Source organism: Nocardia vinacea NBRC 16497 (genome assembly GCF_000308835.1).
Classification (GTDB): Bacteria; Actinomycetota; Actinomycetes; order Mycobacteriales; family Mycobacteriaceae; genus Nocardia; species Nocardia vinacea.
In genome coordinates this window covers 1-50,288 of sequence record NZ_BAGN01000192.1, presented here as the reverse complement: position 1 = coordinate 50,288, position 50,288 = coordinate 1, and the positions used below count along the sequence as shown (strand labels likewise).

47 protein-coding genes and 3 pseudogenes are annotated in these 50,288 nt (G+C 65.8%); 25 read left to right on the top strand and 25 right to left on the bottom strand.

Features of this window, described 5'->3' with window-relative positions:
* A pseudogene (locus ON44_RS26745) lies at window positions 1–1,196 on the bottom strand (DEAD/DEAH box helicase); the annotation flags it as partial.
* 62 nt (window positions 1,197–1,258) lie between these two features.
* Here ON44_RS26745 and ON44_RS26740 point away from each other — a divergent pair.
* Both ON44_RS26740 and ON44_RS26735 read left to right on the top strand, forming a co-directional pair.
* A complete protein-coding gene (locus tag ON44_RS26740) occupies window positions 1,259–2,113 on the top strand; it encodes a carbon-nitrogen hydrolase family protein (protein WP_051182487.1) in 855 nt (284 codons plus the stop codon).
* Between the two features lie 11 nt (window positions 2,114–2,124).
* Window positions 2,125–2,748 (top strand): phosphoribosyltransferase, encoded by a 624-nt coding sequence (locus tag ON44_RS26735; RefSeq protein ID WP_040695016.1) that lies wholly within the window; start codon window positions 2,125–2,127, stop codon window positions 2,746–2,748.
* Between the two features lie 63 nt (window positions 2,749–2,811).
* On the opposite strand, the gene ON44_RS26730 is transcribed toward ON44_RS26735, so the two are convergent.
* From ON44_RS26730 to ON44_RS26705, 5 genes are read right to left on the bottom strand one after another with little or no spacing between them, the layout of a single operon-like run.
* A complete protein-coding gene (locus ON44_RS26730; protein WP_040695015.1) occupies window positions 2,812–3,342 on the bottom strand; it encodes a gamma carbonic anhydrase family protein in 531 nt (176 codons plus the stop codon).
* Between the two features lie 25 nt (window positions 3,343–3,367).
* Window positions 3,368–4,237: an ESX secretion-associated protein EspG gene (locus ON44_RS26725; protein ID WP_245567347.1), complete on the bottom strand. Its 870-nt coding sequence runs from the start codon at window positions 4,235–4,237 to the stop codon at window positions 3,368–3,370.
* A complete protein-coding gene (locus tag ON44_RS49540; RefSeq protein ID WP_157187330.1) occupies window positions 4,219–5,520 on the bottom strand; it encodes a WXG100 family type VII secretion target in 1,302 nt (433 codons plus the stop codon). The genes ON44_RS26725 and ON44_RS49540 overlap by 19 nt, the downstream gene beginning before the upstream one ends.
* Entirely contained in the window at window positions 5,513–5,890 is a 378-nt protein-coding gene (locus tag ON44_RS26710; RefSeq protein ID WP_040695009.1) for a hypothetical protein, read from the bottom strand. The genes ON44_RS49540 and ON44_RS26710 overlap by 8 nt, the downstream gene beginning before the upstream one ends.
* Window positions 5,891–5,937: 47 nt before the next feature.
* On the bottom strand, window positions 5,938–6,660 hold the full coding sequence (locus ON44_RS26705; protein ID WP_040695008.1) for an alpha/beta hydrolase: 723 nt from the start codon (window positions 6,658–6,660) through the stop codon (window positions 5,938–5,940).
* 206 nt (window positions 6,661–6,866) lie between these two features.
* Between ON44_RS26705 and ON44_RS26700 the strand changes: the two genes are divergently transcribed.
* Window positions 6,867–7,697: an SMP-30/gluconolactonase/LRE family protein gene (locus tag ON44_RS26700; RefSeq protein WP_157187329.1), complete on the top strand. Its 831-nt coding sequence runs from the start codon at window positions 6,867–6,869 to the stop codon at window positions 7,695–7,697.
* 9 nt (window positions 7,698–7,706) lie between these two features.
* On the opposite strand, the gene ON44_RS26695 is transcribed toward ON44_RS26700, so the two are convergent.
* Together ON44_RS26695 and ON44_RS26690 are read right to left on the bottom strand one after the other, a co-directional pair.
* Window positions 7,707–8,036 (bottom strand): MmcQ/YjbR family DNA-binding protein, encoded by a 330-nt coding sequence (locus ON44_RS26695; protein WP_040695005.1) that lies wholly within the window; start codon window positions 8,034–8,036, stop codon window positions 7,707–7,709.
* Between the two features lie 57 nt (window positions 8,037–8,093).
* On the bottom strand, window positions 8,094–9,053 hold the full coding sequence (locus ON44_RS26690) for a helix-turn-helix transcriptional regulator (protein ID WP_040695033.1): 960 nt from the start codon (window positions 9,051–9,053) through the stop codon (window positions 8,094–8,096).
* Window positions 9,054–9,139: 86 nt separating this feature from the next.
* Between ON44_RS26690 and ON44_RS26685 the strand changes: the two genes are divergently transcribed.
* Entirely contained in the window at window positions 9,140–10,333 is a 1,194-nt protein-coding gene (locus ON44_RS26685) for an epoxide hydrolase family protein (protein ID WP_083898171.1), read from the top strand.
* A gap of 4 nt (window positions 10,334–10,337) precedes the next feature.
* Here the strand turns inward: ON44_RS26685 and ON44_RS26680 are convergent, their stop codons facing one another.
* A complete protein-coding gene (locus tag ON44_RS26680) occupies window positions 10,338–11,096 on the bottom strand; it encodes a hypothetical protein (RefSeq protein ID WP_051182485.1) in 759 nt (252 codons plus the stop codon).
* A 219-nt stretch (window positions 11,097–11,315) separates the two neighbouring features.
* Here ON44_RS26680 and ON44_RS26675 point away from each other — a divergent pair, with 219 nt between their 5' ends.
* Together ON44_RS26675 and ON44_RS26670 are read left to right on the top strand one after the other, a co-directional pair.
* Complete coding sequence (locus ON44_RS26675; protein ID WP_040695004.1) at window positions 11,316–12,488, top strand: acyl-CoA dehydrogenase family protein; 1,173 nt, start codon at window positions 11,316–11,318, stop codon at window positions 12,486–12,488.
* A gap of 9 nt (window positions 12,489–12,497) precedes the next feature.
* Window positions 12,498–13,652, top strand: a complete 1,155-nt coding sequence (locus tag ON44_RS26670) for an acyl-CoA dehydrogenase family protein (protein WP_040695003.1) — start codon at window positions 12,498–12,500, stop codon at window positions 13,650–13,652.
* A 51-nt stretch (window positions 13,653–13,703) separates the two neighbouring features.
* On the opposite strand, the gene ON44_RS26665 is transcribed toward ON44_RS26670, so the two are convergent.
* On the bottom strand, window positions 13,704–14,186 hold the full coding sequence (locus tag ON44_RS26665) for a hypothetical protein (RefSeq protein ID WP_040695002.1): 483 nt from the start codon (window positions 14,184–14,186) through the stop codon (window positions 13,704–13,706).
* A gap of 225 nt (window positions 14,187–14,411) precedes the next feature.
* Here ON44_RS26665 and ON44_RS47820 point away from each other — a divergent pair, with 225 nt between their 5' ends.
* Both ON44_RS47820 and ON44_RS26655 read left to right on the top strand, forming a co-directional pair.
* On the top strand, window positions 14,412–14,753 hold the full coding sequence (locus tag ON44_RS47820) for a hypothetical protein (protein WP_063721640.1): 342 nt from the start codon (window positions 14,412–14,414) through the stop codon (window positions 14,751–14,753).
* Window positions 14,754–14,818: 65 nt separating this feature from the next.
* On the top strand, window positions 14,819–15,670 hold the full coding sequence (locus ON44_RS26655) for a GNAT family N-acetyltransferase (protein ID WP_040695001.1): 852 nt from the start codon (window positions 14,819–14,821) through the stop codon (window positions 15,668–15,670).
* Window positions 15,671–15,839: 169 nt separating this feature from the next.
* Here the strand turns inward: ON44_RS26655 and ON44_RS26650 are convergent, their stop codons facing one another.
* The 4 genes from ON44_RS26650 to ON44_RS26635 form a co-directional block, all read right to left on the bottom strand.
* Window positions 15,840–16,751 carry a hydroxymethylglutaryl-CoA lyase gene (locus ON44_RS26650; protein ID WP_040695000.1) on the bottom strand — a complete coding sequence of 304 codons (912 nt, stop codon included), beginning with the start codon at window positions 16,749–16,751 and terminating at the stop codon, window positions 15,840–15,842.
* Between the two features lie 219 nt (window positions 16,752–16,970).
* Entirely contained in the window at window positions 16,971–18,179 is a 1,209-nt protein-coding gene (locus ON44_RS26645) for a CaiB/BaiF CoA transferase family protein (RefSeq protein WP_040694999.1), read from the bottom strand.
* Between the two features lie 169 nt (window positions 18,180–18,348).
* Window positions 18,349–19,278, bottom strand: a complete 930-nt coding sequence (locus ON44_RS26640; protein WP_040695029.1) for a TauD/TfdA dioxygenase family protein — start codon at window positions 19,276–19,278, stop codon at window positions 18,349–18,351.
* A 184-nt stretch (window positions 19,279–19,462) separates the two neighbouring features.
* Window positions 19,463–20,233 (bottom strand): deoxyribonuclease IV, encoded by a 771-nt coding sequence (locus ON44_RS26635; RefSeq protein WP_040695028.1) that lies wholly within the window; start codon window positions 20,231–20,233, stop codon window positions 19,463–19,465.
* 129 nt (window positions 20,234–20,362) lie between these two features.
* Here ON44_RS26635 and ON44_RS26630 point away from each other — a divergent pair, with 129 nt between their 5' ends.
* On the top strand, window positions 20,363–21,538 hold the full coding sequence (locus tag ON44_RS26630) for a serine/threonine-protein kinase (RefSeq protein WP_040694998.1): 1,176 nt from the start codon (window positions 20,363–20,365) through the stop codon (window positions 21,536–21,538).
* Window positions 21,539–21,712: 174 nt separating this feature from the next.
* Entirely contained in the window at window positions 21,713–23,554 is a 1,842-nt protein-coding gene (locus tag ON44_RS26625; RefSeq protein ID WP_040694997.1) for a serine/threonine-protein kinase, read from the top strand.
* A gap of 60 nt (window positions 23,555–23,614) precedes the next feature.
* On the opposite strand, the gene tnpB is transcribed toward ON44_RS26625, so the two are convergent.
* Window positions 23,615–25,114 carry an IS607 family element RNA-guided endonuclease TnpB gene (tnpB, locus tag ON44_RS26620; RefSeq protein ID WP_051182484.1) on the bottom strand — a complete coding sequence of 500 codons (1,500 nt, stop codon included), beginning with the start codon at window positions 25,112–25,114 and terminating at the stop codon, window positions 23,615–23,617.
* Between the two features lie 299 nt (window positions 25,115–25,413).
* Between tnpB and ON44_RS26615 the strand changes: the two genes are divergently transcribed.
* The 3 genes from ON44_RS26615 to ON44_RS26605 all read left to right on the top strand — a co-directional run bounded on the left by ON44_RS26615 (window position 25,414) and on the right by ON44_RS26605 (window position 28,507).
* On the top strand, window positions 25,414–26,259 hold the full coding sequence (locus ON44_RS26615) for an isocitrate lyase/PEP mutase family protein (RefSeq protein WP_040694995.1): 846 nt from the start codon (window positions 25,414–25,416) through the stop codon (window positions 26,257–26,259).
* 231 nt (window positions 26,260–26,490) lie between these two features.
* A complete protein-coding gene (cyp51, locus tag ON44_RS26610) occupies window positions 26,491–27,846 on the top strand; it encodes a lanosterol 14-alpha demethylase (protein WP_040695025.1) in 1,356 nt (451 codons plus the stop codon).
* Window positions 27,847–27,925: 79 nt separating this feature from the next.
* Entirely contained in the window at window positions 27,926–28,507 is a 582-nt protein-coding gene (locus ON44_RS26605) for a TerD family protein (protein WP_040694994.1), read from the top strand.
* A gap of 45 nt (window positions 28,508–28,552) precedes the next feature.
* Here the strand turns inward: ON44_RS26605 and ON44_RS26600 are convergent, their stop codons facing one another.
* From ON44_RS26600 to ON44_RS26560, 9 genes are all read right to left on the bottom strand, one after another.
* Window positions 28,553–29,038: a glutathione peroxidase gene (locus ON44_RS26600; RefSeq protein ID WP_040694991.1), complete on the bottom strand. Its 486-nt coding sequence runs from the start codon at window positions 29,036–29,038 to the stop codon at window positions 28,553–28,555.
* Window positions 29,035–30,261: a cytochrome P450 gene (locus ON44_RS26595; RefSeq protein WP_040694990.1), complete on the bottom strand. Its 1,227-nt coding sequence runs from the start codon at window positions 30,259–30,261 to the stop codon at window positions 29,035–29,037. The genes ON44_RS26600 and ON44_RS26595 overlap by 4 nt, the downstream gene beginning before the upstream one ends.
* 25 nt (window positions 30,262–30,286) lie before the next feature.
* A complete protein-coding gene (locus ON44_RS26590; protein WP_051182483.1) occupies window positions 30,287–31,882 on the bottom strand; it encodes a succinic semialdehyde dehydrogenase in 1,596 nt (531 codons plus the stop codon).
* Between the two features lie 109 nt (window positions 31,883–31,991).
* A complete protein-coding gene (locus tag ON44_RS26585) occupies window positions 31,992–33,617 on the bottom strand; it encodes an acyl-CoA synthetase (protein ID WP_040694988.1) in 1,626 nt (541 codons plus the stop codon).
* Between the two features lie 12 nt (window positions 33,618–33,629).
* Complete coding sequence (locus tag ON44_RS26580; protein ID WP_040694987.1) at window positions 33,630–34,874, bottom strand: hypothetical protein; 1,245 nt, start codon at window positions 34,872–34,874, stop codon at window positions 33,630–33,632.
* On the bottom strand, window positions 34,868–35,419 hold the full coding sequence (locus ON44_RS26575) for a Cif family virulence factor (protein WP_040694986.1): 552 nt from the start codon (window positions 35,417–35,419) through the stop codon (window positions 34,868–34,870). Before ON44_RS26575 ends, ON44_RS26580 begins: the two co-directional genes overlap by 7 nt.
* On the bottom strand, window positions 35,419–35,676 hold the full coding sequence (locus tag ON44_RS26570) for a ferredoxin (protein ID WP_040694984.1): 258 nt from the start codon (window positions 35,674–35,676) through the stop codon (window positions 35,419–35,421). The genes ON44_RS26575 and ON44_RS26570 overlap by 1 nt, the downstream gene beginning before the upstream one ends.
* Window positions 35,673–36,479 (bottom strand): SDR family oxidoreductase, encoded by an 807-nt coding sequence (locus ON44_RS26565; RefSeq protein WP_040694983.1) that lies wholly within the window; start codon window positions 36,477–36,479, stop codon window positions 35,673–35,675. Before ON44_RS26565 ends, ON44_RS26570 begins: the two co-directional genes overlap by 4 nt.
* Window positions 36,479–37,684 carry a cytochrome P450 gene (locus tag ON44_RS26560; protein ID WP_040694982.1) on the bottom strand — a complete coding sequence of 402 codons (1,206 nt, stop codon included), beginning with the start codon at window positions 37,682–37,684 and terminating at the stop codon, window positions 36,479–36,481. The genes ON44_RS26565 and ON44_RS26560 overlap by 1 nt, the downstream gene beginning before the upstream one ends.
* 317 nt (window positions 37,685–38,001) lie before the next feature.
* Here ON44_RS26560 and ON44_RS26555 point away from each other — a divergent pair, with 317 nt between their 5' ends.
* From ON44_RS26555 to ON44_RS26510, 10 genes are all read left to right on the top strand, one after another.
* Window positions 38,002–39,498 (top strand): aldehyde dehydrogenase, encoded by a 1,497-nt coding sequence (locus ON44_RS26555; RefSeq protein WP_040695023.1) that lies wholly within the window; start codon window positions 38,002–38,004, stop codon window positions 39,496–39,498.
* A 28-nt stretch (window positions 39,499–39,526) separates the two neighbouring features.
* Window positions 39,527–40,279 carry an SDR family oxidoreductase gene (locus ON44_RS26550; RefSeq protein ID WP_040694981.1) on the top strand — a complete coding sequence of 251 codons (753 nt, stop codon included), beginning with the start codon at window positions 39,527–39,529 and terminating at the stop codon, window positions 40,277–40,279.
* Complete coding sequence (locus tag ON44_RS26545) at window positions 40,276–41,148, top strand: NAD(P)-dependent oxidoreductase (protein ID WP_040694978.1); 873 nt, start codon at window positions 40,276–40,278, stop codon at window positions 41,146–41,148. The genes ON44_RS26550 and ON44_RS26545 overlap by 4 nt, the downstream gene beginning before the upstream one ends.
* A 19-nt stretch (window positions 41,149–41,167) precedes the next feature.
* Window positions 41,168–41,635 (top strand): carboxymuconolactone decarboxylase family protein, encoded by a 468-nt coding sequence (locus tag ON44_RS26540; protein ID WP_051182488.1) that lies wholly within the window; start codon window positions 41,168–41,170, stop codon window positions 41,633–41,635.
* Window positions 41,636–41,647: 12 nt separating this feature from the next.
* Window positions 41,648–43,114: an FAD-dependent oxidoreductase gene (locus ON44_RS26535; protein WP_040694977.1), complete on the top strand. Its 1,467-nt coding sequence runs from the start codon at window positions 41,648–41,650 to the stop codon at window positions 43,112–43,114.
* An 11-nt stretch (window positions 43,115–43,125) separates the two neighbouring features.
* A complete protein-coding gene (locus ON44_RS26530) occupies window positions 43,126–43,704 on the top strand; it encodes a TetR/AcrR family transcriptional regulator (protein ID WP_040694975.1) in 579 nt (192 codons plus the stop codon).
* Between the two features lie 78 nt (window positions 43,705–43,782).
* Entirely contained in the window at window positions 43,783–44,601 is an 819-nt protein-coding gene (locus tag ON44_RS26525) for an alpha/beta fold hydrolase (protein ID WP_040695020.1), read from the top strand.
* A gap of 54 nt (window positions 44,602–44,655) precedes the next feature.
* Window positions 44,656–45,081, top strand: a complete 426-nt coding sequence (locus ON44_RS26520) for an acyl-CoA thioesterase (RefSeq protein ID WP_040694974.1) — start codon at window positions 44,656–44,658, stop codon at window positions 45,079–45,081.
* A gap of 81 nt (window positions 45,082–45,162) precedes the next feature.
* A complete protein-coding gene (locus ON44_RS26515) occupies window positions 45,163–45,936 on the top strand; it encodes an ABC transporter ATP-binding protein (protein WP_040694972.1) in 774 nt (257 codons plus the stop codon).
* Between the two features lie 174 nt (window positions 45,937–46,110).
* Window positions 46,111–48,624: an ABC transporter permease gene (locus tag ON44_RS26510; protein ID WP_040695019.1), complete on the top strand. Its 2,514-nt coding sequence runs from the start codon at window positions 46,111–46,113 to the stop codon at window positions 48,622–48,624.
* On the opposite strand, the gene ON44_RS54115 is transcribed toward ON44_RS26510, so the two are convergent.
* The gene (locus ON44_RS54115; RefSeq protein ID WP_083898170.1) at window positions 48,533–49,420 is read right to left on the bottom strand and encodes an ADP-ribosylglycohydrolase family protein; all 888 of its coding nucleotides are present in this window, start codon (window positions 49,418–49,420) and stop codon (window positions 48,533–48,535) included. The genes ON44_RS26510 and ON44_RS54115 overlap by 92 nt on opposite strands.
* Before the next feature lie 160 nt (window positions 49,421–49,580).
* On the opposite strand from ON44_RS54115, the pseudogene ON44_RS53785 reads away from it, so the two are divergent.
* A pseudogene (locus tag ON44_RS53785) lies at window positions 49,581–50,081 on the top strand (phosphatase PAP2 family protein); the annotation flags it as partial.
* 47 nt (window positions 50,082–50,128) lie between these two features.
* Window positions 50,129–50,288, top strand: a pseudogene (locus ON44_RS52810) (oxidoreductase); the annotation flags it as partial.

Below are 50,288 nucleotides of genomic sequence, written 5' to 3'. Positions count from 1 at the left end.
CGACGCGCTGGGTGTTCACATCATCGACGCTGGGCGAGCTGCATTTCGGTCAGCGGGTGCCGGGTGGCCCGCTCGATCGACTTGAGCAGATGACGTTCCCGCGGCGCGACGAACAGCAGTGCCTCACCGCTGCGCCCGGCCCGGCCGGTGCGGCCGATGCGGTGCACATAGGACTCGGTGTCGTGCGGAATGTCGTAGTTGACCACATGCGAGATGCGGTCCACATCGAGTCCACGCGCGGCGACATCGGTGGCGACCAGGATGTCGAGCGCACCGGACTTCAGCTGGCCGATGGTGCGCTCACGCTGGTTCTGCGCGATATCGCCATTGATCGCCGCGGCGGAGAAACCACGCGAGCGCAGCTTTTCGGCAAGCTCCTCGGTGGCCTGCTTGGTGCGCACGAAGAGGATCATCGCCTCGAACGACTCGACCTCGAGGATCCGGGTGAGTGCGTCGAGCTTGCGCTGATGGGAGACCTGCACCCAGCGCTGGGTGATGTTGGTATTGGTCGAGGTCTTGGACTTGACGGTGATCTCGACCGGTTCGCGCAGATACTTCTTGGAGATGTTGCGGATCGCCGAGGGCATGGTCGCCGAGAACAGCGCGACCTGCTTCTCGCGCGGGGTGTCGGCGAGGATGCGCTCGACATCCTCCTGGAACCCCATCTTCAGCATCTCGTCGGCCTCGTCGAGCACCAGATACTGCAGCTGCGACAGGTCGAGCGTGCCCTTCTCCAGGTGATCGATCACCCGTCCCGGCGTGCCGACCACGACGTGCGCGCCGCGGCGCAGGCCGGAGAGCTGGACGCCATAGGCCTGGCCGCCGTAGATCGGCAGCACATGCAGTCCGGGGATGTGGGTGGCGTAGCGGCCGAATGCCTCGGCGACCTGGATCGCGAGTTCGCGCGTCGGGGCCAGCACGAGGGCGCGCGGAAGTTTGCCGGTCGCCTCGATACCCATGAGGATCGGGATGGCGAATGCCGCGGTTTTGCCGGTGCCGGTCTGGGCCAGCCCGACCACATCGGCGCCGTCCAGCAGTGGTGGAATGGTTGCCGCCTGGATGGGCGACGGCGACTCATAGCCCACATCGGCGATGGCCGCGAGGACGCGGTCATCGATGCCGAGATCGGCGAAGGTCGGGCCGTCGTTGTCCCTGTCGTTGTCGCCAGGAACGCTGTCGACCTGATTGGTACTCATTGACCAGGAGTTTACTGCCTCGCAGTGGTCGTCCCGGCCACCGGGCCAATACGGTGAGACGTATGCAACCCGAAAGCGTGTCCGCGCATCAAGTCCCGGCGGCCTCAGCGGTGGCTGTGGCGGTGATCCAATTCGCAGCGGGAACCGATCCGTCCGCCAATCTCGAAGCCCTGCGCGAGCACGTTCGCGCCGCCTCGGACCGGGGTGCGAAGGTGGTGGTCGCGCCCGAATACTCGATGTTTGCCGTGGCCCGGCTCGACGAGCGGGTCGTGGCCGTCGCCGAACCGCTGACCGGGCCGTTTGTCACCGGCCTCGGCGAAATCGCACGCGAATTCGGGGTGTATCTGGTCGCCGGAACGGTCGAGCAGGTGGCGCCGGAGGCCGGGCGGATCCGCAATACCCTCGTCGTGCTCGGACCCGACGCGAACCTGGTGACGGCATACCGCAAGGTGCATCTCTACGACGCGTTCGGATATGTCGAATCCGATGTCGTCGAGGCGGGTGCGATCGAGGCCCCGGCCACCTTCACGGTCGATGCTGTGACATTCGGCATGCAGACCTGTTTCGATCTTCGCTTCCCGGAAGGCTGCCGTCGCGTCGCGGCCGCCGGCGCCCAGGCGCTGGTACTGCCCGCGCAGTGGATTCCCGGTCCGGCGAAGGTGGATCAGTGGACGACGCTGCTGCGCGCGCGTGCCATCGAGAACACCGTCTATGTGGCCGCCGCCGATCAATGCGCACCGCGCGGTGCGGGCGCATCGATGATCATCGACCCGACCGGTGTCGTCCTCGCCGAACTCGGCGACGAGCCCGGCGTACTCACCGCGGATATCGACCTCGAACAGCTGGCTACGGTCCGCCGGACCAACCCCAGCCTGGCATTGCGGCGATTCGCGATTACCGGCCGTACACCGGAGTAGCGTTAATTCGGATGATCTACTCCGATCGGACAGCGGCCGGTCGCGCGCTGGGTTTGGAACTCGGCCACCTGCGTGCGATGCAACCGCTGGTGCTCGGACTGCCCCGGGGTGGGGTTCCGGTCGCGGCCGCGGTGTGCGATGTCATCGGGGGCGATCTCGACATCCTGCTGGTCCGCAAGCTCGGTGTGCCGTGGCAGCCGGAGCTGGCGATGGGCGCGATCGGTGAGGAAGGGATCCGGGTGCTCAATCAGGATGTGTTGTCGCACACCGGGATAACGACGCGGCAGCTCGCCGAGATCGAGGATGTGGAACGCGCCGAACTCGAACGCCGACGCGAGATGTGGCGTGGTGATGCCAAGCCGATTCCGATCTCCGGCCGCACGACGGTGATCGTGGACGACGGGATGGCGACCGGGGCGACGGTGGCTGTCGCCTGCCGGGTCGCCCAGTTGCACCAGCCGACGCGGATCGTGGTCGCGGTACCGGTGTCGTCCACCGAGGCGCTGCGCCGGGTGGCCGCCGAAGCGGATGAGGTGGTCTGCCCGTGGGTGCCGCGCTCGCTCGGTGGTGTCGGAATGGCGTACCGCGACTTTCATCAACTGGAAGACGACGAGGTCACAGCGCTCCTTGCATGAGATGCCCTGTCGTCTCGTCGACCGCATATGCCGCAGTGCGGTGCCGCGAAGTGGCGCGCGAGATCAAGGCTGGACTTCGGTGATGCCCTTGCGGTGGCGCTGGCCGAGTTCGGTGTAGAAGCCCGGATTGATTTTGACCCAGCCTTCGGCCTGGGTGCCTTCGATGGACTTCTTGACCTCGGCGGGGGCACCGGCGGCGAGTACGCCCGCGGGGATCTTGGCGTGCGGCGGGACCAGGGAGTGCGCGGCGATCATTGTGCCCGCGCCGATTTCGGCCAGATCCAGGACCGTGCTGCCATTGCCGACAATGGCCTCCGCGCCGACCGACGCACCGTGGAAGACCACGCTGTGGGCGATGGTCGCGCCGGGGCCGATTTCCATCGGCACATCCGGCGGCACGTGCAGGACCGCATTGTCCTGGACATTGGCACGTTCCCGAATGGTGATCGGTGCCAGGTCCGCGCGCAGCACCGCGCCGTACCAGATGGACGCACCCGCCTCGACGCGCACATCACCGATCAGGGTCGCCGTCGGTGCGATGAACGCAGTCGGATCGACTGTTGGCCGTTTGCCTTCGAATTCGTAGAGTGGCACGGACTCACCGTAACCCAGCGCTATCTCACCAGCGTTCGGCCAAGGTGAGGGTGCGTTCGGCCGCGGTGACCATCGGCCGCAGCTGTGCGGTGAACCGCTGCGCGGTGACCGGCACGATGTCGACATCGACTCCGGTGCGCACCGAGTATCTGCCGTCGCCGATCACGTCGATCCAGCACAGCGCTCCGAACGGATGCAGTTCGCCATCGGCTCGACGCACCGACACCACGATCTGGCCGATGCCGTCACGAGATTGCCTGAGCAGCCTGCGAATTCGGGTCGGTGTGGTGGGCCCGGCCACCGGCACGGTCACCAGATCCCGGCTGTCCTCGGTGACTCGGGCCAGCGGTGCGGTCAGTTGCGGTGTGGTGCCGGGCGAATTCTCCGGCAGCACCGAAATAATCCGTGCGGAAAGGTTTTTCACGCGATCGACGAACAGTCGGATATCGCCGCCGCGATCGGTGGTCGCACCCGCGCGTTGTGCCGCGACCACCGCGATATCCCCGGCGATCGCACCGAGTACACGCACCGGACGCGATTCGGCCGCGATGCCCGGCTGGGCGAGTACCGGACCGGTCTGTTCGACCAAACCCGTCGCCTCGACGGTGCCGTTCGGCCCGCCATCGACCGCCGACGGCTCTGCCGTACCGCGCTCCCCGAAGACCTCGATGCGCACGGTGGGGCGTGTGAGCACCCGCAATGCCCCCTCCAGATCGGCGTCGAGAGTCTCATCGCACCAACGGTTCAGGGCGGGGAGTTGCGCGGCGCGCTCGGCGGTGTCGCGAGCCGAGAGGCGGACGGCGAGCGGGTAGGGGATGCGGTCGCCATCGGTGCGGGCCCAGGCCATGGCGAACTGGTCCGGGGTCAGCGTCCAGTTCACTCCAGTTCGGTCCATTCGCCGACGACCGGGGGCGTCGTCGGATCCATATCGCCGATCAGCTCACCGCCGTCATCGGCCGGTTCCAGGAAGGTCAGATCGTCTTCGAAGAAGTGGTAATCGTCGTCGTATTCATCCTCTTCGCGGGCCTGTGCGCGGGCGGCGGCCGCGCTGGTGCTCATGCCGGAGCGCGGGCTGTCACCCGCGACCATGGCGCCGCCCATGAGTCCGCCGACGGCGCCCGCGCCGACGCCGTTGATGGCATCGCCGCTCGCATCGCGTTTGCGCTCATCGCGTTTGCGTTCGTCGTCGGTGTTCGAGGTGCCGGGAACGGTCGGGGCGAGCACCGAGGTGGACGCGGCGGCGGTCACCGGTGCGGCGGTACCCGTTCGCACCGAGCGATCCGATGTGGTCGCCGGTGTGGTGGTGGCTGCGGCGGGGGTGGTCGATGCGGGGGAATCTGCCGTCGGCACAACGGGTTCGGCGGTGGTAGGCATGGTGCCGGCGGCGGTGCTCACCGGAGTCACGGTGGTCGGCGCAGCCGCCGGTTGGGTCGTCGCGGCGGCTGGCTCGACGGTGGTGTGCGGTGTGGTCGGCACCGGCGCGGTAATCGAAGCCGTTGGGGTGGTGAGGGTTTGCGTTCCGGTGTCGAGGACAGGCGTGGTGGCCACCTGCGCGGCCGGTGTGGTGCCGGACGGCTGCGGCACGTCGGCGGTCACCGCATCCGGGAAGGCGGGCACACCGGAGCCGGTCGAGATGAACACATTCGTGTAGATGCTGTCCATCGCCTGCACGACGTCCTGGCGAGTGCCATCGGCGGATTTCTGGGTGGCGGTGTTCTCGGTCGCCTTGGTCGGATCCAGCAGTGCACCAGCCAGATCCGTTGTCTGGCTCGATGGTTCGACTACAGCCGCGCGAAGTGCCTCTGCGGCATCGCCCGCCTGGCCGAGTCGCTGACCGACCGCGGCCATGACATCCGCGAGTTGCTGTCCCTGCCGCTCGAATTCACGCACCGCGTCGGCGGCGGAATCCGCCGCGGCACCGCGCCAACCATCGGCCATCGCGGCCCGAATTTCGCTGTGCGCCTGCTCGACTGCGGTGGCGAGACCAGTCGAACTGTCCTGCCACGCTTGCTGTCCGGCCGCGAGCACAACCGGATTCATCAGCTGGACACCGTCGTGGATTTCCCGATGCGACAGGTTGTCGAAGATTTCGACGGTCTGCGCGTAGTTGGGGTCCGTATAACTGGGGTCGGCATACCGAATGGGCGTCTTCTCACCGGAGTGCGGCATCTTACGCATGCGCGGCTCCCGCCACCTCGACCTGACCGACCGCCGCTGCCAGATCCGTATCGGCCTGGGCGTACGCCGCTCCGGCCGCACGGAAGGTCTGCGCGAGCGCCCGCGCGGCGTCGGCGTATGCGCGCAATCGGGTGATCGCGCCATCGGCCTTGTCCTCGAAGCCGCGCCGCAGCGCCGCACCGGAATCGAAGCCGCCGAAGCCGGGAAGCGAAGTGGCCCCACTCAATACGGCGATCTGGCCTTCGACTTCATCGGCGAGTTGTTCATAGCGCTCGGCGCACCGCTCGTGTGCCCCCTCGGCGACCAGTACCCCATCGATCCAGAGCTGGCCGTCGTCGATCGCTTGATTCAGAGCCGTCACGTCCGACATCTCGCTGCCCCCTTCCTCGTCGTGCTGCCCGCGCAGCCGCGATCAACTCACCGGTGCGCCAACCCCACGACGACACCCTGCATCCAGTCCGCGATGTCGGCAGCGACCCGCGCGTGCACCGGCTCGTGCAACAGGTCGTGCCCGGCGTCGGCGTACTCACGCAAACTTACCCAATCGTGGCGACGAGTCCAGACCCTCATCGCATCGATCGGCGCCCGTCGGTCCTCGAGGCCGTGCACGGCGAGGATGGGCAGGGTGCTCGGTAACGGCGTGCCGGGTGCACCGGGTGCGCCGCCACCGAGCGCTCGCTTCGGCACTCCCGACAGCACCAGCCCGACCAACTCGCTCGGCGGCAGGCTCGGCCGCAGCGGGTACTTGGCCTCTAGTCCGTTCAATTCGTCGGCCGCACTGGTCTGATCCGGCACCGCCGCGCCGAGGATGCCCAGGGCGGTGACGGCCCCGAGTGAGTGGCCCATCAGGATCAGCGGCGTACCCGGTAGTTCCGCGCGGACCAGCTCGATCAGCTGCATCGCGTCGGCCACCAGTTCCACCAGCGTGCCGGGATTATTCGGATCGCCCTCGCTCAATCCGTGCCCCGAGGTGTCCAGCGCCCACACTTCGATCCCGGCGGATTTCGGGGGGCGGGCGAAGCGGTGGTAGTGGCCGCTGTGCTGGCCCATTCCGGGCAAGAGCACCACAACTGCCATCGGGTTGCCGACCGGCCACCGCCGATAATGCATCCGGCCCCGCGCTCCGTCGAAGAAAGGCATCCGTAAATACTGGCAACTCGCAGCGATGCAGTCGAGTTCCTGACATAACTACTTCTGAGTTCATAACTGACAAGGTGGCTGGACATCCGGCCGAGGGGCGGGCAAGAGAGTCGAGGTTTGCTGTGCGGAAGCTCTATCGTCCGAACGTACGAGTGTGGTTCGTCGCATTTGCGCTGAGTTGTGCCGGCGTGGATGCGTCGGCTGCCATGGCCGAGCCCCAACCGGGTGCGGTCGCCGCATGCGCGCAGGCCCAAGCGGCGACGGCCGTGCCCGCCGGTCTGCCGGTGCTCGATTGGTCGGAGAACGTGGGGTACGACGCGCAGGGCAACCTGTGGGTATCGCGGCTGTACCGCAATGAGGTGCAGCGCTACGACAGCGCGGGCCGGTTGACCGCGACGGTGCCGGTCGAATTCCCGGGCGCGATTCGGCTCGGGCCCGACGGCCTGCTCTATGTCGTCTTCGGCGATTCACCGGCGAGCGTGGTCCGTCCAGGTGGGGTGGTGCGCTTCGACCCCGACGATCCCAGGCCTGCGGTATTCGCCTCCGGATTCACCATGCCCAACGGTGCCGCCTTCGATGCGCAGGGCAATCTGTACGTCGCGTCCGGCCTCGGCGTGATCCGGATCCGTCCGGACGGCAGTGTCGATGCGGACTGGACGGCGCGGGCGAAGTACGCCGGTGCCAATGGCATTGTGGTGCAGGACAATTCGATCTACGTCAGCATGAACGACAATCCGCTCGGTCGGATCGTACGCTTTCCGATCGACGAGCCGGCCAGCGTCGCCGTAGTCGCCGACTTGACGGTGTCACCCGGAATACCGGACTTCGTAGACGATCTCGTCATCACTGACGCGGGCGTGCTCTACGTGACCACCTTGACCGGCCAGCTGGTTCGAGTCGACCCGGCCGCGAATACCGCATGCGCCGTACTTACCGGCCAACCGATGACATCGGTGGTCGTCGTGCCGGGCCGTTCCGACGAACTTCTCGCCGGCACCGAGAGCGGCGCGATCCTGCGGATTCGCCTGCCGCACTGAGCGAATCGGTCAGTCTTCGATGAGGTCGGGGGGTGCGGCCTGACGCCAGGAATCCAGCAGGATGTCGTACAGTTCGTCGATATCTTCCACGGCGGAGAGCCGGGCCCGGACCCAGGACGAGGACGACTCGTGCGGCGGGACCCAGAACTTGTCCGGTTCGGCGGCGATGAGTTCTTCGCGATCGTGTCTGGGGCAGCGGATGGCGAACGAGGTCTGATCGTCGGGGATGGTGACGAACATTTTGCCCGCCACATCGAAGGTGGGATGGTTCCAGCGTTCCTTCTCCACGGTCTTGGGAAAGGACAACGCGATGCGGCGCACGTCGTCGGCGTCGAGCACGGTTCAGCCTCCGGTTCGGAAATCGGACTCCTATCGTGCACATCGCTTCGTCGGTCATCAAGTGACGGCGTCGGTTATGCGCGACATGATCGTGCGCAACCGCTCCGCCAGGACGAGCGGCTCGTGGACTCGGAAGTTCGCGCCGAGTTCGATCAGGCGGTATGCCAACCAGGTCGGGTCGTCGTCGCGGGTGGCGTCCAGTCGGCAGGAGTCGTCGTCGATGGGTGCGATATCGCCGGGGGAGTCGCCGAGACGGCCCGCGACCCGGCCGATCGGGGCCTGGATCGTCACGCGCACGCGGAAGGACGGCGTGCCCCAATCGGTCCGGCGACCCGCCACATAGGCGGCCGGATCCGCGGCGGGCAGGGCTCGCCGGCTGTAGCGGGCTCCAGTGGGTTGCGGTCGGTCGATGCGATCGACTCGGAAGATGCGCCAGTCGTCGCGGTCCATATCGTGGCCGACGAGGTACCAGCGACGCCGTGACGGCACCAGCCCGACCGGTTCGATATGGCGACGGGTTTCGGCACCGGATTCGCCCCGATACGCGAAACGTACCCGCTCCCTGTTGGTTACGGCCGCGGCCAGCGCGGTCAGCACCTCGGGATCGACGGCCGGGGCGTCGTCGGTATGCGGCACCAGGGCGGTGCCGAGCACCCGCACCCTGCGGCGCAATTTGGCGGGCAACACCTGTTCCAGCTTGGCCAGTGCGCGGACCGAGGCCTCCTCGATGCCGACGATGGCCGATCCGGCGGCGGCGCGCAGCCCGACCGCGATGGCGACCGCCTCGTCGTCATCGACCAGGAGCGGTGGCATCGCGGTACCGGCGACGAGCCGGTAACCGCCCGTCGCACCCATTGTCGCCTCGACCGGATAGCCGAGGTCGCGCAGCCGGTCGATATCGCGGCGCACGGTGCGGTCGGTGACGCCGAGTCGATCGGCGAGTTCGCTACCCGGCCATTCACGTGGTGTCTGCAGCAGGGAGAGCAGGCGCAGCAGGCGGGCGGGGGTGTCGTTCATGATTTTCATGATTCCGGATAACTAGGACATGGATTGTCCTATATGGCTTCTAACGTGCTTGATGTACCCAAGAATTAGGAGTTGAAATGAATGCAGCATCGCGTAGCGATTCGATCAGGGGTGGCGGTCGGGAGACGGGTGGGCTGAACGAGATTCGCCCCTTCCGCATCGACATCCCGCAGGCCGATATCGACGATCTGATCGACCGGCTGGCCCGCACCCGCTGGTCGGCGCAGCTGCCGGGCAAGGGTTGGGAGCGCGGTGTTCCGGTCGGCTATCTGCGGGAGCTGGCCGAGTACTGGCGCACCGGATTCGACTGGCGGGCCCAGGAGGCGGCATTGAACGAGTTCCCGCAGTTCATCACCGAAATCGACGGCCTGGACGTGCATTTCCTGCATGTGCGTTCGCCCGAGCCGGATGCGCTGCCGCTGATCCTGACCCACGGCTGGCCCAATTCGTTCGTCGAATTCACCAAAACCATTGGCCTGCTGACCGATCCGCGGGCCCACGGACTCGATCCGGCGCAGGCGTTCCATGTCGTGGTCCCGTCCGTGCCCGGTTTCGCATTCTCCGAAGGACCGAAGGAGACCGGGATGACGGTGCGTCGGGTGGCCGAGATGTGGGTCGAGCTGATGGATCGGCTCGGTTACCAGCGCTATGGCACCCAGGGCGGTGATCTCGGGGCCTACGTGGCACCCGAAATCGCCCTTATCGCACCGGATCGCGTGGTCGGTGTGCATCTCGACGGCGGTATCGGCATGCCGACCGAGGCCGATGTGCCGACCATGACGCCGGAGGAACGCGCGGAATGGGACCAGATGCAGGGCTGGATGTCCGGCGGCGTGAACCACCACGTGCTATTGCGTGCCGCGCCACAGACTTTCGCGCATGCCTGGACCGATTCACCGGTGGGCCTGCTCGCCTGGCTGATGCAGAAATTCAACGAGTTCACCCCGTTGGCCGAACTGGCCGAGGACGTCATGGACCGCGATCATCTGCTGACCAATATCAGCCTGTACTGGTTCACCAACACGGCAGGGACGTCGTCCTGGCCGATGTACAACGGACTCGGCGACGGCGGATTCGTCTGGCCTACCGGCCAAAAGGCGGTACCGACGGGCGTCTACGCGGGCGGTTCCGCACTCATGTTGCGACTCGCCGAGCGCGACAACACTATTGCGCACTGGCCCGAGGGCAATACCGGAAACCACTTCGTGCCGATGGAACTGCCGGATATGCACGTCGCCGATATCCGAGCGTTCTTCGGCAAGGTGGCTTGAGCGCTCAGTTGTTCTGGTGCGCGATTTCGTCCCGTGATACGGAGTCCGCGTGGTTCGGGGCGGCCGGCGCCACCGGCTCCTGAGTCGAGGCAGGCTGTGCCGGTGCCGGCGCGGCGCTCTCGGGCGCCGGCGCCGGCAGCACCGGAAGATTCGGAACGTAGAACATCCCTACCGTCGGCGTCATCACGCAATGCGCGAACGGGTAGTCGATCATGCCCCACATCGAGGCGATGACCGTGCCAGGACCGCTGGTCACGGTCTTCGACAATGTCGGCATGTTGTATTCGGTCCGGTCGTCGAGCGTGGTGAGACCGCTCGCGCCGGTATTGACGTTCAGCCAGGCCACGACGAGCCCGGAGGACAGCGGTGCGCCCGAATGCGCGGGTGTCGCACTGAAGCGCAGGGTGCCTGGCAGTGGATCCGCGGCGCCATTGGGGTTGGAGCCGTCGGTGGAGGCCGCCGCGATGATCGTGGTGACCGGGCCGATGCTGCCGCAGCCGAAGGTCGGGGCGGCATAGGCGAACGGGGTGAAGGCAGCCGAGACGTTGCGCAGTTCGGCGATATCCACCATCTTCGTGAACTGGCTGAGCGCGCCGACGCCCGCCTGCGCGGCCGGATCGGATCCGGCATCGGCGGTGAGCTGTTCGAGTCCGGTATCGACGGTGGATGGCTCGGCGACCGCGGTACCGGTGAGGGCGAGGACCGCGCCGATGCCGAGAGAGGTCACTGCCGCGGCGGCGCGTGCGATGGATCTGCCGTTCACTCGTTCTCCTCGATACCGAACACCGGGATAGCCCCGCCCCACGTGCAGCAACGTACCAGTTCGTCGCTTACGCCGCCCAGGGACTCACAACCAACCGCACCGGTCGCTGAGGGTCGACGCGCGACACATACCCGATCTGCCCTTGTGACCCACTCGACAGTGAGAGATTACCGGGGGGTAGGTTTGACGCGGACGTACGAGACACACCGGGAGATGTGTATGAAACTAAGTCTGACGCCCGACGAGGTGGGCTTCCGCGACGAGCTGCGGAATTTCTACCGGACCGAGATTCCCGCCGACATCCGTGACCGCGTCAAATACGGCCACGAACTGTCCCGCGAGGACATCGTCACTTCGAACAAGATCCTCAACGACCACGGTCTGGCCGTGCCGAACTGGCCGGTCGCGTGGGGCGGCAAGGACTGGACGCCGATTCAGCGCCACATCTGGCAGGACGAAATGCAGCTGGCCTCGGTGCCCGAGCCGCTGACGTTCAACGCCCAGATGGTCGGCCCGGTGATCGCGCAATTCGGCTCGCAGGAGATCAAGGAGCGCTTCCTGCCGCCGACGGCCGCGCTGGATATCTGGTGGTGCCAGGGCTTCTCCGAGCCCGACGCCGGATCCGATCTGGCCTCGCTGCGCACCACCGCGGTGCGCGACGGTGACTCCTACATCGTCAACGGCCAGAAGATCTGGACCACCCTTGGCCAGTACGCGGACTGGATCTTCTGCCTGGTCCGCACCGATCCGAACGCACCGAAGAAGCAGGCGGGCATCTCCTTCCTGCTGTTCGATGTGAAGTCTCCCGGCGTCACCATCCGCCCGATCAAGCTGATCGACGGCGGCTACGAGGTCAACGAGGTCTTCTTCGAGAATGTGCGGGTGCCCGCCGATCAGCTGGTCGGCGAGGAGAACCAGGGCTGGACCTACGCCAAATTCCTACTCGGCAACGAGCGCACCGGCATCACCGGTGTCGGGCGCACCAAGGTCAAGCTCGGTGTCGCGAAGGATTACGCGCGCCAGACCAAGTCGGGTTCGGGCACCCTGCTCGAGGATCCGGTCTTCGCCGCGCGTATCGCCGAACTCGAGAACGAACTGCTCGCACTGGAACTGACCCAGTTGCGCGTGGTTTCGAACTCCTCCGACGGTAAGCCGAATCCGGCTTCGTCGGTGCTCAAGCTGCGCGGTTCCGAGCTGCAGCAGGCCGCGACCGAGCTGCTGCTCGATATCGCGGGGCAGGACGCACTCCCGGTCGACGCCGCCGATATCGCCTCGCCCGGTTGGGCACAGCGCAGCGGCCCCGGCTATCTGAACTACCGCAAGACCACCATCTACGGAGGCTCCAGCGAGGTGCAGCGCACCATCATCGCCTCCACGATCCTCGGATTGTGAGGCGCCGCCATGGATTTCGAACTCACCGATGAACAGGTCATGCTGCGCGACACGGTCCGCGACCTGCTCGCCCGCAACTACGATCCCGAGACCCGCCTGAAGGTCACCGACACCGAACTCGGCTGGAGCCGCGATGTCTGGAACCAGTTGGCCGAACTCGGGGTGCTCGGCCTGAGCTTCACCGAGGAGGACGGCGGCGTCGGCGCCGGTCCGGTGGAGACCATGGTCGTACTCGAGGAGATCGGGCGCCGGCTGGCACCCGAACCGCTGCTGGATGCGGTGCTGGTGCCGGGCGGTCTGGTCGCGCGGGTCGGCAGTGCCGAACAGCGGCAGCGGATTCTGCCCGAGGTGACCGGCGGTACCAAGCTGCTGGCGTTCGCGCATGCCGAGCCCGGTGTGCGCTGGCCGTCCACCGAACTCGCGACCACCGCTGTGCAGCAGGGGGATTCGTGGGTGCTGACGGGTCTGAAGAATCCGGTTCCGCACGGTGACAGCGCCGATGAGCTGGTGGTCAGCGCAGTGCTGCCGACCGGCGGCATCGGACTGTTCCTGGTGGATGCGGCCGGAGTGCAGCGCAAGTCGTACCGGACGCTGGATGGTCAGCGTGGTGCGCAGATCGAATTCGACAAGGTTCCAGGCGAACTGCTCGGTGACAATATCGACGCCGCCGAGGCGGTGCAGGTCACGATCGGGCACGCCCAGGCCGCGCTGTGCGCGGAGTCCATCGGTGCGATGGAGGAGGCGCTGCGGCTGACGACGGATTATCTGAAGACGCGCAAGCAGTTCGGCGTCACGCTGTCGAAGTTCCAGACGCTGACCCAGCGGGCGGCGAATATGTACGTCTCGCTGGAATTGGCGCGCAGCATGAGCCTCTACGTGAATGCGTCGCTGGCCGATGGCGCCGACGCTGAATCTCTCGGCCACTCCGCAAGCTCCGTGGACGCGGTCGTCGCGTCGCGGGCGCGGCTGCAGGTGGGTCGCTCGGCGCGGCATATCGGCCAGGAGGCGATCCAGATGCACGGCGGCATCGGCGTCACCGCGGAGTACCCGGTGAGCCATTACGTCGCGCGGCTCACCGCGATCGAGCGCACGCTCGGTGGTGGGTTGGAGCATCTGCGGGTGCTCAGTGCACAGGTCGGTTCTTATGACCTGCCGGAGTTGTAGGGTCCGGTAGTTCCGAACGGCGGCGCGTACGAGGTACGCGCCGCCGTTTTGCTATTCGTCGTCGCTGAGGCCCGGCGAGGTGGCCGTCGGCACGCGGCGCGTCGTCGGTGGCTCTTCGATGGTCGGATCGACGGCAGGACGCGGCTGGGTGTTCGGCGGCAGCTCGATCTCGGTGGTGAAAGCGGGTGACGGTACGGCTGTCGGGGCGGCGTACGACGGGGCGGTCTGTGGCCCTCGGGTCGTGGATTCGGGCAGGGCCGATGGTGGAACGGTGAAATCGACCGACTTGCGCGGCGGTCCCGGGCGCGCGACCTGCCAGCTCGGCGACGGCGGGATGAACACCTTCGGCGCCGCCGAGGTGCTGGTGCCGTAGCGCACGGCCGGGACGGCGTCGTCGTTGGCGGATTTGATCGGTGGGGGTGCGACGTAGGTGTCGTGCTTGCCGATTCCGCAGGCGCCGATGAGAACGAGTCCGAGAGAGACTGCGCCCGCGGCGATTACCGGACCGGCGATCTTGGCCCTGCTGCTCTCCATCGGTAACACTCCTCGTCCGTTCGAGTGGAGCTCACAATAATCGAGGCCGGTCGACCCGGCCAGACGAGCACACGCCGGGCACGTGTGGTGCCAGCGTGAATTAAACAATGGTGACTCAGATATCGAATTGGTCTCTTCGGCGTGTCGCGGGCACGTGTCGTGGTCGAACCGCGTCCCGGGGCCGTAGCGTGTGATCAAAGTTACGCGTGAGACGCCAGTACCTAGATGAGAGACGCGCGGTGGAAATCGGGCGACGGCAATACTCTGATCGGCGTCATCGAGGAGTTGATGATGGGAGCTTACTCGACAACTCCGTTGCGAGCCTCCGCCACGGCCGACGAATCGGCGGCCCCGGAAACTTCGCAGCAAGTCGTGTCGAACCCGCCAGTGCGCACCCTGTCCACGATTTTGTCGCGGATAACGGCCTGGCTGATTTTCATCGGCGGCATCGTCGGAGCCGTGCTCGGCATCGCCGGACTGCACGTCGAAATCACTGTCGCCGGACTGATTCTGGCGTGCACAGCCGGGCTGGTGCTGTTGAAGCTACGCGCGGATCGAACCAGCTGAACCGTGCCGCGGCGGCGCGGAAAATCGCGAGCGCGCAGGGCTTTCGGGCTCTAGCGTAATTCGGTATGAGGATCGAGATCACCGCCGATGCCGCACGGTTCCGGTCGCTGGCCGAGCCGTTTCTGTTGCGTGATCCGTTGCGGCACACGGTGATCACCACCGGTATCGCCAACCACCTGGCCGGCATGCAGGTCGATGCCGACTGCTCGCGGTTCCTGTCCGTCCACGACGATGACGCGACGGTGATCGGCGCCGCCATGCGCGCGGCCGGACGCGGCGTGTATCTCGGTGAGCTGCCCACGGGAAGTGTTGTGCCCGTTGCCGATGCGATGGCCGAGGTCGCTGCGGATGCGGGTGGGGTCGAGGGCGCGACCGATGATGCCACCGAATTCGCCGAACGCTGGGGCAAACGGCACGGTGTCGGCTATCGGGAGGTGTACTCGACCCGCCTCTACCGGCTCGCGGATCTGAACTTTCCGAATGCCGCCGGATCAGCCCGTCGCGCAACCGATTCCGATGTCGGGCTGTGCGTCGAATGGACCGAAGCGATGCGCCTCGAATCCGGTATGCCGCCACCGACCCTGACCGCCATCGCCATCCGGAACCGCATCGCGACCGGTCGCTGGTGGCTGTGGGAGCGCGACGGCGAGCCCGTCTCCCTTGCTGCACACCAGGTCCCGGTCTTCGGCTGGTCCCGAATCGGCCCCGTCTACACCCCACCTGTTCACCGCGGCAACGGCTACGCCAGCATCCTCACCGCCCACGTATCCCGCACCCTGCGCTGGAACAACCTGAACGTCTGCCTCTTCGCCGACATCGCCAACCTGACCGCGAACCACATCTACCGCACCATCGGCTTCGAACCCGTCCGCGATTTCGTGCATTACCAATTCACCTCGGCCACAATCGCTCCCTGATCGGGCCACGCCGAACTTTGTGCGTTTCTTCGGATGCGGCCGCCGCTACCGTTTCCGCAGGTTTCGGCGTCGGCGGACAGCACACAATACGCCGCGATCGCGCTGTCGAGGTCGACCGGACCTCGCAGCGGCTATAGCTTTTGCGAGGTACGCACTGCTTGTGCGGCGGTCAGGGGGCGGCGGTGACCCATTCGAAGGCGGAGGCTTTGGAGCGGGCGCCTTCGGCGGTGCGGGACCGGTTGGGTTCGTCGAGCTCGGCGAGTAGGTCTTCGGTGAGGCCGACCAGCTCTGCCAGGACAGGTGGGGTGAACCAGGTGGGGCGGGTGGCGAAGAGGATATCTTCGGTGGAGGTGTTGCCGCTGGCGCCGGGGGCGAAGGGGCAGCCGCCGAGGCCGCCGAGGGAGCCGTCGACCATGGTTGCTCCGGCTTGCAGGGCGGCGAGGGTGTTGGCGACGCCCATGCCCCAGGTGTCGTGACCGTGGAACACGATGCGGCGCCGCGGGGTTCGGTCGCGCACCGCGGAGATCAGCTCCGATACCTGGGTCGGGTGGGCCTGGCCGAGGGTGTCGGCGATGACGATGTCGGAAGCGCCCTCGGTGCGAGGGTCGTTGGCAATGGCCAGCACTCGCTCGGGATCGACGGGACCGTCGAAGGGGCAGGTGAAGCTGGTGGCGAGGCAGAGCTGGATTTCGCCGCCCGCCTCCCGCGCCAACCGAACGGCATCCGGCATCGCGGCGACACTGTCCTCGGTGCTGCGGCCGATATTGGCCTTATTGTGCGCGTCCGATGCGGAGAAGCAGTACTGGAAGTTGCGCACGCCCGCGGCGGCGGCCTTCTCCACATGGCGCGGTGTCGCCACCCAGACCCAACAGCGTTGCAGTTCTCCGGGACTCAACGCGGCAATGAGTTCCATGGTGTTGGCCATCGGCGGCACCAGATCGGGACGCGCCATCGACCCGATCTCCAGTGCGGGCACGCCCACGGCGAGCAGTCGGCGCACGATATCCACCTTGCGCTCGACCGGCAGCACCTTTCCGGTCAACTGCAGCCCGTCGCGCAATGTCACATCGCGCAGCATCATTCCTCTTCCCGTGCATCCCGGACCGGCGGCGCCTGACGCACATGCGGCGGCACGCACATCACTCCACCGCAGGGCTTTTCATTCGTGGCCGGAGTGGGATGCACCGTCGGACGCGCGTGTCCGGGCGCACTCACTTCGCGCGCACTGCGCCCCGGCGGTCGACGCCTGCCGTATACCCGTCGCGTCATACCGCCTCCACTCCATCGATACCGGCGCGCATCACGCCTCCAATCCGGCGATATCGGCATCGCTCATTCCGAGCAGTTCCGACAGCACCTCTCGCGTGTGCTCACCCAGGTCTGGTCCGACATTGCGGATGGGCAGGGACTTTTCACCGATCACCGGCACAATGCCGGGAAAGCCGACCGTCTTCGGTTGCGGCGCACCGACATCAACCGGGAACGGCTGAATCATATTGCGCGCCTTGTACTGCTCGTCGACGACGATATCGGCGGCGGTGTAGATGGGGCCGCACGGAATGGCCGCCGCCTCCAACAGTTTCAGCGCCTCGTCGCGGGTGTGCCGCACGGTCCATTCGGCGATGGACGCGTCGAGCCGTTCGCGATTGCGCCAGCGTCCGGCATTGTCCTGCAGTTCCGGATCGGCAGCCAGATCGGGGCGGCCGATCACCTCCATATAACGCTGGAAGATGGCGTCCCCGTTACCGCCGATGATGATGCTCGCGCCGTCGCTGGTCGGGTAGGCATTACTCGGCGCGATGCCCTCCATCCGCCCGCCGACCCGCTCGCGATTGATGCCGTACGCAAGATAGTCGGGCACCAGCGATTCCATCACCGACAGGATCGCCTCGTTCAGCGCCACATCGATGATGCGTTCCCCCAGTGGTATCGACGTGTTGGTCCGTTGCCGCTGGAACAGCGCCATCACCGTGCCGAACGCCGCGTAGATCCCCGCGATCGAATCACCGATGGACACGCCGACCCGCACCGGCGGCCGATCCGGATCACCGACGAGTTCGCGCAGCCCGCCGACCGCCTCGGCGACCGCGGCGAAACCGGGCCGCGCGGACAGCGGCCCGGTCTGCCCGTAGGCGGAAATCCGGGTGATCACCAGATCCGGATTGACTTCGTTCAGCACCTCCGGACCGAGGCCCCACTTCTCGAGCATGCCCGGCCGGAAATTCTCCAGCAGCACATCGCAGTGCCGGAGCAGATCCAGGACGATGCCCCGGCCCGCCGCAGTGCGCAGATCCAGCGTGATCGACTTCTTGTTCCGGTTGATGGTGCGATACAGCATCGAGGTATCGCCGCCGTAGAGCCGCCAGTTGCGTAGCTCGTCCCCGGCCTTCGGCCGCTCCACTTTGATCACCTCGGCACCGAAATCGCCGAGGATCCGACCAGCGGTCGGCGCGGCGATGTAATTGCCGAGTTCCAGGACGCGAACCCCGTCCAGCGGGCTGATGCTCATGGCATCAGTCTGTACTATGGCGCCGCTAGCGACTGCTTGCAGGTCGCTCGAAAGGATCGGCCCGGCAGCGGCCCGACCTCGTACCAGCACGAAGTCCGGTAAAGCGATCGCACGGCCCCTCAACTGCCGCAGCACAATCGGAGCTACTGCGGCAGCCGTGCGGTCGCCGTCACGACTCCAGTGGGGAAACTTCCTCGATGATCGAGTAGTGCTCGGCATTGCCGTGATGCGAGGTGCTCTTGACCCCGTCCACACCGACCGGGATATCGCCGGCGAGGGTGATCCGGGTCAGCTTGCGCGGCTGGTTGTCGTAGTCGTCGACGGCGTAGTGCTGGGTGGCGCGGTTATCCCAAATAGCGACGTCACCGGGCTGCCAGTTCCAGCGGGTGGTGTTCTCCAGCCGGGTCACCCGGTCCTGGAAGAGGCGGAACAAGGCCTGGGACTCACTGGTGGAGACTCCGACGAAGCGCTTGACGAAGTGCCCGACCAGCAGTGCGCGCTCACCGGTCTCCGGGTGCACCCGCACCACCGGATGCTCGGTCTCGTAGTAGTCGGACTGGAACTCGGCGCGGTAGGCGTCGGTATTCGGGTTGCTCCGGTCGACGTCGGTGGCGGCGTAGTCGTAGAGGTTGGTGTGCACGGCCCGCAGGCTCTCGGCCAGGCGCTTGAGCGGCTCCGGCAGCGAATCGTAGGCGGCGACGGTGGAGGCCCAGGTGGTGGAGCCGCCGTAGGTCGGCAGGGTGACCGCGCGCAGGATGGAGGCCTTCGGGATCCGGTCGACGAAGGTGACGTCGGTGTGCCAGCTATTGGCGCGGCCGTACTCCGAGTCGATGGCCAGGCTCTTGACGCCGTGCGAGGTGACCGTTGGATGCGGGGTGGTCGGGGTGCCGAGCAGTTGCGCGAACTCGTACTGCCCGTCCTCGGTCAAATGGTCCTGACCGCGGAAGAAGATGACCTTGTGCTCGAGCAGTGCGCGCCGGATCACCGCGACGGTTGCCGCGTCCACATCGCCGCCGAGCCGGACATTGTCGACCTGGGCGCCGATGCGAGCGCCGATTTTGGTCACGGTGGCGGTTGTCTGGGCGTAGTCGACCGTCATGAGATCACCTTCGCTGGGTTGAATCGGTTGATGCTCCTGGAGCACATCACCGAAACACCCATGCCGACCAGGATTTTCGTCGTCGTGATCACAACGTCAGCGTGAGGCGGGGCCGCGCAGCGCGCTCAGGCCGACGCGCCGTAGTCGTTCCCTCCGTCCCTCGTCTGGACGGACAGGCGCAGGATCAGCCGACGTGCTCGCGGAGGTACGCCAGATCCTCGGCGACACCCTCGCCGGGCGTCTCCAGAACCACCGGGGCATCCGCCGTCCGGCACACCTCGGCGAGCAACTCCGGATCGATGGTCCCGTCCGCGAAATTGGCATGACGGTCCGCGCCCGAATTGAATTCGTCGCGGGAGGAGTTCAGGTGCACCAGATCGATGCGGCCGGTGATGGCCTTGATCCGCTCGACGACGCCGACCAGATCCTCACCGCCCGCCCAGGCGTGGCAGGTGTCCAGGCAGAAGCCCGCGCCGAAATCGCCGACCGCGTCCCAGAGCCGGGCGATCGAATCGAAATGCCGGGCCATGGCGTGGTTGCCGCCCGCGGTGTTCTCGATCAGGATCGGCACCGCGAAGCCGCCCTTGTCCTGCTGACGCTCGAACAGCTTGCGCCAGTTATCGATTCCGGTCTCCAGTTCGCCGTCGGAGCGGACATGGCCGCCGTGCACGACCAGACCGAACGCGCCGATATCGGCGGCGGCCTTGGCTTGTTGCGCGACCGCATTGCGCGACGGCATGCGCAGGCGATTGTTCAGGCTGGCCACATTGATCTGATAGGACGAGTGCACCACCACATCGATCGGGCTGGCGAGGATCTCCTCCGTTCGCGGATGCGGGGTCGGTTTATCCCAACTCTGCGGGTCGACGACGAACAGCTGGATGACATCGGCGCCGAGTTTCTCACCGAAGCCGATCGGATCGCTGTCGAGCCGGACGTGTGCTCCAATGCGCATGGGGCCGAGCCTAACGAGTGCCACCGACAACGTCTTCGGCACCGCAACGAACATGTTGCGTCCGGGCCGTGCGAACAGATACATCGGTAGGATCCAGGTGCTCGACCCGATACGGGGGGTGAATCCACTGTGCTGCGAACTGGCGATGTTTTCGCTGGATACACGATCAAACGTGTGCTCGGCCAGGGCGGTATGGGCACCGTCTACCTGGCCCAGCATCCACGCCTGCCGCGCCTGACCGCGCTGAAATTGTTGAAGCGCGAGCTGTATACCGATGCCGAGATCCGGCGCCGCTTCGAGCGGGAGGCCGATCTGGTCGCCCAGCTCGACCATCCGAATATCGTCACCGTCTACGACCGCGGCGCCGAGGAGCAGCAGCTGTGGATCTCGATGCAATTCGTGCCGGGCGCGGATGCGTCCTGCGCGGATGTCAATGTGCTCGCGCCGGGTCGCGCGGTGCAGATCGTCGCCGATACCGCGGCCGCCCTGGATTTCGCACATGGCAACGGTGTGCTGCACCGCGATGTGAAACCGGCCAATATCCTGCTGGCCAAGGCGCCGATCGGACAGCCGGAACGGGTGCTGCTCACCGACTTCGGCATCGCGGGCATGCGCGATGGCGAGTCCACGCTGAGTTCGTCCGGAACCATTACCGCCACGCTGGCATACGCCGCGCCGGAACAACTGACCGGTACGCCGGATTACCTGGCCGACCAGTATTCACTTGCCTGCTCGCTGTTTTGGATGCTGACCGGTGTCGGGCCGTTCCAAGGCGCGAATCCCATGGCTGTCATCAACGGTCATCTCTATGGGGCGATACCGTCGCTGCGCCGGTATCGCCCCGACGTGCCGCCCGCCCTGGACGCGGTGCTGGCGCGGGCCATGGCCAAACGGCCCGCGGACCGGTTCGGCAGCTGTACCGAATTCGCCGTGGCGGCTCGGCGGGCGCTGGTGTCGTCCGCACCGCACCCGCCTCGAGCGAACGGTCCGTATCGCCCGCCGATGGGCGTGGGGCCCGAATCGCGTCCAGACACCGAACCTCCTCGCGATGCCGGTCCGGCCCGGAACCCGGTGCCGTCTGGAAACGCGGTGCCCCCCAACACTTCCGAGCGGGTCGGCAGCAGCAGAACCGCCCGGCCGTCCGAGCCGACCAACCGCAGCGCCCCCGAGTCTCCGCGCACGTCTCAGCCGCGCCTGCCGCTGCCGCCACGCCGTTCGCCGCGTCCCGGCACCATCGCCCTGCCCGATATCCCACGCCGCCCCGGCAGAACGCCGCCCGGATCAGCGCCGCGCCCTCCGCCATAGCCGGAAACGATCCGATGTCGCATGCGATACCTATAAGTCGACGATAACCAGGGCTTAAGCGAATCCTGCTAAGGTTTCGATGTTTTCCGTGGTCAGGAGGTCCTGATCGCGCATTCTTATGCTGTACGCCCGTTCATCGGTGGGTCCCGGTGGGCGGCGGGAAGTGGAGCAGACATGCTGGCCAGCGGTGACGTATTCGCCGGTTATGTCATCGATCGGCAATTGGGTCGCGGTGGCATGGGTTCGGTGTACCTGGCAAAACATCCGCGACTGCCGCGGATGACGGCGCTGAAGCTGCTGAATCGGGAGATGTTCTTCGATAAGGAGGTGCGGGCGCGGTTCGAGCGGGAGGCGGATCTGGTCGCCCAGCTCGATCACCCGAATATCGTCACCGTCTACGACCGCGGCCTCGACGACGAACAGCTGTGGATCTCGATGCAGTACATCGATGGCATCGATGCCGCATCGGTCGATCCCAAGTCGCTGCCGCCGGAACGCGCGGTCCAGATCATCAAGGAGACCGCCGACGCGCTCGACTACGCGCACGGCATGGGCGTACTGCACCGCGATGTGAAGCCCGCGAATATTCTGCTGGCCCGCTCGGGCGGCGGGCGCGGTGAGCGGGTCTACCTCACCGACTTCGGTATCGCGCGGCTGCGCGACGACACTGGCCATCTCACCCAGACCGGCACCTTCACCGCGACTCTGGCCTACGCCTCACCCGAGCAGCTGACCGGCGCATCGCTCGATCACCGCTCGGACCAGTATTCGCTGGCCTGCTCGCTGTTCTGGCTGTTCACCGGGTCCGGTCCGTTCGCAGCGACCAATCCGGCGGCGGTGATCCAGGGACATCTGCAGGGCACGCCCCCGGCATTGAGCAGTGTCCGTCCCGGACTGCCCTTCCAACTGGACGGGGTGCTGGCGAAGGCTATGGCCAAGCGGCCCGACGACCGCTTCGCCTCGTGCTCGGAGTTCGCGCAAGCCGCCAAACAGGCATTCGCCAATCCGAGCGCCCCGGCGATGCCGGTGATCGGCCCGCGCCCGGGTACCGGACCGGCGATTCCGGTGACGGGTGCGCCACGGCCGGTCACCGGGCAGCCGATGCCCGTGACCGGTACGCCGCATCCGGTGACCAACGGGCCGTACCCGCCGACCGCCGGACCGTATCCGCAGACCAGCGGCCCGTACCCGCAGACGAGCGCACCGCACACCGTGCAGCCGCCGGCGCCGACGACCATCAATCCCGCTTCGCAGGGCACCCCGCATCCGCAGCCGGTGCAGACCGCGCCGACCCAACAGCAACCGCATCCGAGCAATCCCTACAACCAGCAGCCGCTCGGATTCGCGCCTCGGCCGCCGATGAGCGGGCCGCGCCCGCCCGCCCCGCCGCAGCGCAAATCGAATGTCGGGCTGATCGTCGCACTGTGCGTCGGTCTGGTGATCCTGTTGGTGATCGTGCTCGCGATTATCGGCGTGGTATCGAACGGTGGTTCGTCGAACTCCGGTGGCGGCAGCACGACGACCTCGTCGAGTTCGTCCAACGGCGGTGGCGGCTCGGTGGACGCGACCGCGGCCGCGATCAGCAAAGAATTCCCGCGCATGGTGCCCGCCAGCGAATCCGATTCGGTCGGCTACAACGGCGCGAAATGCAATGCCCACAAGACCGGCGACCTGACCCTGCCCACGCCGGGTACACCGGACTTCGGTGCCTGGGCCGCGCAGTGGGATTGCTACGGCGGCGGGGACAACGACGACCCGTTCTACACGATCTACGTCTACAAGAACGCCTCCGATGTGCAGAAGGCGCTGAGCAACCTGCCTTCGGACGCCACCAAGTCGACCGACACCAACGGCGGCAAGACCTACACCAACTACAAGTTCGTCAACGACGGGCCGAAGATCGTCACCGCGTTCACCGGCGACAGCAAGCGCGCCCAATTCCTCATGTACGCCGACGGTTTGGCGGGTGCTCAGGACAAGGTCCTGCGCTGGTGGCGCTCGGCCCCACTGAACTGACAGCCGAACCGGGCGCGAAAAATAGCGCCCGAAGCTGACCTTCCGTTGCTGATTCTGTGGTCAGGTATCAGCATTCCGGGTGTTTGCGCCCGGAAGGTCCGTTCCGGTGTCACCACCACGTGAACGTGATGATGTCCTGGGGACGGTCTCTCGTTTCCTCCCACCACCAGTCGGCAGGGTTGCGCCACCAGCCCGCCCCGCCCCAGCCGAACAGCTGGTACGGGTAGCGCGGGTCTTCCGGTCGGCTCCACGAGGCTTCGACACTGTCGTGTCCTGGTCGCCGGCCACTCCGGTACCAGCCGAACATGATGCCGCGAGCGTGGCAAGATTGCGTGCGGCGTTCGCGTCCCGATCCAGGATCAGGCCGCACTCGTTGCAGGTGAACACCCGAACATGCAGCGGCAGCTTGGTTTTCGCCACCCCACACCCCGAGCACGTCTTTGAACTCGCGAACCACCGATCCGCGATGACCGTCGTCCCGCCAGCCCACTCGCCCTTGTAGGTCAGTTGCCGACGGATCTCGCCGAACCCGGCATCAGCGATATGGCGTGCCAGCCGCCGATTGCGTAGCATCCCGGCCACATTGAGATCCTCCACCACCACGGTTGCGTATTCGCGGCGCACGCGGGTGGTGAACTTGTGCAGCGCATCGGCGCGCTGATTCGCGATCCGATGGTGCACTTTGTTGCGGGCGGCGTTGGCTTTTTCCCACCGCCGCGACCCGTTGACGCCCTTGCGGTGGTCGGGGCCGCGTCGCCGCGACACCCGCCGCGACAACTTCCGTAGGCGGGTGAGTGCGTTGCCGAGATGGGTTGGGTTCGGTTCGTAGCGGATCTGCCCGGCGTTATCGGCCAGGACCGCCAAATGCTTTATGCCCACATCGATTCCAGCGATCGTGTCCGGCCGCACTGGGGTAAGGGCAGTGCGCTGGACTTCGACTTGGAATGCGATGTACCAGCGGCCGCGCTCGACTCGCACCGTCGCCGACAGAATCCGCGCGGTCCCCGCCGCGAGGCGACGCTCGAGCTTGCGCGTGGACTCGTGGGTGCGGATCGTGCCCAACCGCGGCAGCGTGACATGGCGGCGGTCCGGGTCCACCCGGATGGTGCCGGTGGTGAACCGGCACGACGGTGTCGCGCGGTGTTTGGACTTGAACCGTGGCATACCCATCCGCTTGCCGCGCCGCTGCCCGTTCTTGAACTTGCAGTAGTTGTCGAATGCGGCTGCCGCCAAGGCCAATCCGGTGTTGTATGCCTCCTTGGAATTCTCGGTCCACCAGCCAGCGAAATGGGGGTCGATGTGTTTGATCTGGTTGAACGCTTTCCGCAGCGCGGGTAGCGAGAACGATCGCCACGCGGTGAGCTCTTCGGTGGGTACCCCGTAGGACTGCTCGGCCGCGCGTTGCCACCACACCGACCGCACCCACGCCACTGCCCAGTTGAAGGCCGCACGCGCGGCACCGCAATGAGACTTCAACCGCTGCTCGGTGGCGGCGTTCGGGTCCAACGCGAACCGGTAGGCCTGCACCTGAAAACCCGCACGCGGCTCGAACTTCCCCACCCGCCCCGTCCTCCCACAGATTGCAGAAGCCCACCCAGACACCGCACACGCTACGCCCACCCACACCAACCGGCACCGTTTCCCCCACGACACGCGCCACCGACACCCTGCTGGCGGTGAAACCGCACCGACACACCATGCACGACGGCATTCGACGACAGAATCGACAACAGTTGGCAACCCCTTCTGCAGTGTGTGATAGAGCAGGAGGGGAGGGCTGACAAGTCCGGTTCCTACAATGTCCTTCGCGTTTGGATGAACGACCCGGGAACCCGTACACGAGTAGGGAGGAAGACGACGTGATCAGCGATCGGCGGCAACGCGCGCAACGGTTCGTCGAACTGCACCGGGAAGGTTGCTTCCTGCTCCCGAATGCGTGGGATGCGGGCAGTGCCCGGATTCTGGAATCGGTCGGATTTCCCGCCGTGGCCACCACCAGCGCCGGTGTCGCGTTCTCCCTCGGTCGTCCGGATCATGACTTCTTCGCTGAGCACGAGGATGGGCGGGTCGATCGCGAGACGATGCTGGGTCGGGTTCGTGAGATCGTTGACGCGGTAGGAGTGCCGGTCAGCGCCGATCTCGAAGAAGGATACGGCGAGAAACCCGAGACGGTGGCGACCACGATCTCGTCGGCGCTCGATGCCGGTGCGGCGGGCGGCAATATCGAGGACTTCACCGGCGACAGCACCCGACCGCTCTACGACCTGGAGTTGTGCGCGGACCGCATCCGCGCGGCCCGCGCTGCCATCGATGCAGGCGGCGAGCCATTCGTTCTGGTCGGCCGCACCGACGGACTCCTGGTCGATATCTCGCTCGACGAATGCATCCGACGGGCGAACGCCTACCTGGCGGCGGGCGCGGACTGTGCGTTCGTTCCGGGTGCCGGCGATGCCACAACCATCGGCACACTGGTGCGCGAACTCGACGGCCCGCTCAACGTGGTCATGGGCTTGACCGGTAACGCCTTGTCCCTCGACGACCTGCGCGAGCTCGGCGTACGCCGAGTCACGGTCGGCGGCAGCATCTTCCGCGCCATGTACCGCCAATTACTCGATACCGCACACGAATTGGCCGACCGCGGCACTTTCACCTACGCCGCCGAGCAACTCACGCAGAACGACCTGAACAACCTCTTCCGCCGCTGATCGCCACTTCCGGCGAAAGGGACGCGTTCACCGCGAGTGTGCACACCGGCGTGTTCGATCGCCGGCAGGACCGACGAACGAGAGGCCCGGCACTGCGAGTGCCGGGCCTCTTGTCGCGGCAGCACGCTTTCCCGGGCACAGGGCGAAGTCCCTTGCCTGCGCCACACCGATCGTAGTACTGTCCAGACACGTGTCCATCACGTGTGTGGACAGATATCCCAGGAGGATTTCATGACCCTGGTCAAGCCGCTGCGGGTTTCCGGAGGCGATCACGAGCACGGGCATCTCGAGGAATTCCGTGTCGATCCACTGGCTTTGATGCGGCGGGTGCGGGCGGAATGCGGGGATGTCGGGGCGTTCGATCTCGCGGGGCGGCATGTGATTCTGCTGTCCGGCGCCGAGGCCAATGAGTTCTTCTTCCGGTCCGGCGACGAGGATCTCGATCAGGCCGCCGCATATCCGTTCATGAAGCCGATTTTCGGCGAGGGCGTGGTGTTCGACGCCAGTCCGGAGCGACGCAGGGAGATGCTGCACAACCAGGCATTGCGTGCGGAGCAAATGCGCGGGCACGCGGCGACCATCGGGCGCGAGGTCGAGCGCATGCTGGCGAACTGGGGTGACGAGGGCCAGATCGACCTGCTCGACTTCTTCGCCGAGTTGACCATCTACACCTCCTCGGCCTGCCTGATCGGCAAGCGATTCCGCGATGAACTCGACGAACGCTTCGCGCACCTCTACCACGATCTGGAGCGCGGCACCGACGCGCTGGCCTATGTGGATCCGTATGCGCCGATCGAAAGTTTCCAGCGCCGCGACGCCGCCCGCGCGGAACTGGTCGAATTGGTGCAGGGCATCATGGACGGCCGCGCCGCGAATCCGCCGGCGAACAAGGAAGATCGGGACATGCTCGACATCCTGATCTCGATCAAGGACGAGCAGGGGCAGCCGCGATTCAGCGCGAGCGAAATCACCGGGATGTTCATCTCGATGATGTTCGCGGGACATCACACGACTTCGGGTACCGCGGCGTGGTCGGTCATCGAATTGCTCAGGCATCCGGCGGAATTGCGTCGCGTCGTCGATGAACTCGACGAGTTGTACGCCGACGGTTCCGATATCAGTTTCGGCGCGCTGCGCCAGATTCCGAATCTGGAGGCGGTGGTCAAGGAGACACTGCGGCTGCATCCGCCGCTGATCATTCTGATGCGGGTGGCGCAGGGCGAATTCGAGGTGTGCGGACATCGCATCGCACCGGGTGATCTGGTCGCGGCGACGCCGGCCATCTCCAACCGGATTCCGGAGGACTTCCCGAATCCGGATCTGTTCGACCCGAATCGCTATATCGATCCGAATCAGGCGGATATCGTCAACCGCTGGACCTGGATCCCCTTCGGGGCGGGCAGGCATCGCTGTGTCGGTGCGGCCTTCGCGCTCATGCAGCTCAAGGCGATTTTCTCGATACTGCTGCGGGACTGGGAATTCGAGATGGCACAACCATCCGACAGCTACCGCAACGACCACAGCAAGATGGTGGTGCAGCTGCAACAGCCCTGTGCGGTGCGCTACCGCAGGCGGCGAAAGGTCTAGGCAAATACCCAGTTACGAGAGTGTGAGCGGGAAGATTCTGGGCCCCATGGACTTCCGGATTCGCTTGTAGGGTGAAGACATGATCACGCTCAAAAAGGAAGATGGCGCCGCTGATCTCAACGGCATCACCAAGCTGACGGTCGGGGTGAGCTGGGACCCGTCGGGGGGCACCAGCGGCGGCGCGGTCGGATTATTGCGCCGCAAGCGCGGTGTGGACCTGGATCTGATCGCCATCCTCATGCAGGGCTCCGAGCCGGTGCGTTTCGCCGGACTCGACTCCCTCGACCCGCTCGGCAACGGTTCGGTCCAGCACACCGGCGACGAACAGACCGGCGCGGCCTCCGGCGACGACGAATCGGTGCACGTCACCTTCGCGAATGTGCCCGAGGCCATCGACGCGATCATTTTCGTGGCCGCGGCATTCAAGAAGGGCTCGTCGTTCGAGAAGGCCAACAACATCAGTTTCAAGGTCTACGACGCGACCGGGGGCAGCGCCCAGCAGGTGGCCGATATCTGGCCGTCGCTGCTCGGTACGGATAACGCCAATGCCGTGGCCAAGGCGTTCCGCAACGGTGGGAGCTGGCAACTCGAGGTGCTCAACCGCAAGGGCAAGATCAAGCAGGGCGATAAGCAGGCCCTGCTGCGCTTCGCGATGGCGTAAGCAGGCAGCGAAAGCCGGAGCTCGGAGGAGCTCCGGCTCCTATTGCTACAGAATCGATTCGACCGCGGAGACGACGACCGCATCATCGGGGGTGGTGCGCGGCCGGAACCGGCCGACCACCGCACCTTCGCGATCGATCAGGAATTTCTCGAAGTTCCACTGGATATCACCGGCCGTGCCCTCGGCATCCGCGGTCTCCACCAGCGCCTGGTAGAGCGGATGCCGCTCGTCGCCGTTGACATCGGTCTTCTCCAGCAGCGGAAAGTCGACGCCATAGGTGGTCGAGCAGAATTCCGCGATTTCCTCGGCGGTACCCGGCTCCTGGCCCATGAACTGGTTACACGGCACGCCGACCACGCTGAAACCGCGGTCGCCATAAGTTTTCTGAAGTTCGACGAGTCCGGTGTACTGCGGCGTCAGCCCACACTTGGAGGCCACATTGACCAGCAGTACCGCCTTATCTCCGACCAATTCGCCCAATGTTGCCGGGTCGCCGGAGAGGGTACGTAGGGGAATGTTGCGGATATTCATTCGTATCGCACCTGCCAGTTCTTGATTCCGTTGATCCACCCCGATCGCAACCGTACCGGATCGGCGACCTGGCTGATCTCGGGCATCGCATCGGCGATCGCATTGAACATCAGGTCGATCTCCAGTCGTGCCAGATTCGCCCCGACACAATAATGCGCACCGGTGCCGCCGAATCCGACGTGCGGATTCGGATCGCGCAGTACGTCGAAGGTGAACGGATTTTCGAAGGCGTCCTCGTCGAAGTTGGCCGAACTGTAGAAGATTCCCAGCCGCTGCCCCTGCTTGATCTGCTGCCCGCCGAGTTCGGTGTCCTGGGCCGCGGTGCGCTGGAACGCATTCACCGGGGTCGCCCAGCGGACGATCTCGTCGGGTGCGGTGCGCGGTCGCTGCTCCCGATACAGCTCCCACTGCTCCGGATGGTCCACGAAGGCCTTCATGCCGTGGGTGATGGCATTGCGGGTGGTCTCATTGCCCGCGATGGCGAGCAGGATGACGAAGAACCCGAATTCGTCCGAACCGAGCGCCTCGCCGTCGACATCGGCGTGCACCAATTGACTGACGATGTCGTCGACCGGACAGGCGCGCCGCTGTTCGGCCATATTCCAGGCATAACCGAGGATTTCGGTGAAGGCGGCAGTCGCGTCGCCGTATTCCGGATCGTCGTAGTTCAGCGTCTGGTTGGACCATTCGAACAGCTTGTGGCGATCGTCGTCCGGCACGCCGAGTAGTTCCGCGATGGCCTGCAACGGCAGTTCGCAGGCCACCTGCTCGACGAAATCGCCGCCGCCGGTTCGCTTGGCCGCGTGCACGATTCGCGCCGCGCGTTCGGTGAGTGCGGCGCGCAGTCCCTCCACCGCACGCGGGGTGAATCCTTTGGAGACGATCCGGCGGATCTTGGCATGCTTCGGCGCATCCATATTGATCAGCATCGCACCGGTGAGTTCGATCTGTTCCGGCGTGACATCGTCGGGCAGCCGGATGATCGCGCCCTTCTGCGCGGAGGAATAGATTTCCGGGCTGCGCGAAATTTCCTTCACGTCTTCGTATTTGCTGACCACCCAGTACCCCCCGTCGCGGAAGCCGCCCGAGGTCGCATCCGGCTGCGCGCACCACCACACCGGTGCGGTGCGGCGCAGGGTCGCGAATTCCTCGACCGGCATGCGGTTTTCCCACAGCCCGGGATCGGTGAAATCGAAGCCTGCCGGGAACGCGGGCGCTGCCATAGCTACCTCCTGGGTGAAAAGTGTTTCAGCGCAGCCTGAGTCGGCGCATGAGTCGTAGGGTCGTCAGCGTTGTCTTCAGCTGCTTCTCGTAGGGCAGGCCCGCGCGCGCCGCCATCACCTGGCGCTTCTGCACGCCGATATTCACGGTGTCGGTGTATTTGAGCAGGCCCTGATCGCCGTGCCTGGTGCCGACGCCGGACTGTTTGACGCCGCCGGACGGGGTGGCCTTGGCGGCGTAGGTGGTCACGAAGCCGTCGTTGATATTGATATTCCCGGCCTCGAGCTGGGCGGCGATTCGGTTGGCGCGGGCCAGATCTCGGCTCCACACGCTGGCGTTCAGGCCATAGGAGGTGTCGTTGGCGAGCCGGATGGCGTCCTGCTCGTCGGTGAACCGGTAGACGCTCACCACCGGACCGAAGGTTTCCGCACTCGCGTGCGTCATCTCGGGGGTGACGTCGGTCAGCACGGTGGGTTCATAGAAGGCCGGGCCGATATCCGGTCGCGCCTTGCCGCCGGTCAGCACGGTCGCGCCCTTCGTGCGCGCGTCCTCGACGTGCGCCGCGACCCGCTCCATATGCTGCACCGAGACCAGCGAGCCGAATTCCGGTGTGAAGTCGTAGGCCGCGCCGATGTCGGCGTTCAATTCGTCTGCCGCCGTGACCAATCGGCGCACGAACTCGTCGTACAGCCGGTCCTGCACATAGATCCGCTCGATGTGCATACAGGCCTGGCCCGAATTCGCGAAGACCGCGAATGACGCGCCGGGAATCACCTCGTCGAGATTCGCGTCGTCCAGCACGATCATCGGGTTCTTGCCACCGAGTTCGAGGCTGCAGCCGATCAGATTGCGGCCCGCGCCTTCGCCGACCACCCGGCCGGTCGCGGTCGAGCCGGTGAACATGACGAAGTCGGCATTGTCGATCAAGGTCGGACCCACGTCGGGACCCTCACCGCAGACGACCTGGAACAGCCCCTTCGGCAGGCCCGCCCGATACAGCAGTTCCACCCCGAACAGCGCGCAGAGCGCGGTCTTGTTATCGGGCTTGAGTACGACGCCATTGCCCGCCATCAGCGCGGGCATCGAATCCGACAGCGCGATGGCGAATGGGAAATTCCACGGCGCGATGACCGCGACGACGCCTTTGGGGCGGTGCTCCTCGGTCGAGGTGGTGATCAGCGGCACCGGGCCGCCGCGCCGCTTGGGCTTCAGAACCCGGCGTGCGGTCTTCAGGTAGTGGCTGATGACCATCGGCACATCGCAGGATTCCTCGAAGGCCATGCGGCGGGTCTTACCGCAGCCGATCTGGATCAGGTCGGCGATGGTTTCGTATTCGGCGAGGATCAGGTCGTGGGCGCGTTCGAAGACCTCGAGACGGCGCTGAAGCGGCCAGGCCGCCCATTCCTTCTGGGCCGCGCGGGCGGTCGCATAGGCGGCGGCGACGTCCTCAGGGGTGGACTGCGGTAGTGCGCCGACCACGGCGCCGGTGTAGACCTCGACCATCGAATACGGATCGGCGGTACCGGAGGACGCGACCATTTCGGTCAGCCTGCCGATCAACGCTTCGGTGATCCGGGCGGGCAGCGCCGGTGCGGATTCCTTCTTGGCTTCGGTTGTATTCATCGGACCTTCTCCGTGCTGACGGCAGATGCCCTCGAATTAGAACACGTTCTCATCGTGAATGTCAGGGGCTCGAGCGGGATGACCTGGTCGAATGCATGCCGAGACATAGTCAATCCGCCTGATGATCCGGTGCGCGGCCCGCCGCGAACTCCCGGGCCCAGCGGTAATCGGGCTTCCCACTCGGGGCGCGCGTCACCACGTCAGCCAGCCAGATCTGCCTCGGCACCTTGTACCCGGCGAGATGCTTGCGCACATGGCGCTCGAGTGCGGTGAAATCCACCGGTCCGGCGCCCGCGACCGAGATGACCGCCGCCACCTGCTGGCCCCAGCGCTCGTGCGGCACCCCGATCACCACGGCGTCGTAGACGGCCTCGTGCGCCTTCACCACGCTCTCGACCTCTTCGACGAAGACCTTCTCGCCGCCGGTATTGACGACCATATTGCCGCGGCCGATCAGGGTCACCGAGCCGTCCGGCTCGACCCTGGCGCGATCGTCGGTCACCACGATCCGGGTGCCGTCGACCGTCTTGAACAGCCGCTCGGTCTTCTCCGGATCCTTGTAGTAGCCGATCGGCACCGCACCGGTCTTGGCGAGCCAGCCCTCGGAACCGGGTTCGACCTGGCGTCCCGCATCATCGACCACGATCGCGCCGCGCCCGCTCTGTACGCGTGGACCGCGGCCGGGATTGTCGTCCTTCTGTGCGAAACCGATGCCGCCGAAACCGGTTTCGGAGGAGCCGATGGAGTCGGAGACGACCGTCGACGGAAACAGTTCCAGCAGTGCGTTTTTGACCGGTTGCGACAGCAGCGCGGCACCGGAGCCGATGGCGACGAGCGAGGATGCGTCCACCGGGGCGGCGCGGTAGGCATCGATCAGCGGACGCGCCATGGCATCGCCGGTGATCACCATGATTTGCGGACGATGTTGTTCGACCACCTGCCACACCCGCTGTGCATCGAATTTGGGCTCGAAGATCACGGCATTGCCGGACCACAGGGCGGTGAAGGACGGCATCATCGCGGCGGCGTGGATGAGCGGCGGGAGGATGAACCAGGTGCTCGGTTCGCCCTGTGCGCCGACACGGGACTGTTGATATTCGTCGGAAACCGGTTCGTTCGTGTAGAAGTCGATGCCGCCACCGAGTACCCGCCACATATCCTCTTGCCGCCACATGACGCCCTTGGGTCGGCCGGTGGTGCCGCCGGTGTACATCATGAACAGGTCGTCGGGGCTGCGGTCGACGGCGCGGCGGGCTGGGGAGCTCGAGCGTAAGGCCTGCTCATACGAGGCGGACGGGTCTGCCTGGGTGATGGTGTCAGTGGAAATTCGAGCGGGTGGCCGGTCGTCGACGATCAGCACGCGGATCGACGGCGTGTCGGCGAGTGCTTCCAGTGCCGTGCCTGCGTATGTCGCATGGCACACAAGCACTTCGAGGTCGGCATTGTCGTAGAGGTAGCGCAGTTCTTCGACGCCGTACCGATAGTTGATATTGATCGGTACTGCCCGCAGCTTGAAGCAGGCGATAAGGGTGGTCATGGTTTCGATGCCGTTGTGCATCTGGAAACCCACGTGCGTTCCAGGGCCGACGCGGATCGAGCCGAGATGGTCGGCGAGGCGATTCGCGCGGGCGTCGAGTTCGGCGAGGGTGAGTGCGCGATCGCCCTCGATCAGCGCGGTGCGCTCCGGCATCGCGTCGACCGCATGCTCGAAGAGGTCGGCGAAATTGTGAGACATGGCAATTCACTCTCAGCGAATGACGGTGAGCGGCAGCGGAATGCCGCGGTCGGTGAAGGTGAAGGCGGCGCCGGTGCTGATCCGGGTGATGGACACCTCGGTCGCCTCCTTGAACGGCGCTGCGGCAAGGGCTATTTCGGCGGTCCAACCGTGCTCGTCGGAGGTGGTCGAGTGCACGTCGAACCGTGGATTCACGCCGCGCACCATGGCCGCCAGTGGTGCTAGATGATCGGGATCGATCATCGATGGCCAGGTGCGGTCGGTATTGGCATCGCTGTGCCACGGCACTCGCAGTCGCAGCGAATCGTCGGTAACGGATACGTCGATACCGGTGTACGGCAAGGGATTCCATGCCGGATGCAGGAGCAATACCTCGGCCAGCGCGGGCGGATCGTCGCCGAGCCCGAGTGCGTTGCGAATCCGCTCGGAGGTGAGTCCGGCGATGCCGGTGAATTGTTTGCGGCCGATATCCGTTGCGGCGTCGGTGAGCCGAGCGCGCACGGCGGTCATGAAACCGATGGTGAGCAGATGGTGTTGCAGGCAGACCTCGTCGGCCATGCGCACCAGCGCAGATTTGGAGAAGTCGGCGAACCGCAGATCACTGAGCAGTGGACCGGCGTAATCGCTTTGGCCGGGATCGTCCTTATCGATGGGGGACAGCTCCAGCAGTGCGGCTCGGGAGTTGGCCACCACCTCGGCATTCGGCGGCGCGGGCGGTGGGATGTGTGCCGGGTCGATGATGACGGTCCACGCGCACACCGGTTTTCGGTCCGCCGGATGACGCGGCGGCCGGTGGATCGGCCGGACCTGGGCATGCGGATTTGTCGCGAGGGCGGTCGCATCGAAGGTCGGATCCTCGATGTCGTGGCACATGGACACCACGAACTCCTCGCCCAGCGGCTCCACATCCGCCAGCGCGCCACAGTGGTCCAGCCAGAACTCGCCGTGGTCGCGATCGTCGACGCGGAAACGGAAGTCCATGAACTGCGGCGGCGCACCGATATCGAGTTGCAGACCCTTGAAGATCGTCGGCACGTCATCGCCCTCGAAATCGAGCGCGCGGCGCATGCGGCGGGTATAGACCGGACTGGCGAGCTGCCACTCCTCGATGGCAACCGCCGCCATGCCCTCGCGCCCGAATGCCCCGATGGAGTGCGCCATTCCGGACCGGTCGATCAGATGACCGCACAGCAGCAGTTCGGGCACCAGCGTCGCCAGTTGGGCCCGCGACAACCGGTCGAAGCTCGATATCACCACAGTGGAACCGGTGCTTCGCCGATCCGATACCAGCCCGGCAGCGTCTTTCCGGAGACCGACCGCTGGATGCGCTTCTGCATACCCGCGGTAAGCGCGTTGTTCTGGATCATCTCCACGAACAACTGCGAGACGTTGCCGAAGTCGAAAAAGTCACGCTGCCAGGACCATTGGTAGTTGCCGCCGTAGCGGAACCAGCTGCCACCGATGCCCTCCGGACTGTAGTTGCGGCCATCGGGTCGCTTGTTGTCGCTGACCTGCTTCCAGAAGCCGATGACATCGCCGCTGCGTTCATCGATGACGAACTGTTGGTATGGATAAGACCAGCCTTCGAGCCCTTGCATCTCCTGACCGAGTGCGAGTTCCCGGATCTCGGCGCGGCCGACCGCCATGAATTCCTGGGTCGGGCCGTAGTTCCAGCCGTAGGTGGCGTCCTCGGTGTACATCTCGGCGAGCGGCTTCCAGTCGCCCTTTTCCTCGCAGCGCTGATTCTCCAGCACCCAGCGCCGGACCATCTCGTCGAGTTCGGCGCGGTCGAAGTCTGGCATTACTGTGTTCCTTTCGCAGTGTTTACCCGCCCCGCCGGCTCCGCAGGCTGCCATCCCCCAGGCTCGTCCTCACGGATCGACAGCGCTTGGGTGGGGCAGTAGCGCACCGCGCGTTCGATATCCGCGCGGGCTTCGGGACCCGGTGTCGGGTCGAGGATTTCGACCTTGCCGCGCTTGGGCACGGTGAAGGCCGAGGGCGCTTCGTCCTGGCAGACGGCGTGCCCCTGACACAGATCCAGATCGGCGATGATTCTCACGGTTGGCTCCTGTCCTCGGCATTCGGTAACGGACGCAGCGGGGCCTCGGGCTGGACCTCGACCAGCACGAGATGCGCGCCCCGTGGTGCGGAGACCACGGCGATGACCGCGGCGGCCAGATCGCCGGCACGCAGCATGTACGGGTGCCGGGCGAAACCCCAGGCCTTCCAGTCCTCCAGCATCGGCCCGACCACCTCGGGAGTGGAATTCATGCCCATGCCGGTCAGTGTCGGGCCCGGGCGCACCAGTGATGCGCGAACTCCGCTGCCCTCCAACTCCATTCGCATCTGCTGGACCATTGCCTCGAGCCCGGCTTTGGCAGCGCTGTAGGCGCCGGTGCGCGGGCGTGGTTCCTCGGCGCAGTCGGAGCTGATCAAGACGAAATCGCCGCGCTGCCTTCGCATCATGCCCGGCAGCACCCGGTGCACCAACCGGTGCGCGCCGACCAGATGCACCTGCACCTGCTGGAGGAACCGATCCGGTTCCATCTCGTGCACCAGCGAGAATTCGATATCGCCCGCACCGGAGACCAGGATTTCGGTGGGCCCGAGGGTATCTTCGGCCGCGGCGACGAAATCGTCGACGGATGCCTTGTCGGTGACATCGAGCTGGTGGGCGAAGGCCTCGCCGCCATTGGCGCGGATCTTGGCCGCCAGCGCCTCGCATTGATCCACGCGGCGTGCGCCGAGCGCGACGGGATGGCCGAGTTCGGCGAGCGCCTCGGCCGTCGCCGCGCCGATACCGGAGGATGCTCCGGCCACAATCGCCGGTCGGCGTACCGGATTCGGTTCGAAGCGTGGCATTATTTCGCCTCCACGATGATGGGCAGGTTGGCGAACCCGCGGACATTGGACGAGTGCACGCGCTTGATCCCGGCGTCGACGACGTCGTAAGACCGCACGCGCGAGGCGAATTCGCGCAGCGCTACGTTGGCCTCCAGCCGGGCGAGGTGGGCGCCGAGGCAGAAGTGCACGCCCGCACCGAAACTGGCGAGTCCGGCCTTGTCGGTGCGTTCGATGCGGTAGCTGTCGCCGTCGGCGAAGACCTCCGGATCCCGATTGGCCGAACCGATCAGCAGCAGCACCTTCGCGCCCTTCGGGATGGTGCGGCCGTGCTGGTCGATATCCACCGCGGCACAGCGCGCGACCATCTGGCTGGAGGTGTCGTAGCGCAGCGTCTCCTCGACCCAGTCGGTGACCAGCTCGGGTTCCGCGACGACCTTGGCGTATTCGCTCGGATTGCGCGCGCTCCAATACAGCGAATTGCCGAGGAGTTTGGTGGTGGTCTCGTTACCGGCCACCACCATCAGGAACATGAAGCCGATGATCTCCTCGTCGGACAGGGTGTCGCCGTCGATTTCGGCATCCAGCAGCGCCGAGGTGAGATCCGTTGTCGGAGCACGCCTGCGCGCGGCGACCATATCCGCGTAGTAGGTGAGGAGCGTGATCGATGCCTGCGCGGCGGCCATCGGGACATCAAGGACACCGTCCTCGCGGTGCACCACCAGATCGGCCAGCCTGCGGATCTCCGCGCGGTCGGCCTCGGGCACGCCCATCAGTTCGGAGATGACATCCATCGGGAGTTTGCCCGCGACCTCATCGACCCAGTCGAACTCGCCGGTCGCGAGTGCCGGTTCGAGGTAGGACAGCGTCAGGTCCCTGATCCGGTCTTCCATCTCGGCCACCCGCTTGGGGGTGAAGCCCTTGTAGACCAGGCGGCGCATGCGCATATGCCGCGGATCGTCCATGGCCAGGAACGACATCACCCGGCTTGCGTGTGGGCCCCAGGCCGCCGGATCCAGCGAGACACCGTTGGCGCTGGACAGGCGGACACTGTCGCGGAAGGCCGCGGTCACATCCGCGTGCCGGGACAGCGCCCAGAAATCCAGGTCGGCGTTGTAGTAGAGCGGCGCCTCGGTGCGCAGCCGCTCGTAGGTGGGGTACGGGTCCTCGTGGAACGCGTAGTCGTAGGGGTCGAAGGTCAGGGGCTCCAGTGAGGCGGCCGTCATCGCGATAACCCGGAATTCGAGAACCAGTTCTCATCGATGACCGGTGTCGCGTCATCGATGGGAGACACATAGCTGGACATGTGTCTGGACGGTACCACCGGCATGCCGGAATCGACAGAGGTTTCCTGAACAATCTAGGTGAGGCCGGGGTTGGTCCCGAATGATGGCTGGTAGTTCTCGTTGGGTGCGGTCTGCCTGGCTTCGGAGCGCAGTTCTGAAACGAGTTCTTGCGCCCGGTAGCAGACCGAGACTATATTCCGTACACCTGTCCAGACAGTATCGGAGCCTTTATGAATGCAGCATCGCGCAGCGATTCGATGGGGGGCGGTGGTCGGGCGACGGGTGGGCGCAGCCTCCTGCCCGCCGACGGTTCGCGCCTGCTGATCGGCGGCAAACTGGTCACCGGCGGGGACGGTGTCTTCGCGACGGTGAACCCGGCGACCGAAGCGGTCATCGGTCAGGCCGCGAATGCGAACGGCGCGGATATGGACGCGGCCATCGCGGCCGCGCGCACCGCATTCGACGACACCGACTGGTCGCGTGATCACGCCTTCCGCGCCCGCTGCCTCGAACAGTTGCGCACCGCATTGCAGGCCAATGTCGACGAGTTGCGCGAGATCACCGTCGCGGAGGCGGGCGCGCCGACCATGCTGACCAGAGGGCCACAATTGGAAGGGCCGGTCGCCGATCTTTCGTACTCGGCTTCGCTGGCCGAAACCTACAGCTGGGAAACCGATCTCGGCACCGCGACGCCCATGGGTATCAAGAGTCATCGGGTGCTGCGCCGCGAGGCGGTCGGCGTTGTCGGGGCAATTACGCCGTGGAACTTCCCGCACCAGATCAATTTCGCCAAACTGGGTCCCGCGCTCGCGGCCGGAAATACCGTGGTGCTCAAGCCCGCACCGGATACCCCGTGGTGTGCGGCGGCCGTCGGCGCGATCATTGCCGAGCAGACCGATATTCCGCCCGGCGTCGTCAATATCGTGACCTCCACCGATCACGGTCTCGGCGCGCAGCTCACCACCGATCCGCGCGTCGATATGATCAGCTTCACCGGATCGACGCAGACCGGTCGATCGGTAATGACCGGCGCGGCAACGACTTTGAAGAAGACCTTCCTCGAACTCGGCGGCAAATCGGCATTCATCGTGCTCGACGATGCGAATATCGCGGGAGCCTGTTCGGTGGCGGCGTTTTCGGTGGCCGTGCACGCGGGACAGGGGTGTGCCCTCACGACCCGACTGCTGGTGCCGCGCGCGGCATACGACGAAGCGATCCAGGCCGCGGCGGCCACCCTGGCGGGCATCGCGCCTGGTGATCCCGCCGATGCGCGCACCGTCTGCGGACCGCTGATCTCCGAGCGCCAGCGGGCGAGAGTCGAGCGGTATCTGGAGATCGCGCGTGCCGAGGGCGGCCGGATCGTGGTCGGCGGCGGCCGACCGGCGGGCCGCGAACACGGTTACTTCATCGAACCGACATTGATCGCGGACCTGCCCAATACCGCGACAGTGGCCCGCGAGGAGATCTTCGGACCCGTGCTCGTGGTGATCCCGCACGACGGCGACGACGATGCGATCCGGATCGCCAACGACTCCCCGTACGGCCTCTCCGGCTCGGTATGGGGCACCGACCCGGACCGAATTCGGCACGTCACCAACGGCGTTCGCACCGGCACGATCGGCGTCAACGGCGGCATCTGGTACTCGGCCGACGCACCGTTCGGCGGCTACAAACAATCCGGTATCGGCCGGGAAATGGGCCTCGCCGGATTCGAGGAATACCTGGAAACCAAGCTCGTCGCGACCGCCGGTTAGACCACAAAAGCTGCAAGGAGCTGATTTTATGACTCGATTCCCGGGGAAAACCGCCATCGTCACCGGCGCCGCCCAAGGTATCGGCGCGACATACGCCAAGGCGCTGGCGAACGAAGGCGCCAATGTCGTTGTCGCCGACCTGAATGCCGAACGCGGTAAGGCCGTCGCGGCCGAGATCACCGCCGGTGGCGGCAGCGCCATCTTCGGCGAGGTCGATGTGGCCGATCCGGAATCGGCCACCGCTCTCGCCGAATTGACCGTCCGCGAATTCGGGGCGATCGACCATCTGGTGAACAATGCCGCCATCTACGGCGATATGAAACTCAATCTGCTGCTCAGCGTGCCGTGGGACTACTACAAGAAGTTCATGAGCGTGAATATGGACGGTGCGCTGATCATGACCCGTGCGGTGTGGCAGCACATGGTCAAGGCGGGCGGCGGTTCGATCGTCAACCAATCCTCCACCGCCGCATGGACCTACTCCAGCTTTTACGGCTTGGCCAAGGTCGGTATCAATGGCCTGACCCAGCAGCTCGCCTTCGAACTCGGCGGTTCCAAGATCCGTATCAATGCCATCGCGCCCGGTCCCATCGATACCGAAGCCACCAAAACCGTGACACCGAGCGTCATCGTCGACGATATGGTGAAACGGTTGCCGCTCAAGCGCATGGGAACACCGGATGACCTGGTCGGCGCCTGCCTGTATCTGCTCTCGGACGAGGCCAGCTGGGTCACCGGGCAGATCTTCAATATCGACGGCGGACAAGTGTTCCGGTCATGAGTAGCGAATTGCCGGTCGGCTTCATCGGTTTGGGCAATATGGGCGCACCGATGGCCAAAAGCCTGCTGTCTTGGCCCGGTGGGCTCACCGTCTGCGATATGCGCCCGGATGCGGTGCAGCCGCTCACCGAAGCCGGTGCGGCATCGGCCGTTTCGGCCGCGGAAATCGCCGAGAAAGCGGCCGTTATTTCGGTGACCGTACTGGACGACGTACAGGTGCGGGCGGTGGTGACCGGACCGGAAGGGGTGTTGCGCACGGCTGCCCCGGGCACCGTTATCGCCGTGCACTCCACCATCAGCGACCGGACCGCCGAAGAGCTGGCGGGCGAATGCGCCGAGTACGGCGTCGAATTGGTGGACGCGCCGATCAGCGGTGGTGCGGCCGGGGCCACGCGCGGCAAACTCGCGGTCATGGTCGGCGGCAGTGATACGGCTTTCGAGCGGGTGCGCGGACCCTTCGGCTGTTTCGCCGATCTGGTCGTGCACGCCGGACCGGTCGGTGCGGGCACCCGAATGAAGTTGGCGCGCAACCTCTTGCACTTCATCGCATTCACCGCCGCCACCGAGGCACAGCGGCTCGCCGAGGCGGCGGACCTGGATATCACCGTGCTGGGCAACGTCGTTCGGCACTCGGATGCGGTCACCGGCGGCCCCGGCGCGATCATGCTGCGCGACCGCACCGCGCCGATCGAACCGAATGATTTCTGGCTGCCGATCTTGAGCCACGTGCGCGATCTCGGCGAAAAGGATCTGAGCCTGGCCCTGGATCTCGGCGCCAGACTCGGCGTCGAATTGCCGTTGGCCGAACTGGCTCTCGACCGCCTCGGGCCCGGGCTCGGCGTGCCGAAGGAAAGGGAATCCAATGAGTGAAGCACCGCGTAGCGATTCGATGAGAGGTGGCGATCGGGTGACGGGCGGGCATGACAACGGATCTGCTGATTCGGTACGTCAGCGCGGGCTGGCCAAGATGGCCGAGGTCTACGGCACCGAATTCCAGGACTACCCCAGCGACCATTTCGCCGTGACGGCCGATCATCTCTTCGCCGAAATCTGGTCGCGCCCTGGGCTCACCATTCGGGACCGCCGACTGATCCTGCTCGGTGCGCTCGCCGCCCAGGGCGCGATGGATACGGCGGGTATCCAGATCGGCGCGGCGCTGCGCAATGCGGAATTGACCGAGGCGCAGCTGCACGAGATCGCGCTGTTCCTCTGCTATTACGTCGGCTGGCCGACCGGCACCAAACTCGACCTGCTGGTGGGAACGATTGTCGCCCAACAGAAAAAGGCGGCACGCAAGCAGTCCGAACAGGTGGGGGAATCCGAATCGTCTGTGTCGTCCGACGACGCGAGTAAGTGAGGAACGCGAAACATGTCTGATGCCGCAAAGATCCGGCCGCTGCGTGCCGACGCGATTGCCGCGTGGGATTTCGAGGCGGATGTCGTCGTCGCCGGATACGGCATCGCCGGTGTCTGCGCCGCCATCGAGGCCGCCCGCGCCGGCGCCGAGGTGCTGATCCTGGAGCGCACCGGCGGCTGGGGCGGTGCGGCGGCCATGGCGGGCGGATTCATCTACCTCGGTGGCGGCACACCCTTGCAGCAGGCGCTCGGCTTCGACGACACGCCGGAGAATATGGAGACATTCCTGCAGGCCGCGCTGGGTCCCGGACAGGATAGGGCGAAAATCGCGGACTACTGCCAGAACAGCGTCGAGCACTACAACTGGCTGGTCTCCTGCGGGGTGCCGTTCAAGGAGGAGTTCTGGGGTGAGCCCGGCTGGGAGCCACCGCACGACGAAGGGCTGATGTACTCCGGCGGTGAGAATGCCGCGCCGTTCAACGCGATCGCGAAACCCGCTCCGCGCGGCCACGTTCCGCAAATGGCGGATAAGAAGATCGGCGCCAAGAGCGGCGGCTACATGCTGATGAAGCCGCTGGCCGATACCGCCGAAAGTCTCGGTGTCCGTGTCGAATACGACATCAGGATCCGGCGGCTGGTGATCGACGAAACCGATCGGGTGGTCGGCGTCCTCGCGACGCGCTTCGGCAAGGAGGTCGCGATCCGCGCCGAACGCGGGGTCGTGCTCGCCACCGGCAGTTTCGCCTATCACCAGCAGATGGTCGAGGGCTATGCGCCGCGGCTGATCGGGCGGCCCGCCGCCGCCATCGAGGAGCACGACGGCATCGGCATCCTGGTCGCGCAGGCGCTCGGCGCCGAGTTGGCGCATATGGATGCCACCGAGGTGGCGTTCTTCGGAGATCCGCAGCTGCTGGCGCGCGGCATCCTGGTCAACGGGCGTGGTCAGCGCTATATCCCGGAGGACACCTATCCGGGGCGGATCGGCCAGGCGACGCTGATCCAGCAGGATAATCAGGCATTTCTGGTCATCGATGAGGAGTCGCTCGAGGCGGCCCTGGCCACCGTGACATCCACGCCGTTCTTCCGGCAGCCGCCGACCTGGGCGGCCGAGACGGTTGCGGAGTTGGAGTCCGATATGGGTCTGCCGGAGCGCGCGTTGCAGGGCACCGTCGACTGCTACAACCTGCACGCCGCCAACGGCAAGGATCCGTTGCTCGGGAAGAAGCCGGAGTGGGTCAAGCCGATCGGCACCCCGCTCGCCGCCTTCGACATGCGGGGATTCACCGCGGGTTTCACCCTCGGCGGCCTGCGCACCGATCTGGACTCGCGAGTGCTGCACGTCTCCGGTGAACCGATTCCCGGCCTGTTCGCCGCGGGCCGCTGCACCTCCGGGCTCTGTGCCGGCGGCTATGTCAGCGGTGCGTCTCTCGGTGACGGCAGCTTCTATGGCCGACGCGCCGGTCGCGCCGCCGCAAAGTAGGATCTAGACACATGTCCGAAGGCGAGTCCATCATTCTGGAGGCGACCCGGCGTCGCCTCACCGAGAAGCAGGCCGACACCGTTGACAAGCTGACCAAGGCCGCGGTGGAAGTGCTTGCGCGCGAAGGCTTCGCGGGGATGACCATCCGCATGGTCGCCGCGGCGGCCGGCGTCGGCACCGCCACGGCGTATACCTACTTCTCCTCGAAGGAACACCTCGTCGCCGAGATCTTCTGGCGTCGACTGTTCGCCAGTTCGGCTCCCGTCAGCGATGACCCGGACCCCACCGTCCGGGTCGTCGCCGAACTCCGCAATATCGCCATGCTCGTCGCCGACGAACAGGAACTCTCGGGCGCCGTCACCAGCGCCCTGCTCGGCCGCGATCCCGACGTCGCCCACCTCCGTGCGCGGATCGGCATGGAAATCCGCAAACGACTGGTCCGCGCCCTCGGCCCCGACGCCGACCAGGACGTAGTCGAATCCCTCGAACTCGTCTACGCGGGCGCACTCGTCCGCGCGGGCATGGGCTACGCCTCCTACTCCGAAATCGCCGACCGCATCGAGAAGTCGGCACTGCTGATTCTGAAGTAGGGCACTTACCCGTGAGGTAATCGACTTCATTATCGGGTGGCGCAATGATGGTGGGGCACCAGATGATTGGAGAAACCGATGCCCTACTTCGAATCGCATGACGGCACCACGCTGCACTACCAGGACTGGGGTTCCGGGCAGCCGGTGCTGTTCCTCGCCGGTGGCTGGTTGAGCAGTACTTCGTGGGAGTTGCAGATGCTGCCGCTGTCCAAGGCGGGATTGCGGTGCCTGTCCTACGACCGGCGTGGTCACGGCAAGTCCGACTGGGTCGGGCACGGGTACGACTACGACACCCTGGCCGGGGATCTCGCCGCATTCCTGGAACATCTCGATCTGCGCGAGGTCACCGTCGTCGCGCATTCGATGGCGGGCGGTGAGATCGTCCGGTACCTGACCCGGTACGGCAGCGATCGGATCAGCCGGGTCGCGCTGGTCTCGGTGACGATGCCGTATTTCGCACAGGCCGAGGACAATCCGAACGGCGTGCCGAAGGCAGTCTTCGATGCGGTGGGCGCGGCCCGCGCCGCGGACCGACCGCTGTGGATGGAGCAGAACGCCCAGGCATTCTTCGCGACGCATCTGGGCAACCAGGTGTCCTCGGCGCGAATCGCGTGGATGGTCCAGAAGTGTATGGACTGCTCACTTCTCGCGGCGGACGAGATCATGAATACGATCTACAACGCCGACTTCCGTGACGAGTTGCGCGCAATCACACTGCCCACGCTCGTCATCCACGGTGACGCCGACGCCTCCGCACCCATCGACCTCTGCGGTCGTGTGATCAAGGACCTGATTCCGAGCGGTACCTACAAGGAATACCCGGCCACCGGCCACGGCATCATGATCTCGCACGCCGCGCAGCTCAATGCCGACATCCTCGACTTCATCAAGGCATGAGGGCCGGTGCGGTAGCGGCGGATACTTGTCATACCCCGCCGCTACCGTGAGCGAATGGCATTCGCGCTCTCCATCACCGTGTCGCCCGATGATATCGATGGCAACGGACATATGAACCAGGCCGTCTATCTGCAATACGCGGAACGGGCGCGCTGGGCCTGCCTGCGGGAGGGCGGCTTATCGCAGGAGAAGTTGCAGGACGCCGGGGTCGGGCCGATCTCGCTGCAGGTGACGCTCGAGTTCAAACAGGAACTCTTCGTGGGCGACGAGGTCACTGTCACTTGCGATTTCGCCTGGGATGGCAAGACCCACCGGACCATCCAGGAGATTCGCAAGGCGGATGGCACGGTCTCCGCGGAGATCGTCGGCGTCGGGGGTCTGCTCGATCTCACCGAACGGCGCTTGGTGCCGGACGGCGCTCGCTACTTTCGCGACCTCGCGGAGGATCCGACGGTCTTCGGTCTGGGCCGATCGGCGTAGTTCTAAGGGTTCATTGAGACCTCGAGACTTGGGGGAGGTCCCTGATGGCGCGGGCGCGCGATACCCGACAGACTGGGTTCCATGACTTCGCAAGCCCTAGGTGCCGACCTCGAGAATTCGGCTGCCGCCACTGTCGCGGCACGCGCCATCGACCTGGTGAAGGTCTACGGCCACGGAGATACTCAGGTCAGGGCGCTGGATGGGGTTTCCGCCGAATTCGTGAAGGGGGAGTTCACCGCGATCATGGGGCCCTCCGGATCGGGCAAATCGACCCTGATGCACTGCCTGGCCGGCCTGGACAGTGCCAGCACGGGAACCGTGCGGATCGGCGATACCGATCTCGCGGGGCTCTCCGATAAGGAGATGACCCGGCTGCGGCGCGACCGCATCGGCTTCGTCTTCCAGGCATTCAACCTGGTGCCGACGCTGACCGCGCAGGAGAACATCACCTTGCCGCTGGATATCGCGGGCCGCAAGCCGGACCAGGATTGGCTGGATACGGTCATCAAGCGGCTCGGGCTCACCGATCGACTCACCCACCGGCCGAGCGAACTGTCCGGCGGGCAGCAGCAGCGGGTGGCGTGCGCGCGGGCGCTGGCCGGTAAGCCGGAGATCATCTTCGGTGACGAGCCGACCGGCAATCTCGATTCGCGCGCCTCGGAGGAGGTGCTGTCGATCCTGCGCGCGGCGGTGGACGAATTCGGGCAGACGGTCGTCATCGTCACCCATGAGCCGCACGCGGCGGGATATGCCGACCGGGTGGTGTTCCTCGCGGACGGTCGCATTGTCGACGAATTGCGCGATCCGACCGCCGAATCGGTGCTCGACAAGATGAAGTCGCTGGAGCAGGTCTAGTGAGCGAGCGTCAGCGAGTGAACCAAAGGCACAGTGCGCCTCCGCGCACGACGGAGCCGAGCGTCAGCGAGGCGCAGTCGTGAGCGAGCGTCAGCGAGTGAACCAAAGACACAGTGCGCCTCCGCGCACGACGGAGCCGAGCGTCAGCGAGGCGCAGTCGTGAGCGGCAAACCGATGCGCAAGGTGGTCTTGCGCAATCTCGCCGCGCACAAGGTGCGACTGGCACTGACCCTGCTCTCGGTGGTGCTCGGAACCGCATTCATCGCAGGCTCATTCGTCTTCACCGATACGCTGCAGCGGACCTTCGACGGGATCTTCGCCAATCAGGCCAAGGGCGTCGATGTGCGGGTGAGTCCGCAAAAGCAACAGGCACAGGGCATTCCGCTCAGCGTGGTCGACCAGATCTCGAAGATGGACGGGGTGCGGGCGGTCGCGCCCAGCGTCAACGGACCGCTGGTGCTGCTGTATCCGGATGGTAAGAAGGCCGTACAGACCGGTGGCGCACCGACTTTCGGCCAGTCCTATATACCGCCGGATAAGGCGGTCGCCGAACCGGACAAGTTCGTGCAGGGCGTCCCGCCGGCGCACGAGGGCGAAATCGCACTCAATACCGGTGGCGCCGAACGTGCGGGTCTGCATGTCGGTGACAAGACCAAGGTGCTGGTTCCCTCGCACGGCAATCCGATCGACGTCACCCTCACCGGAATCTACGAAGTCCCCTCGGACACCGGCGGTTTCATCGGTGTGCTGTTCGACGACGCGCAGGCGCGCCAGTTGTTCACCGACGGCTCGCATGTCGCCTATATCGATATCGCGGCCGTCGGCATACCGGGTGACGACCTGCGCGACAAGATCGCGAACGTGCTGGTGGATTACAAGGTGCAGAACGGCGATCAGGTGCGCGCCGATCTGAAGAAGGAAGTCTCCAACGCGCTCAACTTCATCAATTACTTCCTGCTCGCCTTCGGTGCGATCGCACTGATCGTCGGCACCTTCATCATCTACAACACCTTCTCGATGATCGTGGCCCAGCGGCTGCGTGAGCTGGCGCTGCTGCGCGCGGTCGGCGCGAGTCGGCAACAGGTCGGCCGATCCGTGGTGGCAGAGGCGCTGGTCATCGGATTGGTCGGCAGCGCAATCGGTTTGGTGGGCGGCATCGGTCTGGCCTTCGGGCTTTCGGCACTGCTCAATGCGTTCGATCTCGGCCTGCCGACCGGATCGTTGACGGTGCTGCCGCGCACGGTGATCGTCGGACTGCTCGTCGGGGTGTTGGTGACGGTGGTCAGCGCCTATGCGCCCGCGCGTCGCGCCGCCAAGATTCCGCCGGTGGAGGCCATGCGCGAGGAGTTCGCCTCGGCCGGTGAATCGCTGCGGCTGCGGACCGGTGTGGGCATTGCGCTGGCCGTCGCGGGTGTGGTGCTCGTCGTGCTCGGTGCGCAGAAGACCGGCGGCAATGCCGCATTGACGGTCGGGATCGGCGCGCTCGGCCTGATCTTCGCGGTACTGCTCGCCGCGCCCGCATTGTCGCGGCCGGTGGTGGGCGGTCTCGGGGTGCTGCTGCGGCCGTTCGGCCCGATCGGCCGGATGTCGCGCAATAATGCCGCGCGCAACCCACGGCGCACTGCCGCAACGGCTTTCGCGCTCACTCTCGGTCTGATGCTGGTGACCGCGATCGGCATGCTCGGCGCATCGGCGAAGGCCAGCGTGAGCGTGCTCGTCGACAAGGGAGTGAAGGCCGACTATGTGCTGGCCGGACCGCAGATGATCGGCGTGCCGCTCGGTGCGGGTGACGCTGTGCGCAAATCGGTGCCCGGGGTGGCCGATGTGGTCGGCTTGCGCGGTGTCACGTTCAAGGTCGGCGATGAGCAGCTGACCGGCACCGAATTCGATGGCTCGCCCGACAGCGTCCTGAACTACAACATGATCAAGGGCACCAACACGCTGGGCGACCACGATGTCATGGTGTCGGAGGACGAGGCCGATAAGCGCGGCTGGAAGGTCGGCGATCAGGTCACCGTGACGAGCCTGGGGTTCAAGAAGATTCCGGTCGAGGTGGTCGGCATCTACAAGAAGACGCCGCTGCTCGGACCGCTGGTGGTGTCGCCGGTCATGTACGACGAGGTGATGCCGGTCAACTTCCGGACCAACCTGCTCATGTTCGTCAAGGCCGAGCCCGGTGCCGATCTGACTCGGATGCGCACCGATCTGGAGAATGCGACCGAGCAGTTCGTCGTGGTCCAGGTGCAGGATCGGGAGGAGTTCAAGGGTGCGCAGGGCAAGCAGATCAATACGCTGCTCGCCATCCTGTACGGACTGCTCGCACTGGCGGTGGTGATCGCGATTCTCGGCATCGTCAATACCCTGGCGCTGTCGGTGGTGGAGCGGCGTCGGGAGATCGGCATGTTGCGCGCGGTCGGCATGCAGCGGGCTCAGGTACGCCGAACCATCTATCTGGAATCCATGCTGATAGCGGTATTCGGTGCGATCGTCGGCATGCTGCTCGGCCTCGGTCTCGGTGTCGGCTTCCTGCGGACCCTGCGTGATCTCGGCATCGATGAGATCGCCATCCCATGGAACCAACTGGTGCTCGTGCTGATCAGTTCGGCCGTGGTCGGTGTGCTCGCCGCGCTGTGGCCGGGTATCCGCGCCGCCCGCACCCCACCACTGGCCGCCATCGCGGACTTGTAGGTCCGTCTCGGAATCCCACTCCGCCGTCGGCGCATCGTAGGCGTCGCTCGGCGGAGTGGGGCCGAATTCGATACAGAGTCCGCGGCCAAGCGTTCGATGATCGGACCGGCGTCGAGCATGGTGCGCGCCATTCGGGTGGAATGGCGCGGCGGCCGTAGCGGGTGCCGAGGATGGCTCCGGTGGAGTCGCTATCGCCGGAATGGTTGACCGCGAACAGGATTCCATTGCGGAACATCTGTTCCGGTGTGCCACCGACCTTCTCGGCGGCGAGTGCGGCGAATACTCCGATGGCCGAGGCTTCCGGACCGATCCAGCCGAGGCCTCCATATCCTCCCGCCCGGGCATCCGGCCGCCCCCGCGTGCAGCCAGGTCGATGGCGGCGGCGAGTGCGGTCGAGGTCTCGTCGTGTTTGTCGTGCCGGGTGAGTTCGGCGCGGGCCGGATCGAGTGCGGCACCGAGATCGGCACCCCGGGACAGACCCGCGATGATCGCGGCCCTGGTGCCGCGCAGGCAGCCAGCCGCTCGGATTGCCGTGGGTGAGTACCGCTGCGTCACAGCCGAATTCGAAGATCTGCCCGATGGTCCTGCGGCGGTCGAGTCCGCACAGTGCGGCACGGACGACGGCCGCGCAGTCCTTGGAGTCGTTGCTGGGGGCGGGGCGGGTGTCGAGCGGTGTACCTGGTTGGTGCTGCTCGGGCACTCGCTCACCACTGCCGCGTTCGTCGAATTGAACGTCGCGTGGCCGGTGAGCAGTCGAAACAGGGTGCAGGCCAGGGAAACCTCCACGGCGCAGCATGTGGGCGCCCTCCAGGGTGTCGCGATCGTCGAGGAGCCCATCGGAGATGTGTCTGTCCGGTCACAGTGTGCTGAGTCTGGCTAACGAGTGATGCTACGGTAAACGGAGGTTGTTACTCCGTTTAACATGTGGGGTTGGATGGGTAAGGAGGCCGCTGGCGATGGTGGCAGTGGGTCTCGGTGGTCCGAACGTGGGCTTTTCGCCCGCGGTCGGCGGCATCGCCGAGAAGATGAGGGCGGCGGTGCACGGCCGTGGCGGCGAGGCGGTCAGGCAGCTCGCATTGATCACCGTGCTCTATCTGGCCTATCGGGTCGGGCGGATGTTCACCGCCGACGACACCGTGCACGCACTCGGCAATGCCAGGGAAATGCTCGGGCTCGAGGACAAGCTCGGGCTGCCGGAGGAGACGACGGTGCAGGCGGTATTCCTGCATCGGGATTTTCTCGCGGTACCGGCCAATTTCTATTACGCCACCGCACATTTCACGGTGGCGGTCGGGGTGCTGTTGTGGCTGTGGGTCTTCCGGCCGGAGCACTACCGCTGGACCCGCAACCTGATGGTGGCATTGACCGGAGCCGCGCTCGTGGTGCATGTGCTGATACCACTCGCGCCGCCGCGCATGCTGCCCGAATTCGGCTTTGTCGACCTCGCCGCCATACACGGCCAATCCGTCTATGGCTCACCGGATTCCGGCGGGCTATCGAACCCAGCGCGATCGGCTACGGCGGTGCGGTCGCGGTCAGCGGCCTCACCGGCGGCTCGGATCTGCCGACCACCGTCATGCCCTTCATCCTGCGCGGCGTATCGCTGCTCGGCATCGACTCCGCGTACGTCCCGATCGACAAGCGGCGCGTGCTGTGGGCGCGAC

What these genes read in the sequence shown, in the direction of transcription:
- ON44_RS54115 (WP_083898170.1), bottom strand. Translation starts at nt 49,420, where the DNA reads ATGCTGCGCCGTGGAGGTTTCCCTGGCCTGCACCCTGTTTCGACTGCT.
- ON44_RS26560 (WP_040694982.1), bottom strand. Translation starts at nt 37,684, where the DNA reads ATGACGGCCGCCTCACTGGAGCCCCTGACCTTCGACCCCTACGACTAC.
- ON44_RS26585 (WP_040694988.1), bottom strand. Translation starts at nt 33,617, where the DNA reads ATGTCTCACAATTTCGCCGACCTCTTCGAGCATGCGGTCGACGCGATG.
- ON44_RS26635 (WP_040695028.1), bottom strand. Translation starts at nt 20,233, where the DNA reads ATGCGCATTGGAGCACACGTCCGGCTCGACAGCGATCCGATCGGCTTC.
- ON44_RS47820 (WP_063721640.1), top strand. Translation starts at nt 14,412, where the DNA reads ATGAGAGACGCGCGGTGGAAATCGGGCGACGGCAATACTCTGATCGGC.
- ON44_RS26675 (WP_040695004.1), top strand. Translation starts at nt 11,316, where the DNA reads ATGAAACTAAGTCTGACGCCCGACGAGGTGGGCTTCCGCGACGAGCTG.
- ON44_RS26640 (WP_040695029.1), bottom strand. Translation starts at nt 19,278, where the DNA reads ATGACGGTCGACTACGCCCAGACAACCGCCACCGTGACCAAAATCGGC.
- ON44_RS26600 (WP_040694991.1), bottom strand. Translation starts at nt 29,038, where the DNA reads ATGAATATCCGCAACATTCCCCTACGTACCCTCTCCGGCGACCCGGCA.
- ON44_RS26595 (WP_040694990.1), bottom strand. Translation starts at nt 30,261, where the DNA reads ATGGCAGCGCCCGCGTTCCCGGCAGGCTTCGATTTCACCGATCCCGGG.
- ON44_RS26540 (WP_051182488.1), top strand. Translation starts at nt 41,168, where the DNA reads ATGAGAGGTGGCGATCGGGTGACGGGCGGGCATGACAACGGATCTGCT.
- ON44_RS26605 (WP_040694994.1), top strand. Translation starts at nt 27,926, where the DNA reads ATGATCACGCTCAAAAAGGAAGATGGCGCCGCTGATCTCAACGGCATC.
- ON44_RS26700 (WP_157187329.1), top strand. Translation starts at nt 6,867, where the DNA reads ATGGCCGAGCCCCAACCGGGTGCGGTCGCCGCATGCGCGCAGGCCCAA.
- ON44_RS26670 (WP_040695003.1), top strand. Translation starts at nt 12,498, where the DNA reads ATGGATTTCGAACTCACCGATGAACAGGTCATGCTGCGCGACACGGTC.
- ON44_RS26590 (WP_051182483.1), bottom strand. Translation starts at nt 31,882, where the DNA reads ATGAATACAACCGAAGCCAAGAAGGAATCCGCACCGGCGCTGCCCGCC.
- ON44_RS26550 (WP_040694981.1), top strand. Translation starts at nt 39,527, where the DNA reads ATGACTCGATTCCCGGGGAAAACCGCCATCGTCACCGGCGCCGCCCAA.
- ON44_RS26710 (WP_040695009.1), bottom strand. Translation starts at nt 5,890, where the DNA reads ATGTCGGACGTGACGGCTCTGAATCAAGCGATCGACGACGGCCAGCTC.
- ON44_RS26655 (WP_040695001.1), top strand. Translation starts at nt 14,819, where the DNA reads ATGAGGATCGAGATCACCGCCGATGCCGCACGGTTCCGGTCGCTGGCC.
- ON44_RS26690 (WP_040695033.1), bottom strand. Translation starts at nt 9,053, where the DNA reads ATGAACGACACCCCCGCCCGCCTGCTGCGCCTGCTCTCCCTGCTGCAG.
- ON44_RS26530 (WP_040694975.1), top strand. Translation starts at nt 43,126, where the DNA reads ATGTCCGAAGGCGAGTCCATCATTCTGGAGGCGACCCGGCGTCGCCTC.
- ON44_RS26515 (WP_040694972.1), top strand. Translation starts at nt 45,163, where the DNA reads ATGACTTCGCAAGCCCTAGGTGCCGACCTCGAGAATTCGGCTGCCGCC.
- ON44_RS26525 (WP_040695020.1), top strand. Translation starts at nt 43,783, where the DNA reads ATGCCCTACTTCGAATCGCATGACGGCACCACGCTGCACTACCAGGAC.
- ON44_RS26510 (WP_040695019.1), top strand. Translation starts at nt 46,111, where the DNA reads ATGCGCAAGGTGGTCTTGCGCAATCTCGCCGCGCACAAGGTGCGACTG.
- ON44_RS26735 (WP_040695016.1), top strand. Translation starts at nt 2,125, where the DNA reads ATGATCTACTCCGATCGGACAGCGGCCGGTCGCGCGCTGGGTTTGGAA.
- ON44_RS26535 (WP_040694977.1), top strand. Translation starts at nt 41,648, where the DNA reads ATGTCTGATGCCGCAAAGATCCGGCCGCTGCGTGCCGACGCGATTGCC.
- ON44_RS26725 (WP_245567347.1), bottom strand. Translation starts at nt 4,237, where the DNA reads ATGGACCGAACTGGAGTGAACTGGACGCTGACCCCGGACCAGTTCGCC.
- ON44_RS49540 (WP_157187330.1), bottom strand. Translation starts at nt 5,520, where the DNA reads ATGCGTAAGATGCCGCACTCCGGTGAGAAGACGCCCATTCGGTATGCC.
- ON44_RS26565 (WP_040694983.1), bottom strand. Translation starts at nt 36,479, where the DNA reads ATGCCACGCTTCGAACCGAATCCGGTACGCCGACCGGCGATTGTGGCC.
- ON44_RS26645 (WP_040694999.1), bottom strand. Translation starts at nt 18,179, where the DNA reads ATGAGCATCAGCCCGCTGGACGGGGTTCGCGTCCTGGAACTCGGCAAT.
- ON44_RS26520 (WP_040694974.1), top strand. Translation starts at nt 44,656, where the DNA reads ATGGCATTCGCGCTCTCCATCACCGTGTCGCCCGATGATATCGATGGC.
- ON44_RS26650 (WP_040695000.1), bottom strand. Translation starts at nt 16,751, where the DNA reads ATGATGCTGCGCGATGTGACATTGCGCGACGGGCTGCAGTTGACCGGA.
- ON44_RS26685 (WP_083898171.1), top strand. Translation starts at nt 9,140, where the DNA reads ATGAATGCAGCATCGCGTAGCGATTCGATCAGGGGTGGCGGTCGGGAG.
- ON44_RS26575 (WP_040694986.1), bottom strand. Translation starts at nt 35,419, where the DNA reads ATGCCAGACTTCGACCGCGCCGAACTCGACGAGATGGTCCGGCGCTGG.
- ON44_RS26625 (WP_040694997.1), top strand. Translation starts at nt 21,713, where the DNA reads ATGCTGGCCAGCGGTGACGTATTCGCCGGTTATGTCATCGATCGGCAA.
- ON44_RS26545 (WP_040694978.1), top strand. Translation starts at nt 40,276, where the DNA reads ATGAGTAGCGAATTGCCGGTCGGCTTCATCGGTTTGGGCAATATGGGC.
- ON44_RS26555 (WP_040695023.1), top strand. Translation starts at nt 38,002, where the DNA reads ATGGGGGGCGGTGGTCGGGCGACGGGTGGGCGCAGCCTCCTGCCCGCC.
- ON44_RS26740 (WP_051182487.1), top strand. Translation starts at nt 1,259, where the DNA reads ATGCAACCCGAAAGCGTGTCCGCGCATCAAGTCCCGGCGGCCTCAGCG.
- ON44_RS26665 (WP_040695002.1), bottom strand. Translation starts at nt 14,186, where the DNA reads ATGGAGAGCAGCAGGGCCAAGATCGCCGGTCCGGTAATCGCCGCGGGC.
- cyp51 (WP_040695025.1), top strand. Translation starts at nt 26,491, where the DNA reads ATGACCCTGGTCAAGCCGCTGCGGGTTTCCGGAGGCGATCACGAGCAC.
- ON44_RS26705 (WP_040695008.1), bottom strand. Translation starts at nt 6,660, where the DNA reads ATGCCTTTCTTCGACGGAGCGCGGGGCCGGATGCATTATCGGCGGTGG.